The 56,068-nt window shown below is 42.6% G+C and carries 71 protein-coding genes (1 of these 71 cut by a window edge); 23 read left to right on the forward strand and 48 right to left on the reverse strand.

Annotation, left to right across the window (positions count from 1 at the left end):
• From PGR14_RS08785 to PGR14_RS08835, 11 genes are all read right to left on the reverse strand, one after another.
• A partial coding sequence (locus PGR14_RS08785; RefSeq protein WP_442872482.1) for a GNAT family N-acetyltransferase occupies positions 1-244 on the reverse strand: 244 nt, incomplete at its 3' end.
• The gene (locus tag PGR14_RS08790) at positions 220-510 is read right to left on the reverse strand and encodes a DUF1877 family protein (RefSeq protein WP_425590812.1); all 291 of its coding nucleotides are present in this window, start codon (positions 508-510) and stop codon (positions 220-222) included. The genes PGR14_RS08790 and PGR14_RS08785, both read right to left, overlap by 25 nt.
• 226 nt (positions 511-736) lie before the next feature.
• Positions 737-1,411, reverse strand: a complete 675-nt coding sequence (locus tag PGR14_RS08795; protein WP_242979798.1) for a helix-turn-helix domain-containing protein — start codon at positions 1,409-1,411, stop codon at positions 737-739.
• Positions 1,412-1,576: 165 nt separating this feature from the next.
• Positions 1,577-1,921, reverse strand: a complete 345-nt coding sequence (locus PGR14_RS08800) for a hypothetical protein (RefSeq protein WP_268805378.1) — start codon at positions 1,919-1,921, stop codon at positions 1,577-1,579.
• A 61-nt stretch (positions 1,922-1,982) separates the two neighbouring features.
• Positions 1,983-2,792, reverse strand: coding sequence for an EcsC family protein (locus PGR14_RS08805; RefSeq protein WP_270223280.1), 810 nt, complete (start codon positions 2,790-2,792; stop codon positions 1,983-1,985).
• 1 nt (position 2,793) lies between these two features.
• Positions 2,794-3,153, reverse strand: a complete 360-nt coding sequence (locus tag PGR14_RS08810; RefSeq protein WP_173785604.1) for a YccF domain-containing protein — start codon at positions 3,151-3,153, stop codon at positions 2,794-2,796.
• A 3-nt stretch (positions 3,154-3,156) separates the two neighbouring features.
• Complete coding sequence (locus PGR14_RS08815; protein ID WP_173785605.1) at positions 3,157-3,591, reverse strand: hypothetical protein; 435 nt, start codon at positions 3,589-3,591, stop codon at positions 3,157-3,159.
• 261 nt (positions 3,592-3,852) lie between these two features.
• Complete coding sequence (locus tag PGR14_RS08820) at positions 3,853-4,749, reverse strand: sensor histidine kinase (RefSeq protein ID WP_173785606.1); 897 nt, start codon at positions 4,747-4,749, stop codon at positions 3,853-3,855.
• Positions 4,750-5,601, reverse strand: a complete 852-nt coding sequence (locus PGR14_RS08825) for an ABC transporter permease (RefSeq protein WP_270223281.1) — start codon at positions 5,599-5,601, stop codon at positions 4,750-4,752.
• The gene (locus tag PGR14_RS08830) at positions 5,594-6,520 is read right to left on the reverse strand and encodes an ABC transporter ATP-binding protein (RefSeq protein WP_008373911.1); all 927 of its coding nucleotides are present in this window, start codon (positions 6,518-6,520) and stop codon (positions 5,594-5,596) included. Before PGR14_RS08830 ends, PGR14_RS08825 begins: the two co-directional genes overlap by 8 nt.
• A 77-nt stretch (positions 6,521-6,597) precedes the next feature.
• Positions 6,598-7,296 carry a response regulator transcription factor gene (locus PGR14_RS08835; RefSeq protein WP_005333481.1) on the reverse strand — a complete coding sequence of 233 codons (699 nt, stop codon included), beginning with the start codon at positions 7,294-7,296 and terminating at the stop codon, positions 6,598-6,600.
• Positions 7,297-7,621: 325 nt separating this feature from the next.
• On the opposite strand from PGR14_RS08835, the gene PGR14_RS08840 reads away from it, so the two are divergent.
• From PGR14_RS08840 to PGR14_RS08895, 12 genes are all read left to right on the forward strand, one after another.
• The gene (locus PGR14_RS08840) at positions 7,622-8,323 is read left to right on the forward strand and encodes a single-stranded DNA-binding protein (RefSeq protein WP_005333477.1); all 702 of its coding nucleotides are present in this window, start codon (positions 7,622-7,624) and stop codon (positions 8,321-8,323) included.
• A gap of 141 nt (positions 8,324-8,464) precedes the next feature.
• Positions 8,465-9,241 (forward strand): hypothetical protein, encoded by a 777-nt coding sequence (locus PGR14_RS08845; protein WP_022415111.1) that lies wholly within the window; start codon positions 8,465-8,467, stop codon positions 9,239-9,241.
• A 16-nt stretch (positions 9,242-9,257) separates the two neighbouring features.
• Positions 9,258-11,069 carry an AAA family ATPase gene (locus tag PGR14_RS08850; protein WP_005333473.1) on the forward strand — a complete coding sequence of 604 codons (1,812 nt, stop codon included), beginning with the start codon at positions 9,258-9,260 and terminating at the stop codon, positions 11,067-11,069.
• A 9-nt stretch (positions 11,070-11,078) separates the two neighbouring features.
• On the forward strand, positions 11,079-11,345 hold the full coding sequence (locus PGR14_RS08855) for a helix-turn-helix domain-containing protein (RefSeq protein ID WP_005333471.1): 267 nt from the start codon (positions 11,079-11,081) through the stop codon (positions 11,343-11,345).
• Positions 11,342-13,459, forward strand: a complete 2,118-nt coding sequence (locus PGR14_RS08860) for a vWA domain-containing protein (protein WP_005333469.1) — start codon at positions 11,342-11,344, stop codon at positions 13,457-13,459. Before PGR14_RS08855 ends, PGR14_RS08860 begins: the two co-directional genes overlap by 4 nt.
• A gap of 16 nt (positions 13,460-13,475) precedes the next feature.
• Complete coding sequence (locus tag PGR14_RS08865) at positions 13,476-14,162, forward strand: hypothetical protein (RefSeq protein ID WP_270213228.1); 687 nt, start codon at positions 13,476-13,478, stop codon at positions 14,160-14,162.
• A 62-nt stretch (positions 14,163-14,224) separates the two neighbouring features.
• Positions 14,225-14,743, forward strand: a complete 519-nt coding sequence (locus PGR14_RS08870; RefSeq protein ID WP_109215039.1) for an AbrB/MazE/SpoVT family DNA-binding domain-containing protein — start codon at positions 14,225-14,227, stop codon at positions 14,741-14,743.
• Between the two features lie 19 nt (positions 14,744-14,762).
• Positions 14,763-15,011: a hypothetical protein gene (locus tag PGR14_RS08875; protein WP_109215040.1), complete on the forward strand. Its 249-nt coding sequence runs from the start codon at positions 14,763-14,765 to the stop codon at positions 15,009-15,011.
• A 5-nt stretch (positions 15,012-15,016) separates the two neighbouring features.
• Complete coding sequence (locus PGR14_RS08880; RefSeq protein ID WP_109215045.1) at positions 15,017-15,595, forward strand: hypothetical protein; 579 nt, start codon at positions 15,017-15,019, stop codon at positions 15,593-15,595.
• A complete protein-coding gene (locus tag PGR14_RS08885) occupies positions 15,576-15,953 on the forward strand; it encodes a hypothetical protein (protein ID WP_119246873.1) in 378 nt (125 codons plus the stop codon). The genes PGR14_RS08880 and PGR14_RS08885 overlap by 20 nt, the downstream gene beginning before the upstream one ends.
• Positions 15,953-16,561, forward strand: coding sequence for a hypothetical protein (locus tag PGR14_RS08890; protein ID WP_005333458.1), 609 nt, complete (start codon positions 15,953-15,955; stop codon positions 16,559-16,561). Before PGR14_RS08885 ends, PGR14_RS08890 begins: the two co-directional genes overlap by 1 nt.
• 55 nt (positions 16,562-16,616) lie before the next feature.
• Positions 16,617-16,901, forward strand: coding sequence for a hypothetical protein (locus PGR14_RS08895; RefSeq protein ID WP_005333456.1), 285 nt, complete (start codon positions 16,617-16,619; stop codon positions 16,899-16,901).
• 32 nt (positions 16,902-16,933) lie between these two features.
• Here the strand turns inward: PGR14_RS08895 and PGR14_RS08900 are convergent, their stop codons facing one another.
• From PGR14_RS08900 to PGR14_RS08960, 13 genes are all read right to left on the reverse strand, one after another.
• Complete coding sequence (locus PGR14_RS08900) at positions 16,934-17,335, reverse strand: winged helix-turn-helix domain-containing protein (protein ID WP_005333454.1); 402 nt, start codon at positions 17,333-17,335, stop codon at positions 16,934-16,936.
• 62 nt (positions 17,336-17,397) lie between these two features.
• A complete protein-coding gene (locus tag PGR14_RS08905) occupies positions 17,398-18,270 on the reverse strand; it encodes an ABC transporter ATP-binding protein (protein ID WP_270223282.1) in 873 nt (290 codons plus the stop codon).
• A 4-nt stretch (positions 18,271-18,274) separates the two neighbouring features.
• Positions 18,275-18,931 carry a hypothetical protein gene (locus PGR14_RS08910; protein ID WP_022415113.1) on the reverse strand — a complete coding sequence of 219 codons (657 nt, stop codon included), beginning with the start codon at positions 18,929-18,931 and terminating at the stop codon, positions 18,275-18,277.
• Positions 18,928-19,992, reverse strand: a complete 1,065-nt coding sequence (locus tag PGR14_RS08915) for an ABC transporter permease (protein WP_005333443.1) — start codon at positions 19,990-19,992, stop codon at positions 18,928-18,930. The genes PGR14_RS08910 and PGR14_RS08915 overlap by 4 nt, the downstream gene beginning before the upstream one ends.
• Before the next feature lie 70 nt (positions 19,993-20,062).
• Positions 20,063-21,265, reverse strand: a complete 1,203-nt coding sequence (locus tag PGR14_RS08920) for a HAMP domain-containing sensor histidine kinase (RefSeq protein WP_117718929.1) — start codon at positions 21,263-21,265, stop codon at positions 20,063-20,065.
• Entirely contained in the window at positions 21,253-21,927 is a 675-nt protein-coding gene (locus tag PGR14_RS08925) for a response regulator transcription factor (protein ID WP_023921570.1), read from the reverse strand. The genes PGR14_RS08920 and PGR14_RS08925 overlap by 13 nt, the downstream gene beginning before the upstream one ends.
• 94 nt (positions 21,928-22,021) lie before the next feature.
• A complete protein-coding gene (locus PGR14_RS08930; RefSeq protein ID WP_008373942.1) occupies positions 22,022-22,423 on the reverse strand; it encodes a winged helix-turn-helix domain-containing protein in 402 nt (133 codons plus the stop codon).
• A 229-nt stretch (positions 22,424-22,652) separates the two neighbouring features.
• Positions 22,653-23,858, reverse strand: coding sequence for an ABC transporter permease (locus PGR14_RS08935; RefSeq protein ID WP_117537007.1), 1,206 nt, complete (start codon positions 23,856-23,858; stop codon positions 22,653-22,655).
• Positions 23,842-24,732, reverse strand: coding sequence for an ABC transporter ATP-binding protein (locus PGR14_RS08940; RefSeq protein ID WP_008373946.1), 891 nt, complete (start codon positions 24,730-24,732; stop codon positions 23,842-23,844). Before PGR14_RS08940 ends, PGR14_RS08935 begins: the two co-directional genes overlap by 17 nt.
• On the reverse strand, positions 24,716-25,480 hold the full coding sequence (locus tag PGR14_RS08945) for a hypothetical protein (RefSeq protein ID WP_117470419.1): 765 nt from the start codon (positions 25,478-25,480) through the stop codon (positions 24,716-24,718). Before PGR14_RS08945 ends, PGR14_RS08940 begins: the two co-directional genes overlap by 17 nt.
• A complete protein-coding gene (locus PGR14_RS08950; protein ID WP_117470420.1) occupies positions 25,477-25,992 on the reverse strand; it encodes an RNA polymerase sigma factor in 516 nt (171 codons plus the stop codon). Before PGR14_RS08950 ends, PGR14_RS08945 begins: the two co-directional genes overlap by 4 nt.
• A gap of 103 nt (positions 25,993-26,095) precedes the next feature.
• A complete protein-coding gene (locus PGR14_RS08955; RefSeq protein ID WP_008373954.1) occupies positions 26,096-26,821 on the reverse strand; it encodes a M15 family metallopeptidase in 726 nt (241 codons plus the stop codon).
• Between the two features lie 73 nt (positions 26,822-26,894).
• Complete coding sequence (locus tag PGR14_RS08960) at positions 26,895-27,149, reverse strand: hypothetical protein (RefSeq protein WP_005333435.1); 255 nt, start codon at positions 27,147-27,149, stop codon at positions 26,895-26,897.
• A gap of 277 nt (positions 27,150-27,426) precedes the next feature.
• Between PGR14_RS08960 and ligA the strand changes: the two genes are divergently transcribed.
• From ligA to PGR14_RS08980, 4 genes are all read left to right on the forward strand, one after another.
• On the forward strand, positions 27,427-29,421 hold the full coding sequence (ligA, locus tag PGR14_RS08965; protein ID WP_040015507.1) for an NAD-dependent DNA ligase LigA: 1,995 nt from the start codon (positions 27,427-27,429) through the stop codon (positions 29,419-29,421).
• 77 nt (positions 29,422-29,498) lie between these two features.
• Positions 29,499-30,002: an NADAR family protein gene (locus PGR14_RS08970; RefSeq protein ID WP_023921566.1), complete on the forward strand. Its 504-nt coding sequence runs from the start codon at positions 29,499-29,501 to the stop codon at positions 30,000-30,002.
• A gap of 21 nt (positions 30,003-30,023) precedes the next feature.
• A complete protein-coding gene (locus PGR14_RS08975; RefSeq protein ID WP_005333427.1) occupies positions 30,024-30,497 on the forward strand; it encodes an LPD11 domain-containing protein in 474 nt (157 codons plus the stop codon).
• Between the two features lie 89 nt (positions 30,498-30,586).
• Positions 30,587-31,951, forward strand: coding sequence for an ATP-binding protein (locus tag PGR14_RS08980; RefSeq protein WP_008373962.1), 1,365 nt, complete (start codon positions 30,587-30,589; stop codon positions 31,949-31,951).
• 60 nt (positions 31,952-32,011) lie between these two features.
• Here PGR14_RS08980 and PGR14_RS08985 read toward each other — a convergent pair whose 3' ends face one another.
• The 6 genes from PGR14_RS08985 to PGR14_RS09010 all read right to left on the reverse strand — a co-directional run bounded on the left by PGR14_RS08985 (position 32,012) and on the right by PGR14_RS09010 (position 34,669).
• Complete coding sequence (locus tag PGR14_RS08985; RefSeq protein WP_005333424.1) at positions 32,012-32,374, reverse strand: type II toxin-antitoxin system HicB family antitoxin; 363 nt, start codon at positions 32,372-32,374, stop codon at positions 32,012-32,014.
• Positions 32,358-32,615: a type II toxin-antitoxin system HicA family toxin gene (locus PGR14_RS08990; protein WP_005333422.1), complete on the reverse strand. Its 258-nt coding sequence runs from the start codon at positions 32,613-32,615 to the stop codon at positions 32,358-32,360. Before PGR14_RS08990 ends, PGR14_RS08985 begins: the two co-directional genes overlap by 17 nt.
• A gap of 2 nt (positions 32,616-32,617) precedes the next feature.
• Positions 32,618-32,974, reverse strand: a complete 357-nt coding sequence (locus tag PGR14_RS08995; RefSeq protein WP_117470423.1) for a hypothetical protein — start codon at positions 32,972-32,974, stop codon at positions 32,618-32,620.
• 9 nt (positions 32,975-32,983) lie between these two features.
• Positions 32,984-33,205 (reverse strand): DUF5348 domain-containing protein, encoded by a 222-nt coding sequence (locus tag PGR14_RS09000; RefSeq protein ID WP_117470424.1) that lies wholly within the window; start codon positions 33,203-33,205, stop codon positions 32,984-32,986.
• Positions 33,206-33,257: 52 nt separating this feature from the next.
• A complete protein-coding gene (locus PGR14_RS09005) occupies positions 33,258-33,911 on the reverse strand; it encodes a recombinase family protein (RefSeq protein ID WP_117537011.1) in 654 nt (217 codons plus the stop codon).
• Between the two features lie 239 nt (positions 33,912-34,150).
• Positions 34,151-34,669, reverse strand: coding sequence for a nitroreductase family protein (locus tag PGR14_RS09010; RefSeq protein ID WP_117470426.1), 519 nt, complete (start codon positions 34,667-34,669; stop codon positions 34,151-34,153).
• Positions 34,670-34,811: 142 nt separating this feature from the next.
• On the opposite strand from PGR14_RS09010, the gene PGR14_RS09015 reads away from it, so the two are divergent.
• Entirely contained in the window at positions 34,812-35,162 is a 351-nt protein-coding gene (locus PGR14_RS09015; protein ID WP_330414900.1) for a winged helix-turn-helix transcriptional regulator, read from the forward strand.
• Positions 35,163-35,233: 71 nt separating this feature from the next.
• Here PGR14_RS09015 and PGR14_RS09020 read toward each other — a convergent pair whose 3' ends face one another.
• On the reverse strand, positions 35,234-35,422 hold the full coding sequence (locus tag PGR14_RS09020) for a helix-turn-helix domain-containing protein (protein ID WP_117470428.1): 189 nt from the start codon (positions 35,420-35,422) through the stop codon (positions 35,234-35,236).
• Complete coding sequence (locus PGR14_RS09025) at positions 35,422-35,862, reverse strand: sigma factor-like helix-turn-helix DNA-binding protein (RefSeq protein ID WP_023921559.1); 441 nt, start codon at positions 35,860-35,862, stop codon at positions 35,422-35,424. The genes PGR14_RS09020 and PGR14_RS09025 overlap by 1 nt, the downstream gene beginning before the upstream one ends.
• Before the next feature lie 413 nt (positions 35,863-36,275).
• On the opposite strand from PGR14_RS09025, the gene PGR14_RS09030 reads away from it, so the two are divergent.
• Entirely contained in the window at positions 36,276-36,605 is a 330-nt protein-coding gene (locus PGR14_RS09030) for a helix-turn-helix transcriptional regulator (RefSeq protein WP_117470429.1), read from the forward strand.
• Between the two features lie 150 nt (positions 36,606-36,755).
• On the opposite strand, the gene PGR14_RS09035 is transcribed toward PGR14_RS09030, so the two are convergent.
• Positions 36,756-37,127: a hypothetical protein gene (locus PGR14_RS09035; protein ID WP_005333400.1), complete on the reverse strand. Its 372-nt coding sequence runs from the start codon at positions 37,125-37,127 to the stop codon at positions 36,756-36,758.
• A gap of 4 nt (positions 37,128-37,131) precedes the next feature.
• Positions 37,132-38,070 carry a ParM/StbA family protein gene (locus tag PGR14_RS09040; RefSeq protein ID WP_173905322.1) on the reverse strand — a complete coding sequence of 313 codons (939 nt, stop codon included), beginning with the start codon at positions 38,068-38,070 and terminating at the stop codon, positions 37,132-37,134.
• A gap of 181 nt (positions 38,071-38,251) precedes the next feature.
• Here PGR14_RS09040 and PGR14_RS09045 point away from each other — a divergent pair, with 181 nt between their 5' ends.
• Both PGR14_RS09045 and PGR14_RS09050 read left to right on the forward strand, forming a co-directional pair.
• Positions 38,252-38,596, forward strand: a complete 345-nt coding sequence (locus PGR14_RS09045) for a MazG nucleotide pyrophosphohydrolase domain-containing protein (protein WP_008373991.1) — start codon at positions 38,252-38,254, stop codon at positions 38,594-38,596.
• Positions 38,597-38,659: 63 nt separating this feature from the next.
• Positions 38,660-39,088 (forward strand): hypothetical protein, encoded by a 429-nt coding sequence (locus tag PGR14_RS09050; protein ID WP_021865125.1) that lies wholly within the window; start codon positions 38,660-38,662, stop codon positions 39,086-39,088.
• A gap of 156 nt (positions 39,089-39,244) precedes the next feature.
• Here the strand turns inward: PGR14_RS09050 and PGR14_RS09055 are convergent, their stop codons facing one another.
• The 8 genes from PGR14_RS09055 to PGR14_RS09090 all read right to left on the reverse strand — a co-directional run bounded on the left by PGR14_RS09055 (position 39,245) and on the right by PGR14_RS09090 (position 47,822).
• On the reverse strand, positions 39,245-39,607 hold the full coding sequence (locus PGR14_RS09055) for a hypothetical protein (RefSeq protein WP_243023830.1): 363 nt from the start codon (positions 39,605-39,607) through the stop codon (positions 39,245-39,247).
• 62 nt (positions 39,608-39,669) lie between these two features.
• Positions 39,670-40,452: a class B sortase gene (srtB, locus tag PGR14_RS09060; RefSeq protein ID WP_270223286.1), complete on the reverse strand. Its 783-nt coding sequence runs from the start codon at positions 40,450-40,452 to the stop codon at positions 39,670-39,672.
• Positions 40,449-41,669: a CHC2 zinc finger domain-containing protein gene (locus PGR14_RS09065; RefSeq protein WP_270223287.1), complete on the reverse strand. Its 1,221-nt coding sequence runs from the start codon at positions 41,667-41,669 to the stop codon at positions 40,449-40,451. Before PGR14_RS09065 ends, srtB begins: the two co-directional genes overlap by 4 nt.
• 54 nt (positions 41,670-41,723) lie before the next feature.
• Positions 41,724-42,671 (reverse strand): hypothetical protein, encoded by a 948-nt coding sequence (locus PGR14_RS09070; protein WP_005333375.1) that lies wholly within the window; start codon positions 42,669-42,671, stop codon positions 41,724-41,726.
• Positions 42,672-42,754: 83 nt separating this feature from the next.
• Positions 42,755-44,992, reverse strand: a complete 2,238-nt coding sequence (gene recD2, locus PGR14_RS09075) for an SF1B family DNA helicase RecD2 (RefSeq protein WP_173824886.1) — start codon at positions 44,990-44,992, stop codon at positions 42,755-42,757.
• Positions 44,993-45,043: 51 nt separating this feature from the next.
• On the reverse strand, positions 45,044-46,102 hold the full coding sequence (locus tag PGR14_RS09080) for a YqaJ viral recombinase family nuclease (protein ID WP_005333354.1): 1,059 nt from the start codon (positions 46,100-46,102) through the stop codon (positions 45,044-45,046).
• The gene (locus PGR14_RS09085) at positions 46,096-47,235 is read right to left on the reverse strand and encodes a hypothetical protein (protein ID WP_005333353.1); all 1,140 of its coding nucleotides are present in this window, start codon (positions 47,233-47,235) and stop codon (positions 46,096-46,098) included. Before PGR14_RS09085 ends, PGR14_RS09080 begins: the two co-directional genes overlap by 7 nt.
• A 398-nt stretch (positions 47,236-47,633) precedes the next feature.
• On the reverse strand, positions 47,634-47,822 hold the full coding sequence (locus tag PGR14_RS09090; RefSeq protein ID WP_442872481.1) for a 2-ketoisovalerate ferredoxin oxidoreductase: 189 nt from the start codon (positions 47,820-47,822) through the stop codon (positions 47,634-47,636).
• A gap of 192 nt (positions 47,823-48,014) precedes the next feature.
• On the opposite strand from PGR14_RS09090, the gene PGR14_RS09095 reads away from it, so the two are divergent.
• From PGR14_RS09095 to PGR14_RS09105, 3 genes are all read left to right on the forward strand, one after another.
• Positions 48,015-48,332 (forward strand): helix-turn-helix domain-containing protein, encoded by a 318-nt coding sequence (locus PGR14_RS09095; protein WP_005333350.1) that lies wholly within the window; start codon positions 48,015-48,017, stop codon positions 48,330-48,332.
• Between the two features lie 381 nt (positions 48,333-48,713).
• On the forward strand, positions 48,714-48,908 hold the full coding sequence (locus PGR14_RS09100) for a DUF3173 domain-containing protein (RefSeq protein WP_005333349.1): 195 nt from the start codon (positions 48,714-48,716) through the stop codon (positions 48,906-48,908).
• A gap of 34 nt (positions 48,909-48,942) precedes the next feature.
• Positions 48,943-50,124, forward strand: coding sequence for a site-specific integrase (locus PGR14_RS09105; RefSeq protein WP_005333347.1), 1,182 nt, complete (start codon positions 48,943-48,945; stop codon positions 50,122-50,124).
• A 307-nt stretch (positions 50,125-50,431) separates the two neighbouring features.
• Here the strand turns inward: PGR14_RS09105 and PGR14_RS09110 are convergent, their stop codons facing one another.
• The 6 genes from PGR14_RS09110 to PGR14_RS09135 all read right to left on the reverse strand — a co-directional run.
• Complete coding sequence (locus tag PGR14_RS09110; protein ID WP_009247521.1) at positions 50,432-50,929, reverse strand: nucleotidyltransferase domain-containing protein; 498 nt, start codon at positions 50,927-50,929, stop codon at positions 50,432-50,434.
• An 84-nt stretch (positions 50,930-51,013) separates the two neighbouring features.
• Positions 51,014-52,558, reverse strand: coding sequence for an ATP-binding cassette domain-containing protein (locus tag PGR14_RS09115; protein WP_009247522.1), 1,545 nt, complete (start codon positions 52,556-52,558; stop codon positions 51,014-51,016).
• 453 nt (positions 52,559-53,011) lie between these two features.
• A complete protein-coding gene (locus tag PGR14_RS09120) occupies positions 53,012-53,389 on the reverse strand; it encodes a TnpV protein (RefSeq protein WP_009247523.1) in 378 nt (125 codons plus the stop codon).
• A gap of 26 nt (positions 53,390-53,415) precedes the next feature.
• Positions 53,416-54,555 carry a plasmid recombination protein gene (locus PGR14_RS09125; protein ID WP_019190307.1) on the reverse strand — a complete coding sequence of 380 codons (1,140 nt, stop codon included), beginning with the start codon at positions 54,553-54,555 and terminating at the stop codon, positions 53,416-53,418.
• Between the two features lie 355 nt (positions 54,556-54,910).
• Positions 54,911-56,065, reverse strand: a complete 1,155-nt coding sequence (locus PGR14_RS09130) for an AAA family ATPase (protein ID WP_009247525.1) — start codon at positions 56,063-56,065, stop codon at positions 54,911-54,913.
• A protein-coding gene (locus PGR14_RS09135) for a plasmid mobilization protein (RefSeq protein ID WP_009247526.1) crosses the window boundary here: on the reverse strand, positions 56,055-56,068 show its 3' portion. Its footprint extends 322 nt past the window's final position; the window shows 14 of its 336 coding nt (coding positions 323-336); its start codon lies beyond the right edge, outside the window — the gene reads right to left on this strand; its stop codon occupies positions 56,055-56,057. Before PGR14_RS09135 ends, PGR14_RS09130 begins: the two co-directional genes overlap by 11 nt.

Here is a 56,068-nt window from a genome sequence, read left to right on the forward strand (position 1 = left end):
TACCACCTAATTTTTCATATACATGGCAAGCTCTAGGATTACCTTTATCAGTTATTAAAAACATTTCAGAACAACCAATCTCTTTAGAATATTCCTTAATAAAAGATAATAATTTTGAACCATAACCTTTGTCTTGATAGTTAGGTAACATTCCTATTGAGTGTAAATAAAACATTGTTTTTCCATCAGGTCTTAAAAGTGTATAGCAATATGCAAATCCTATAATTTTATTATTTTCTTCAATGTAATAATTTCATCATCCGTTTCTACCAAAACTTCTCCGCCAAAGACAATATTAGTCGGGATGCAATTATCTTCATTCCATTGTCCACCACCTAAGCAATACTGAATACCCTCCCATGCTTTATCTAATTCACAACTGCGCGGACTTCCGATTAAGGCTTCTTCTATTTCTTCCAACATATATTCATATCGTTCTTCTTCTGGCACAGAGCGAAGTTTTTTTACATCTTCTTCGTTCAGTGCATAAAGCATACCTAATCTTGACATATTGTTATCCTCCCATATCAATTCTTGTTTGTTGATTTGTTCATAATCATATTCTACCATACAGATTTTAAGAAATCTATTTATTTTCCCTTAATTTTAGGAATAGTGAGGGGCTGTTGTCTATTAAATTCTTGTGTGTTACTTTACCGCACATGAGCATTGGCTCCGGGAATGTCTTAGTTAAACTTGAAAGAATTAGATTTTCATTCTCATTACACAAATATTATTAGATAACCAATTCAGAAATATCAATGCTCGTTTTATAGTTTTGTTTTACTCCGCCAGGAGAAGTAATAAAAATCGTAGCATATTCCCCATTTTCATAAAGGGTAATTTCTTTTATATCTTTTTCTTCATCTTGGTTCGTAGTATCGCAATAAAATTTTATGGTATATTTAGGGTTCATACCTATGCTTTTTTCTGTCTCTTTCCATGATTTTATATTTAAAGCAGAAATAACCTTATCTATATTATGCTTATCATCATACTTTACCAGCAATTCCTTATTTGCGGCATCATATATCTCTATAACTTTTACACCTTTTACATAATTGTCCATATAATCTTTTGCAGTGTCATTCATGCTTCCATTATTGAATTGAATAAAAGCAAATAAACCAACAACCATAAAAACCAAAACCACTATTACACCTTTATACAGAGAATGCTTTTTTATCTTCTTATCAATATCTTTTACCATAGTAGTATCTCCTTTCAATAAAACATCGAGAGATAGATTAAACTCATCGCTGATTTTTATTAACGTATGCAAATCTGGATAGCTCTTCTCATTCTCCCAATTTGAAACTGTCTGTCTTGTTACATCAAACTTTTTAGCAAAAGTTTCCTGTGTCATCCCTTGTTCCTTTCTGATTTTTGCAATCATCTGACCCAATTGCATAGCTTACTCCTCCTTGCAATTTCATTTTATCTAAATTTACTACTATGACAAGCAATTGACTTTTTACATTGATATTTTCGCTTCGCAAATATTCTTTGCTTGCTGATTTTAGGCTGGTTTCAAGCTAAATTCTAAAAAAATAATTCATAGTTTCGTATCCACACCCTATTTCAATTCCATACTTACTATTTCGATTTCATCAATATTTTCAATTCTAAGTAATTTCGTAATCTGATTATTCTTCTTATCAGTAAACCGGACTTTCATCCACTCATCATCCGTATCCAACACCAGACATTTCATTTCTGTACTTCCCACCAACTGTAAAGCATCATCTGATTTTATTTTACACTCCGTATTGACCAATTCATTTATCAATTTTGACATATTATTTTCACCTCGTTGTTTTCTTTCCAATCTTTTCACCGCTGCTTCAAGCCTTTTTACCTTCCCAGGATATGAGGAATAACAAAGCAACACAGCTAATGCAATGAATCCTATCCATTCCATAATCTTACAACCTCCTTCTCTGGTCGATTCTGTCTAATGCACACATTATACTCCACACACATCAAAACAACAATTTATTCTCTGTCTTTTTCCGCCCCGCCAGATACCTGTGCCGGTATTTAAGTTCTGCATACTCTGTGATCCGTTTCATGTAGACTGCATCATAAGCTCCGCCTACAGCACCAACCACCGGAATTCCCTGTAAGAACTTCATATACAGAAGCTCTTTTGACAAAGCTCCCGCTGTTTGTTCGATCTGCTCCTTATCCTGATACTCTTCCGGCAGCATTCCATTTCTGATAAATTCATTTACTTTCCCGTCAATCTCACAAAGTGTATCCCCATAGGATACTGCTCCCCGGATCAATAATAAGATAAAATATTTTTCTTCCCTGCTTTCATAGCTGTATCCATACTGCAGGGCAGTCTCGTAAATATTCTTTAAAATCATTCCTGTAAATACCGGAATATCCGGCAGACCGATTCCCAATACGCCCATCCCGATTCCAGACACACCGGATAGCAGTAAATTCTTTGTTCCTGTATCTCTCGCTTTTTTAGAAAAGGCTCGCAGGGATTTGGAATTCTGCTTTACATCCGCCGTATACTGTCGTACCTGATAGTCCTGCTCCAGTTTTGCCCGCTGATACGTCTTTTCAATAACCCTGGTTCCTTTCTCGAAAATCAGAGCAAATGCCTTCGCAAAAGCAGTATCCAATGTTTCCTGAAGTTTCGGCGGTATCTTTTCCTCCAGTTTTTGATTCAGAATGTTCTCCCTTTTCTCTGAACGCTTCTGAAGGAATCTCTGCTCCTGTACTTCCAGCTTTTCCCACTCTTTCTGAAGCGGCGTCCTTTTATCAAATAATCGCATCTTAATACACCTCCGCACCAAACGGCATCAATGCCAGTTTCGCCAGCTTAAACTGCTGCAAACCAAACGGGATACCGATAATCGTTACACACATAGCTACACCGATTGCCAGATGTTCCAGTGCAAGAGGCAGACCAGATACGATCAGCCAGATGATATTCAAAAGGAACGAACCAGCTCCGCCACCATACTGCACCTCTTTTCCAAAGGGGAAAAAACTAAGCGCCGCAAATTTAAAGCACTGCATCCCTACCGGAATCCCCACAACGGTAATACACCAGAGGCAGCCTGCCAGACACCAGCTTAGCCCGCTAACTGCGCCGCCAAACACGAACCACAACACATTTCCCAGGCATCCCATATGCTACACCTCCACATTCATTCGATTTTTCACATCAGCAAGTATTGTTTCTATCCGGTTGATGGCATCATCCACCTGTTCTCTTGCATCTGCAATCTTACTCTGCACCATGTAATCTGCCACCAGCCCGTCCAAAAAGAAATCCGCAAAGGAAAGGAAACTGCCGATTTCCATGCGCAGATCCAAGGAAACCTGCACATCTCTTAATTCTCTCTGAAAACGCTGAATATCGCTTTTCGCCTGTTCCATCAACGCAGATGCGTCATTCATTTTAGAATGCTTCACAAGGTCACTGATAAAGCCTCCTCCAAGCATATCAAAAATGCCCCAGTTTCTCGCACTTCCCAACTTATCCCTTGCTGCGTAAAGGCTCTGAAGTGCCCGCTCCCCTGCCTGTACTGCTTCCTGCATTTCCCGTTTCATCATTTCGTTACTCATCGTTTATCCTCTCTTTCTTTTTAGCAGCCTATTGCGGCAGATTTTCTATATTTCATAATAAAAAAAGACTCCTATCATGACCTCTGCCACAATAAAAGTCTTGCTATCTTATTTGCTACGGGTATCTCTCGATACCGGTTGTCGGTTACAAAACCACCTCTTTCGAGGCGTTCAGCTACTCCCTTTTTTGCTTGAGATGAATATAACATATTGGAAATAATTTGTCAAATAATAGATTCTTCTTGTCCAAGAAGATTCCTTCTATTCTGGAAACACAATCTCCACACAGAAATCATTCCCTTCTATCCGGGCACTGATTTTTCCTTCCATACGGAGTACCAACTCTTTTGCGATTGATAAGCCGAGGCCACTGGAAGTCTTACTGCGTGCTTCATCCGCTTTATAAAACCGTTCAAACACCTGATCTACATTTATTTTTTCCACATGACATACCTGATTTTTTATCTGTATCCGAATGCTGTTTTCAACTTCTTCCAGTGAAATACTGATTTTCTTCTCCCCATGATCCAGTCCGTTTTTTATGATATTCTGAAGGATTCTCCGGATTCCCTGTTCGTTTCCGTTCATAAACAGCAATTTCTCTGTAATCTGTATCTCCGGTTCAATTCCTCTACCCGTCCACTCATCATAATAGGAAAATATGGTATCTTTCAAAATCTTGTTAATACAGCAAGATGACATTTCCAGATGGAAGGAATCGTTTTTTAGCTTTGTAAAAGTAAATAATTCTTCCAGCATTTCTTTCAGGCTGCCGATTCTCTCCTGTATGATCTTCATATACCGTCTCTGCTCTTCCTGGTCTTCACAGGTTTCCATTAACTGAAAATATCCGTCAAGGGACGTCAAAGGAGTACGGATATCATGTGAGAGATTTGTATATGTATCCGAAATCATCTCCTCTTTCTTCAAGTATTCCTTCTTTTCCCTTCGCTTCAGTTCCAGCCATTCGTTTAAAACATCTGCCAGCTCACCAATGCCTCCCAAATCCATTTCTCTGGTAATCAGCATGTTGCTGTCGTGCTTCATCAGAAACGACAACTGGCGGCAGATGTCTTTCACCTGCCGCTGGTATTTCCAAAATAACATTCCCTGTACCAGTATCACTGCTATCAATAGCACGAACCCTAGTTTTATCATTTAGATATCTCTCTTTCTGAATACCCATCCTGTCAGTAATGTAACCACGATTCCGAACGCCGCCGCAATCACAACTGCCGTCAGGCATTCCTTATTGGTCGGTGACATGGATAAAAGTGCAATCTTTCCTGTCACTGTATATTTCAAAATCTGGAAATTCTCCACGCCTGCCTTCTGGATCAAATGATTGATCACTCCGTATAAAACAATCATGGTATTCATACACAGGCAGATAACAATCGTCATGCTGAACACGTTGCTGTTCAAAACCACCGCAATCGCCATACTGATTAGTACCAGTGCATAATGAAGCAAAATCTGAATACCAAAGTATCTCAGCAACTCGCTTCCATTCCCCCACTCCAGATATCCGAAGTACATCTGCTGTGCAATAATCTGAATGATGAAATAAAGCAGCATGGTAACAGTCGTATACACAAACAACACGGAAGCTTTGGAAAAGATCAGGTTTCTCCGGCTCCTTACCTGCCCGCCGATATTTTTAATATAACCGCTTCCTATATCTGCACTGGAAAACAGCACTGTAAAAATCACCAGAAACAACGCCACAAACTTCGCCTGCAGGTTTGCATATACCTGATCAAAGACCGTTACTTTTTCTCCCGGCTGTGTCGGCAGGAATACGGACATTCCCATATTGATGGTTTCTGGTTTCACTGTTTCTGCAATGCTTTCTGTCTGCTGTTGTTCCGCTTCCTTGTTCATCGTATCAATATCCAGTTTCGACATGGATGTGGAGAAGAATATAGCTGCCGCCATCACAATCCATACCACATACATACTTTTTGTCCGGACCATCCGGTACAGATCCATTTTTATCATATTAAGCATTTTGATTCCCTCCTGTCAGATTCAAGAAATAGGTTTCCAGTTCTTCACTGGTAATGGAAATTCCATTGACCAAAATTCCTGCTTTTGCCAGTTCCATATTGACATTGGCGCTTTCATTCAATCGTTCAAATATATGGATATGGCTCTTATCTGTAACCTGATAGTTGGTAAATCCCATTCTGTCCAGAATCGGGACTGCCTGCTCCGGATGGATTAACTCTATTTCAATCCGTTCACTGCAGCGTTTCATCAGTTCTTCGCTTGTCAGCTCCTGCAGAAGACTTCCATTATGGATAATTCCATAATCCGTTGCAATCTTAGATAATTCCTCTAAAATATGACTGGATATCAAAATCGTCATATTCCGTTCATCTCGCAGTCTCTGTATGGTATCACGCACCTCTGCAATTCCCTGGGGATCAAGCCCATTGATCGGTTCATCAAGGACCAGGAGATCCGGCTCCCCGACCAGTGCCAGCCCGATTCCGAGACGCTGCTTCATTCCAAGGGAAAAATGTTTCGTTTTTTTCTTTCCGACACCTTCCAGTCCGACCGTCTCTAAGATATCTTCGATGTATCCCTTTTTCCGAATACCAAACAATTCACATTTTATTTTCAGGTTTGTATATGCATTCATGTTGCCATACAGCCCCGGTGCTTCAATCAGACACCCCACACGAGAACGAATCCTCTCCAGTTCTTTTCCTTTACACCCGAACATCTCAATCTCTCCGGCTGTCGGTCTTGCAAGTCCACTGATCATCTTCAGGCAAGTCGTCTTTCCCGCACCGTTCCGTCCGATAAATCCATAGATAGCACCCTTTTTTATGTGAAGGTTTACTTTATCCACTGCCTTATGATGACCATACTGCTTCGTCAATCCATTTGTACTTAATAACAATTCACTCAATGCTTTCATCTCCTTTTCTTATCTGCTGTTATCATATCGGATAAATCCTAATCAAACGCAAATAAATAGTAAAAAAAGAGTAAAGATTAAGAATGCAGACGGTAGCCGATTCCCCATACGGTATCAATATATTCCTCCTGCGTTACTGCTTTTATCTTTTTCCGGATATTGCTGATATGTACATCCAGTGTCTTTGTCTCTCCCATATAGTGTTCATCCCACGCATATTCAAAAATCTCTTCTTTGCTGAAGACCTGTTTCGGATGCTCCAGTAAAAGCTCCAGAATTGCAAATTCCTGCTTTGTAATTTTGGGAAGCAGCACTCCGGCAATCCGGACTTCAAAGCGCTCACGGTCCAGTTCCAGGTTTTTATATGACACGCTTTTATGTTCCGGCTCCTGCTGCATATGGCGGAGCTGAACCTGAATCCGGGCAAGCACCTCCTGTATCTCAAACGGTTTTGTAATGTAATCATCTGCCCCACTGGTAAGAAGCCCGATTTTTTCATCCAATCCGTCTTTGGCTGTCAGGACAATAACCGGCGTATTGCCCTGTTTCCGAATCTGGGCAAGCACCTCTTCTCCTGAAATTCCCGGAAGCATCAGATCCAATAGAATCAAAGAAAAGCCCGCCTTATCCATCTGGAACAGCATCCTCGCTTCCGTCCCGGAAAAAGCCTGTACCGTCTCATACCCTGCTTTCTGTAATGCCGTATATAAAAGATTATTGATATCCGTATCGTCTTCTACAATCAGAATTCTGTTTTTCTGCTCCATTTTTCTCATCCTTCCATTTTCCGATTTAAACAATATTATATTGCACTTTTATAACTATGTCCAAAATTCTTTTGATATTATCCTTCCACCTCGTCTACATATGCTATATATAGTTCTAATTCTTTTGACATATGCTATATCTTGTGTTAATATAATCTTGTATTTAAGTTTTTGTGCTGTCCCGTCATGGGAGTCTGGACCATTCATCCAGAAGCATATGCAGTTTAAGTTTGGAAAATCGTGTCATTATACTGCCGTTTTATACGGTGCTATAATGGCACTTTTTTTATTTTAATCTATTTTAACGCCCAAAGAGGCAGAAAGGAGAATTTTTATGTCAGCAATTTTAACAATTTTAGGGAGGGCCACAAGAGATCCTGAGATGCAGCAAGGAAAAAATTCCGGTACGGAATATGTTTCTCTGGACATTGCAGTTTCACAGCGAGGCCAGGATGGAAAGGAAGAAACCATTTACTATCAGTGCTATTTTAACAAGTTCCTTGCAGAACGCTTAGCAAAAGCAGGCGTAAAGAAAGGAACCGGGCTGATGATCTATGGTGATCTGGAGCTTCATCCGTTCATTTATCAGAAAGGAAAGAATGCGGGGCAGGCAAATGCCGGTCCGAGGATCAATGTCAAGGACTGGCACTTTGTACCATCCAACCGTTCTGACAGCAATACCGGACATCCGGGTGCAAACCAGAACAGCCAGCCGAATGGTGGTGCGGCAACGCCCGGTGCAGCCGGCAATGGCAGCTACCCAATGCAGGGAAATCCCAATGGCAGCTACCAGAATCAGGCAATGCCTGGCGGCTATCCACAGCAGGGAATGGCTCCTGCTAACGGTGCCTACACGCCTCCTGCAAATGGCGGACAGTATCAGGCTCCGCCAAACGGAACCGGTCAGCCACAGAGCAGCTACCCGCCGCAGGGCAGTTATACCGGAATGCCAAATTACGGAGGTATGCCGGGCAGTCAGCCAACTGACGGCTTTCAAAATGTGCCGGAACAGATGGCATCCCAGTTGCCCTATTAACTCTCAAGGAACCCTATGTTGAGGAATTGCATTTATCATCTTTGTGATGATGCAGTTCCTCTTTTTCATGTCCGGAAGCGGCGATTTCCCATCCAGCTTCCGGGCTTGTCTAAGAATCATGAATCAGAAAGGAATCAGCTCATGAAAAAATCAAATCGAAAAAAATTCTTACAGTTTGTCGTGCTTGTACTGTTTCTTGCAGCACTTTTCGTACCACAGGATGCCAACCGGCTTCTGATTGCAGGCATTGCCCTGATCGGTATCGGAGTCACGCTGTTCAGTTATCTTCTCCCGCTTTTCACGGAACGCCTGAAAAACAGGGAGCATAAGCTACGAAAACGCCCAGAAAGAACTCGTCATCTGGAAGGAACACCTGATCTGGAAACCATTCTCTGGAGACAGATCAAATTCCAGATTACCGGAAAGCTCAAGGAAGCCTTCCCGGATGCCACATGGGATTTTGTGAAAGAACCACCGCTCTCCCAGATACTGGATGGGGAACCATTACGGATTCGCACACGGAATACCGGAAGTTATAATTTTGCGGAAATTCTCATGGATGCCCGTGGCAGTCTGACGCTTCAGATGATGACCATTGAATCCTTACATAAAAAGGAACCGTCAGAAGGAAATCCGGATTCCAGACCAGCCGTTAATCCCAAATCATGGTATTCCCTGATTGGGAAACCGCTACTGATGGAATTGGTCGGTGACTTACAGGCAAGGGGCTATGAAAAGCTGTTTATCAACGAGCAGGGAGATGTCTATATTCTGAACGGCACTGAACCGGAAGTCCGGGGAAAGCTGGAACATTTCCCGCCCAAAGATTACTGGGGCGAATTGACGGAGATTTTTACTGAAGATGAATTGACCACAGAAGAGACCGAGCAGGCACTGGAACTGTCCTGGATCTCATAAGAAGGAGGAACGAATCATGGCAAATAACATCGTAGCAACCTGGGGGTTCAAACGCAAACTCCCGGAACCATTTGAGGATTATACGGACCATGCAATCTTTGATGACATTGCATCCAAATACTGTACTCAGCCACGGAAAAAATCCACGCTTCATGCAGCTACCCTGCGGGCAGTCCTTGCTTATCTGGAGCTGGAAAACCCGGTTGGCAGTACCCCGCCGGAAAAGCTTGGGGCGGTCGGTACCCAATCCAACAATTTTGTTGTGGCGGAATATCCGAGCAAAACCGGTGATCTTCAGGTGGTTGTCTACAACCAGCTAAACGGAAAGTTTTACGGAGGCTGCTATACTCCTCCGCCGGATGTGGAAAGCACACCGGAAAAATACGAATTTAAAGACTCCAAACAGTCCGGTGCGGCTCTGCTGTTCGCACTGATGCCGGTTTTTCTGGCAGATGAAGAGTGTAATGAAAAGTATCAGGAATTAAAAGCGCACCGGGACAACGGTTATCCCGATCTGGACGCCGCTGCGGAAACAGCAGCCGTTCTCTGCGACAACATTTACCGGAGAACCCGCTATGCATCAGGTCTCCCGACCGGTGGTGTTAAGATTGACCTTCCGGCAAACGGCGTATTGTCGCTGATCAAACCGTTAAATATCCAGAAGGGGGTCTATGCACCAACCGAAGTGCTCCATGGAGACTTTCAGGTGTTACGTCCAGGAAGTGGATTTAAGAAAGCACAGGCAGCCATTTCCAGAGATGATTTTGTTGGGAAATTTATCCTGACCGCATCCCGAAGGCTGTCTCCGGAAGAGGAGGTATCTGTTCCGACATTGGCAGAGTGGTACATCATCCCTCCGGAAATCAAACGGATCTGCGAACACGCAAAACTGACAACGGATACCACACAGCCGATGCGGAATTTTCTTTTACGGGGACCGGCAGGTACCGGAAAGACCGAAGGAGCCAAAGCCATTGCTTCCGCACTTCACCTTCCTTACCGCTGCATTACCTGTTCCGCAAATACAGAGGTATTCGACCTTTTAGGTCAGATTCTTCCGGATGTGGACGGAAAACGCACCCGGCTTCAGCGGCAGTACCCGTCTTTTCAGGAAATCCAGTTAGATCCCTCCGGTGCCTATCAGAAGCTGACCGGAAACTATGATGAAGAAATTTCTGCCGAGGACACCTACCAGAAGCTGATCGATACGATTTTTGATGAAATGCACAGCTATTATAAGGAACACACCTCCGGACAGAACTTCCAGTATGTGGATACGCCTCTAGTCGAAGCCATCCGCTATGGGTATATTCTTGAGATACAGGAGCCTACGGTCATTGCTAATCCCGGTGTACTGGTTGGACTTAACTCCCTTTTAGACCGCTGTAACAGCGTATATCTTCCAAACGGAGAAACCATCCACCGTCATCCGGATACGACCATCGTAATCACCACAAACAATGACTATGCAGGCTGTAAACAGATGAACCAGTCTGTCATTTCCCGAATGAACCTTGTGATTGATCTGGATGAACCGGATGAGGATACACAGGTAGAACGTGCCATGGCTGTTACCGGATGCAAGGATGCAAAAACGGTACGTCTGATGACACGCATTGTCAAATCCATGGCTGTCTACTGCCGGGAAAATCTCATTACAGATGGCTGCTGTGGCATGAGGGAGCTGATTTCCTGGGTGCAGTCCTACATGGTCTGCGGGGATATCCGGGAAGCGGCCCGTTACACGGTGCTTGCCTCTGCCTCTGCCGATGCTGAGAACCGTACGGAAGTGGAAGAAAGCTGTCTGGATACTGTGCTTGCTGCGTAGGACACGCCTATGAGAAAAGCAGCACTCACAGAAGCCCAGATCCGAAAGCATCTGGCAGATAATCTGTCTTATCTCCGGCAAGCCAAAACACCGAAGTTATCACAAAAGGCAGTTGCCAGAATCTTAAATCTTCCCCCGAAAACCATTATGAATTATGAAAATGCAAACTCCTCCCCGATGGCTTATGCCGTCCTTCGCCTTGCTGTGTATTACGGCTGCACGATGGAGGAACTGCTGACAAAAAATCTAAGAAAAGAAAGGAAGAATATCACGTGAATCACAGCCAAAGAAATTTAAAGAAACTAATCCGGGCAAAAGAGGATTCCATTGCGGATGAGGAGTTATTCCTCTCCGCTGCCTATCAGAAGTACCAGACCTCCCTTGCCAGAGCCGTTACCGGACGTTACCGGTATGGACTGCAGGTACTGCTGGACTGGGACATTTCCGAACAGGCAGGCGTTGCATATACCGACAATTATAAGGTACATCTCAACGCAGCGAACCCGATCACCCAGTCTTTCCCCACCCGTTTCTTACGTTCCCAGAGCCTGACAGGGCTCACCGGGCATGAAGTGGGGCACTTACTCTATTCTGATTTCACAGCCCACGCTGTTCATCTGAGGAGTCTGGAAAACGGTTCCTTCTATCCGAAGGAGCCGGAGCTATCCCTTCCAGCTTATCAGACAGCACTGGAGGAGATCAAAGAAGTGTTAGAAGAAAAGGACAAAGCCGGATGCCTGACACTGGCACGATGCGCCGCAACTTTTCAAAACATTCTGGAAGACATCCATATTGAAGACCGTATGTGTGAGGAATTCCACGGCACCTTCCGACAGGGGATTGAACTCAATAACCTGCGTATGTCCGAACAGATTCCTTCCATACAGGAACAAATTGACAAAGAATACCAGCCATTTTCCATCATTGCCAACCTGATCCTTTCCTATTGCCGGACCGGAAACATCAACAATCCCACCGGCTATCAGGGGGATTATCTGGATACCATTTCCGATTGTACCGATCTTCTGGATACGGCAATGGAATCGGAAAAAGGCACTGACCGGATGCTGGTTTCCAATGCGCTCTTAGCCCTGACCTGGAACTATATCCAGCCGCTCATCGAAAAAACACGGGAGGAATTGGAAATGCATGGCGAGGATTCCGCTGCCGATGCTCTGGAAGATCTTCTAGGGGATGAAGTCAGCAGCGGCGCTCCTCTTCCGACCGGAAAAAGCGGTGCCATTCCAAAGAATATCAAACCAGCTTCCCCAAAAGGAAGCGGGAATGATGAGGGCAATGCTCCTTCCGGTCCACGTACCAAAGAGGATGCTATAGAGGAAGCCAAACAGGTGCTTTCGGAAGAAGGCGGGCGCATCGCTCTTACAAAGACCAATACCATTCTGGATGAAAACAACCCCGGCGTCACTTATGTCAGTCAGTATCAGGGCAGCGGCTATGAGCATGCTGCAGAGGATCTGTTCCGGATCTTGAACGATGTGGCTGCAGAAAAGGTGCAGGAAGACTGTCAGACGGAACTGACCGAGGAACTGCAGAAAACAGCCAATGATATTCATTACGGCAATGCCCATGCAGGCATCCATGTTACCATCCATCGCCTGACCAGTGTTTCCGATTACCTGAAGAATGAATACCAGACAGTTGCTCCCCCGCTCCTGCGGGCTTCCAAAAAGCTGCAAAGCACCATCCTGCCGCTTTTGAAAGAAGAACAGCAAGGCGGAAAGCAGAAGAATCTCCTGTTTGGAAAACGTCTGGACTCCCATGCTCTCTATAAGACAGACGGAACCATCTTTACCAGAACCAGACTTCCAGGAGAGGAAAAACGTCTGGCTGTTGCCCTCCTGATTGACGAGAGTGGTTCGATGGGTTGGGGTGACCGGATGACACATGCAAGAAAGACTGCCATTGTCCTTTATGATTTCTGTAAAAGCCTCGGTATCCCTATCACCATTTACGGGCATTCCACGGATGCAGGCGGCGTTGCTCTTTACTCCTATGCAGAATTTGATTCTGTGGACAATGAGGACTGTTACCGGCTGATGGATATGTGCGACCGCAACGGGAACCGGGACGGCGCAGCTCTCCGCTTCGTAGCAGAGCATTTGTGCACACGCCCGGAGCTTCAGAAGCTGCTGATCCTGATTTCTGACGGTCAGCCAGCCGATTACGGCTACAGCGGAACGGAAGCAGAGGCAGATCTGCGGGGCATCAAGAAAGAATACGAAAAACGGGATGTCATCCTGTTTGCGGCTGCCATTGGTGACGATAAGGAAAATATCCGCAGGATTTACAAGGACGGATTCCTGGATATCACGAAACTGGAAGAGCTTCCAAAGAATATGGCACAGCTTGTCAAACAGCATCTCAAATAAAGGAAGGTGAATACTCATGAATGAAACTTATCAAAACCGGATTACCGACCAGATCTGCAAGATCCAGAATGACCGGGCACTCATTGCCTTTTATGACCGGCTCCGCTACGCACCACTCGGCAACTATGCACAGCTACATGCCAAAGGGGAATATCAGGAAAACGGGCATAAAGTACATTCTTTAATCTGCATCACCATTCAGGATTATTCCAACGGTACCGGAGACCGGAATATCATCACCCGTTTCAACCTGGCACCGGAACAGATCCAGTTCCTCTTAACCCGGATCACTTCCGGTTTTCAGGAATTTGAATGGAGCCAGAGCAAGATCTACGGCAATCCCGATCAGAACGGTTATTCCACAGCCCAGATGTTTTATATCTCCAGACATCCCTATGATTCCAAAGGGCAGCCTATGAAAAGCCCCTGGAAAATCCAGATTGTAAATGGGAAAGGCATCAAAGCACAGACTAAGAACGGTGGTTCCTACATGCAGCCACGCAGCTTCCAGTCCGAAAAGACAACAGCCATCCAGCTTACCGACATGGATCTGTTCACGCTTCTGAAGCGGACGGATTCCTATATTTCCAACTGGGAAACGGTGATTGCTGCATCACTGATCAATAACGGGAAACGGATGCTGGCAGACCAGCAGAACAGTCAAATGCAACAGACAGCACAGGCTCCGCCTTACGCTGCCTAAATTTTCAGAAGAGAAGCGGTACTTTGCTGCTTCTCCTCTTTTTAAGAAAGGAGACTTTAGTTATGAATATTGCACTCATCCGGACTATGGACTCTCAGGGGCGTATTGTCATCCCTGCAGAAATCCGGAAACAAATGAAGCTCTCAGACGGAGATGCACTGGAACTGGAAAATGTGGGCATGGAGCTGCTTTTACGCAAATGCCCTGCCTACTTAAACGGAAAAGAGGAAATGTCTTCCTATCTTTCCGTCCTCTACAGTGTCATCCACTGTGGTATCGCAATTTGCAGTGAGAATCACATCCTCGTATCTGCGGGCATCTATCTTCCGGAAGGCACTCCCGTTACAGAAGAACTCGCCGAATTGGTTGTGGGCGGCCAGGAACATATCTTTGCTGAGAACTGCCCTGTCTACCCGGTATCCAACGCCCGTCAGCCGGTTTGTGCTTTTTTCCCGATTTTAAGGGAATGCAAAGAACCGCTGGCACTTCTTCTCTGTTCCAGAACCGGACAGCACTTATCCGAGATGGAATTGGGATGCGCCAAACTGGTCGCTGCCGTAATTGCAAACAAAATTAAGTAAGGAAAGGAGCGTGAAATCAATGAAGAATACAAATATAACCTTACACACCACCCAAAAGAAAGAATATGTCCTCACCGGAATCCTGTCCCTGCCCCTCCATCTGGGAGAACGGGCGTGGATCTATAGTTATAACCAGACCTTTGTTACCAGTCCGGTGCAGAGTATTCTGGAAGTATCCGAAAACGGTGTGGTATTTGAGACCTGCAACAGTATTTACCGTCTCAGCTACACCCGTGTTCCGATGGAGATGGAGGCGATGTGTGCTTGACAAGAATGGAAGAACTGGAGAGCTGCCTTTCGGGGCTCCTCTCCACCTTAAAGAAGAACCGGGAACATGTGCCTCTGGAAGTGCTGAAGACACAGTATAAGCAGCCGTATGAAGAACTGGTCAGAAACATCAACCTGACCGCTTCTGCCTATGCAAAATCTGTGCTGCTCCACCGGCTGGTCCTGAATCCGGATGCAGATGTGGATGAACAATGTACCGTCATCAACCAGATGATACAAACTTCCGGGATGCTGAAGAAAATCAGCTCCTGCATGTCCAAAACCTATGATGTAGGACAAATGTATCCTCTGATACTGGAACTACGCCATATGGTCGAACAGGCACTCTGGCCCTATGTGAATCAGGCAACCTGCCTGGTCGCAGATCTGGATGATATAGAAAAAGAACCGATTCTTTATAACCTTTTGACACATGAAGTTTATGAAAATGACACCTGGATTCACCGGGAGATCGACCTGCGCTGGAAATTGCTGGTGCATCTTACTCCCGAACAAAGAGAATCCGTACCACCAGCCAATTGTAATATGAATGGAGGAATTTACCATGAAAGAACAATCATCTAATCCTTGCGAAAAAGTCTCCTTTATTTTGACCTATGACCAGCTTGAAGCTGCTTATAACATCTACCGGGAACAATTTATTTCCTGCGACTTCATCCGCCGCTCCATGGAACGTCTGGAGGAAAGAATCGGACTCTGCAACCTTCCATATGAAACGCTGCGTGATGATCCAAGCCTTCTTCATGAAGCATACCTGCAGTTTCTCCGACTGGAAGACTGCAATGTGGCTTATAACGACACGCTGGAGCAGGTAATTGATGCAATCGAACAATGGCTTGCCTCTGGCACCTTATCCCCTGTAAACCTTACGGTTTCCAACCAGAATATGGGTGAAACTTTTGGAACGGAGGTGGATGTGTAATGGCAAATATCTGCTGTGATGATGTGATCTTTTATACAGAAGGAAATCCGGAAGGACTATATGACTTGTGGGAGGACCTGGAAACCTACATCATTCTGAACCAGAATCCTGATTTATGCTGGATTGGCAATTTATTTTCCCACAAGAAAATAGATTCCACCGGAATATCTCTTCGTGGAAATGTCAGCTACATGGAATGGAATGATACGTATATTCTACTTTCTTTAGAGACAGCATGGACTCCACTTTATGAAGCATATCAGGCGATAGCCGCTGCATATCATGTTCCCTTTGTGATGCAAAGCATAGAACCTGGAGAACGAATTTATTATAACACGGATGAAGCACACCTATTTTTCCCTGACCGATATTGTGTCCGCTTATATGAAGAAAGCCTATTGACTCCATGTGGCTTAATAATCGGAGAAAAGCTGGAAGACGGTGAACCATTTGAAACGGAAACAGACGTATTAGAACGATTCAGAGATTGCGGATATCCAGCAGCTACACTAAAAGAGTTGGAGCTCATGTTCGATGCGGATGAACTTATTATTTTTGAATTTACAAATCCATATTTGGATCTGGAGCAGAAAAATGCTTGTGCATGAAACTTCTCCCCTCCACACCAAAGACGATTATCATCAGATTTAAAGGAGGAACACCATGACTGATTTGGAACTGGATGTCTGGGATGCATGGCTCAGGGAACGTCAGGAACATCTGGAAGAAACCCTGTCCAATATCTCACCATCGGAAGAACCCTGCAGATATTACCTGCTAACCGGATATATTCAGGGAATGCTAGAAGCTCTTACCATGCTTACGACTGTTGAGGATGGGAAACGCTTCAAGATCAAACTGGAGCAATTTCGCCAGAATCTGCTCCTCTCTGGAGATTACGATGCTACCGGTAACTATAAACAGGCAGTGAAGAAAACTGCTGTTTAAATACTTCGAGCCGCCCAATCGGACGGCTCTTTTTATGCCCGAAAACGGTAGCCTACACCACGTATCGTTTCTATGTAGTGCGGTTCTTCCGGATTTTCTTCTATTTTCTTTCTCAGATTCTTGACTAACCCATAGACACGGTTATCCACTTCTGACTCCACATCCTCATAAATATGCTGGTAAATCTGTTCTTTTGTAAATACCCGATTGGGGGATAAGGCCAGATAAAAAAGCAGGTCATATTCATGTCTGGTAAGTTCCACAACCTTACCATCTTTGATTACGCTCCGCTGAAGCTGGTCTATTTCCAAACCTTGGAATGTCAACTTTTCAGAATTTGTAATCTCCATAACTTCTAACGTACTTTCGCAGGCTAGAACTGATTTAATTTTATTCAGGATTCCCTCTTCGGAATCAGAAATGGTAAGAATCATCACTTTCCCATAACATCACCTGCTTTTCTTAGCATTTAGCTTTCACTCCTCATTAACAATGTTTATCGATTGGTTACATAGATATATGCATCTTCCAAAGTTACGTCACAAGCTATACATCCACTTTCTGACGGCATATTCTCCCCTAACAGTCTTAATCTAATTCCTTCCTCCGTATACTGCTTACTGGAAATATGATATTTTCTTTCTAATTCTCTTGCAAGGCTTTCGTCCTCTGTACAGCATTCCCATACATGCCCTCTTGCCTTATTCAATAATTCCCTCATTGTTCCTGTATAAAGGAATCTACCTTTTTTCATAACCGCAAGCTGATTACAGGTTGCCATCAGATCCTCCACCACATGCGTTGAAAATAATACGGTGCGTTCTTCTGCAAAATCTACCAGTAAATTACGGATACGGATGCGTTCCTCCGGATCGAGCCCTGTTGTTGGTTCATCCACAATTAAAAAATCCGGCTCATGGAGTAATGCCTGCACTAATCCAACTCTTCGCTTCATTCCACCTGAAAGCTGCCGCATTTTCTTTTTCTGATGGTCTGCAAGACTGGTCTTCTCCAGATAGTAATCAATCCTTTTCTTGCTTTCTCTTTTCTCAATTCCAGCCAGATCTCCCATATACTCCAGACATTCTCGAACAGTCAAAGACGGATACAGATCAATTTCCTGTGGCAGATACCCAATCTTTTTCTGTATCTTTTCGTAATTTGCTTCGCAATATAGCGTACCATCTAACAGAACTTTTCCACTTGTGGGTGCAAGCACCGTTGTAAGCACCCGCATCAACGTTGTTTTTCCTGCACCATTTTCACCTAACAGACCAAATATCCCATGTGAGATTTCCAGATCCACATGATCTACCGCTGTCACTCCATTTTTAAATGTTACTGTTAAATCGTCTATTCTTATACTCATAATCTTACCCTCTCTTCTTTAATATCTTAGGAACAAATGCAAGCATCATCCCCGCAAATACCACGCACAGCACCTTCCCGCCAAGCCATCTCCACTCTGTCAGCTTACCGAAATCACAAGTTCCGTAGGAAAATGGTCCCCAGTTTTTCAAAAACTGAGTTGCCTTTCCGGAAATAGAGAAAAACCAGAAAAGCAGCACGACACCCATACCAATCCATCTGTTTCGAACCAGATTGCTGACAGTTACGGAAAGCACACTCCAAAACAAAACAGTTCCGGGAATCGCAATACAATAAATTCCAAACAAGGCACCGCCATCTAATTCTTCTGTCAGATTCACCGGTTTCTGCCAATAAAAGAGTCCATATGCCAACAAACTGATTCCAATCAGATAAGCTACCTGCACAAATAGTCTTTTATAAACTACTCCTGCCTGCTTTTTTAGATTATAAAGGCAGAATACTTCCGAGCGTTTGCTCTGCACTTCCACCAGATAAGTATCTGCACAGAAAACGACTGCCAGAAGCGAAACAGCTCTTTCTACTGCCTGCCCGATTTCATTCGCATATACAACAGGCTGGATTGCACTCAATATCACAACAAAAGCGATTGAATATGCAATTTTATAATATGGCATACATATTTTTACTTCTTTCTTCAATATACTCTCCTCCTTTTCCACATCCACACCGCTATAAACATGAGCAGTATGGATGCTGCCACAAGAAGCAGTTGATTGAGATATACCTGATGTGGCAATTCCGTTTCAAAAAAATTCCCCGGAAATCGAACCATAATAGAGAATGGTCTTGCATGACACTGTCCTTTGCTATCCCATGTCAGCATATTAGAATAAATGATATAAAGAACCAGCGCCGGAACCGCTGGAAGCGGATTCTTAAACAGCAGCGCTGTAACCGCATACACACAGCAGATCATCAGGATGTTCGGCAGGACATACAGGATCGAATTCTGAACAAAATCCAGTATGTTCATAGCAAATCCTGATTTTACTGCCGTGGCGTAACACAAAATGATAAATACGATATTCATAATGACCAGTGCCGCCGTCATAATGAGAAATCCACTGCTTATTTTCCCGGCAATATATTGAAAAGCCGTCATCGGTTTGGTGTGCAGCAATTCATAAGTATTTTTCCTCATATCCTGGAAAAATAAAAACGCCAGCAGAACCGTTGCAAAGAATGCCATATGCAGGCTTGCAAAATCTGTAAATTTTCTTCCGAAATAATAGGAGAATGGATGTTTCTCAAGATTTTCTCTGATATACCGGTTGACTTCCTCCGGGCTTCCCTGATACCATGAAACGTCCTCATACACATAATTGGCACCATTAAAGTGGTATTCCGTTTTCAGATACTGACACGCCTCCGTAATCTTCATCTGTTTCATCTCAGATATCACTGCCTCCGCCTCTACTTCCGACATGCCAAACCCATTCTCTGTGTCCTGAAGTATCTTTACAATCTCTTTCTCCCACAGTTCTCTCTCCTTATCCGGTGTTGCCGGAATACATCCCTCCATAACATCCCCATCGGAGGCCATTTTTACCTTCCTGAAGGTTTCATCCGACTTCACGTAATGAATGGACAGATAGGGTGCAAGTGTCTGGTACATACTGATTAAAACAACAATCAAACCGATCCAGAATATCGGATTTTTAAGATAATTTTTCAGATTCCTTTTTATGATTGCTTTCATAAGTCATCCCGCCTTTCTTTTTTCTACAAACAGCATAGCCTACAAATCACAACAAAAAAACAACAGCCATTTATTTCTGCTGTTGTTCTTCTAATACATAATTTTTAAACACTGCCTCAACTTCCGCACCGCCATCTGCTACATTTTTTATCAGCAGTTTCCCACCATGCCGTTCGCAGTAGATACGGCTGATATACATACCCATTCCAAAATGCTTTAAGTCATCCTGTGGATTCTCATGATAAAACGCCTGTGTCACCCTGTCGATATTTTCCTGAAATCCAATTCCGTCATCCCTGATACTCATTTTCAGATATTGGGGTGTCACTGTCAGCTTCAGCCTAACTTCCTGATTGGCATAGCGGAATGCATTGGACAACAGATTATCCGCTACTTCCATGATGATTTCCGCATCTGCGACCAGAGTTTCCGACTCTCCCACTGCCGTTACCGTGAAGTCCTTTTCTGATTTTTCTTCCATGACTTCTGCCAGCGTTTTTATCTGGCTGATCAACTGCCGGATATCCACCACGGAACAGTTTAATTCCCGTTCTTCCAGTTTCGTCATCTTCCGCATACCATCAATAAAATGGTTCATCCGTTCAATCTGAAGCATACCGCCCCTTAACATCTCCATCATTTTCTCTTGATCAAGCATATCTTCCGGAACAAATTCCAAAAGCATTTCCTGATATCCCCGCATGATTGCAAGCGGCGAGCGGATATCATGGGCAATCGCTGCACGCAGTACCCGCTCATCTTCGATCATCTGCCAAAGTCTACGGTTATTTTCTTCCAACTGCCCACGCATCCTTTCAAATTCCCTGCACAGCATCCCCATCTCGTCCTCGTTCTCATAAGCCATATGAAAATCCAGATCTTCCTCCGCAATCATCTGTGATGCCATCTTCAGTTCCTGAATCGGTCTCTTTAATTTATTTTTGTAAAACAGGCTGACCGCAATTCCACATCCGGCAAAAGAAAAAATCAATACTCCGTACGTCTGAAGGAAATCACAGGTTTCTGAAATATGCCAGTCCATTCTGCTCATTTTACTCTGATTCGGTCTCGGTACCACTACCTCAAAATTTTCATTGCGGTCATTCATTGCCTGATAATACTCGTCCTGATCCACGTACTTCCACCAGACCTCCTCCTGTATCTGCCCGGCAATCTCAATAATTGACACAGAAAGAAAAAAAGTGACAATCAAGCTGAGTATCGTATATAAAACCATTGTCTTTTTCAAGGATAAATTTCTTATCTTTTCCATCGATACCCCATCCCCCATACTGTCTCAATGTATTCTGTCTGCGTATATTCCGCCAGTTTCTTTCTCACTCTCCGGATCAGTTCCGTAACAACACGGCTGTCACCTTCCGCATCATAACCACACACCTTTTCGTATATCCGCTCCCTGTCAAAAACCTGTCCTGGATTCATGGACAAAAACTCAATGATTGCATATTCCAGCTTCGTAAGCTCCAAATCATTTTCACCGATCTGAACCCTCTTTGCTCCATAATCAATACTGAGGTCTCCGTGGAATCTGTATTCAGACTTCCCTTTATGACGCTCCTCACGCTTCAAATGTGCAATAATACGAGCATCCAGTTCTTTCAGACTAAACGGCTTCAGTATATAGTCATCCCCACCGGATAAAAGCCCGTTTACCCTGTCCTGCTCCTCCACTTTTGCCGTCAGGAAGATAATGGGACAAGTTACTTTGCCCCGGATACGTCTGCATACTTCTAATCCGTCTATTTTAGGCATATTGATGTCCAGCAAGATAATATCCGGTTTCTTATGGATTTTTTCCAAAGCATCTGTGCCATCTTCTGCCATCATTACATCATATCGTTTGATTTCAAAATAGTTCTTTAACATCTTTAATAATTCGATGTCATCATCCACGATCAAAATTCTATATGCCACTTTTATCACCTCGTTTTATCAGTATACAACGAAAAAAACAATAAATAAACAACAAGAGAAACACTTCGAGCCGCCCATTGCCGGACGGCTCCTTTTATGCCCGAAAGCGATAACCAACACCACGTATCGTTTCTATGTAGTGCGGTGTTTCCGGATTTTCTTCTATTTTCTTTCTCAAGTTCTTAATCAGACCGTAAATTCGGTTATTCACTTCTGACTCCGCTTCCTCATAGATATGCTGATAGATCTGTTCTTTCGTGAATACCCGATTAGGAGATAACGCAAGATATAGAAGCAGATCATATTCATGTCGGGTAAGCCCCACTGTCTTATCTTCTCTGATTACACAACGCTGAAGCTGGTCTATTTCCAGACTTGGGAATCTCAACTTTTGAATGTTTACATTATCCATAAACTCTACTGTGTTTTCACAGACTAGAACCGATTTAATCTTATTCAGAATTTCTTCCTCGGAATCAGAAAACGTAAGAATCATTACTTTCCCATGGTATCACCTGCTTTTCAACCCTTCCTGATCTTTTTCAAATATCCGGAAATAGTTTATAAACATATCCCGAACGAGTTCACGTGATGTCATTTAATTTCTCTTTTATATAAAGAGGCACAATTACGCAATTTATCAGTAGCCCTCTTTTTTATCCGGATCATAAAATTTCTGCAGTAACAGCCGAAAGTTTCAATAGCTTTATCAGACGTTCGTAATACTATTTCTTCTTTAACCCATATCGACTATAACCTATATATATTAAAGGCAACAGTACAATAAATAATAAGATGTACAGAAACATCAATAACGAAATCTGACGAAATACAAACGAACCAATCTGAAAAAGAATCGGCGTCCTCACTGCATTAAAAATATTAGTCAATACAGTTGGCAGCAAATTGAAAAAAGCATCAAATGCCGGTAATACTCTTGCGATAAACGGCATCATACAAAGCAGGAAAAACGGGATACAAATCGCCAGATTCGGTGTATGCATCTTAACTGTCACCAGCATAGTCAACGCAGCACAAAACATTGTCACGATATACCCGCCCACAAGTATCAGCAAATAATATTCTCCATATGTCATAACATAAATACTGTATGGATCATCAATCTGATACGGCGTGAAAAATCCGCTTGTTCCCATTACTGCAAATGAGATAAGAGACAATACCCCCACTCCGATCCAATAGGTAACCGTTGACACAAGTATTCCCGCAAAAATCTTGTTTTTTATTGCCTTCGTTCTTCCATATTTAGTGGCAAAAAAAACATCCTCTGTTCCCGGGCGGAACTCTCCGGAAAATATACCAGCTACCAAAAAACCTATGATCACTGCCATTAACAGTACATAAGTTTGTGCGTACATTGTCATCGTAGTCCAGGAATCTTTTGCTTCGAACATAAAAGGTATTTCTATCTTTTTATAAACGCTTTCCAGATAACTTCTCTTTTCAGGTGTAGTACCATACTCTTCCACTATTTTCTTCATATTGTCCTGATAGATTGTATAGATATTCTGTAGCTGTTCATCTGAAAGCTGATATACTACACTTTCATTCCATTCTGAATCTGGAGTCATTATGCCAATTACAAAACTATAAATATCATAATATGACTGTACTGTTTTTCCATATTCTGTATTTGGTATTTCATCCGGATATTTGGCAGATATCGTCTTGTAATCATTTATTACTTCGGAAATTTTCTCCGCTGTAAGTTCCCCTTTCCATTGATTGATATTTTCAGCCAGAAGCCGTCCCGATTCAATCCCAGTGTGATTTTGCCCCTCTTCATCCACATAGCGCATACTTCCGATTGCCATACCGGAATAAATAATCGTCACCACAAGCACTGCCGCAAGCAAAACCTGATTAACCCGCTTAGAAAAGATCTTTTTCAACTCATATTTGAACATCATCTTTATCACCTGCCTTTTCTCCAAAATACAGAAGAAATGCATCCTCCAGTGTTGTCTCCACCTGTACTGCATTCCTTGCCGGCGGCGTCTTTGAAAGGACTCTTAGTTCCACTCCGTCGGCAACTGTCCTTACATTTCCAGTCAGATATTTCTTCATATAATTATTCAGTTCCCTTTTAGGAACAGTACAATTCCATACTGACATATCCATAGACAAAATAATCTCATCCGATGTTCCTGTATAGAAAAATTTTCCTTCTTTCATCAATATGATTTCATTTGCCACGTATTCGACATCTGACACAATGTGGGTAGACAGCAGGACAAGGCGGTCTTCCGACAATTCACTGACCAGATTTCGGAACCGGATTCTCTCATTCGGATCAAGACCGGCGGTTGGCTCATCCAATACTAATATCCGCGGATCATTCAACATCGCCTGAGCAATTCCGACTCTCCGGATCATTCCCCCTGATAAAGTGCGCATCTTTTTTTTTCGCTTTTCAGCCATCCCGACTTGCTCTAGCAGTTTTAAAGCCCTTTTCTTTGCCACGATGGGACGGAGTCCTTTGATGGATGCAATATACATCATGTAGTCATACACTGAAAGATCCGGATAAAACCCGTAATTCTGCGGCAGATAACCGAGTATCCCTCTATAAGATGCTCCCAAACTGAAGATATCCTTTCCATTCCACAAGATTTCTCCGCTTGTCGGATTTATCGCTGTACACAGCATCCGCATCAAAGTGGTTTTCCCCGCTCCGTTTACTCCCAATAACCCATATACACCTTTCTCCATAGAATGTGTTACGTGATCTACTGCATGTACATCTCCATAAGCTTTTGTTACATTTTTAAATTGCAGTTCCACTCGACTTCACCTCCCAGTTTATTTCGCAGTTACATTGCGATTTGTGAACACAAAAGATCAGATAACCAAACGATATGATCAGCAAGCCAACCCAGATCGGTACCGAAATTTTCTGATAAATAGAATCTGTGGACACAATCAGCGTCCAAATCAGTATGCAGGATATACTTAGAAAAACAGCAATATGCTCCATATCATTCCATTTGCTATACAATAGTCGGAAACAGATACAACAGGAAACATTAAGCGGCACTAGAAAATCTATGATGATCCGGTATGCCGAAATCTGTAGTGTATAAACTGAAATACTGAAAAAAGCTGTAATCATAACCAGATCCACTGCTGCAAATAGCAATGTCCTTGCAGCACAGATCTGGCGCAGTGAATAGAATGCCGTTTTTTCGATCTCGACTGCAGAAAATCTCCGGTTCTTCCAGATTTCAGGTACGATCATCACAGAAAACATCACCGACATAGCCCCCAGTGTCCGCTCTGTATTTGCTCCTCCATCTGAGTCCGCCAGCAGAATCCAAAGCAGAAACAGGATTCCTCCCTGCAGGGCCCACCATCTTTTCTTGATAAATTTGAACTGCTCAAATAAAAATTCGAAATATGACGCCCGTCTGTTATCCTGACGGCTCACAATGTCTGAACACCGTTCCATTACTGTGCAAACTGCCGTTTCCTGTATATATTCCTTCTGTATCAAGGATTTATACTCCTTGATTTTTCTCTGATACTGCTTCAATCTCTTCCCTCCTCCAACTGTTTTGACAGTAATTCTTTTGCTTTCGAAACACGATATTTTACAAGTGATAATTTTATATGTAATAAATCAGAAATTTCTTTTTGTTTTAACCCCTGAAAGAAAAACAAGATTGCCGTCTCTTTTATTTCTTCCGGAAGCAGATCCAACGCCCGTTCTACATCAAGCCGGATTTCTATTTCTGTCAGATTATCCTTTTCTATATCCGGCAACTGATCCAATAATATTTCCTTCTTTTTTTTATAGTAGTTTTTAATGATATTTCCCGCTATGCTGTATAGATAGCTCTTCGCCTTTCCTATTTCAGCTCCGCTCATCAGCGCTCCGAAAAACCTCACAAAAGTTTCTTGTACCATATCTTCTGCACATTCTTGATTGTGGATGTGCAGAAAGCAATATTGATAGATAAAAGAATAATATTTTTCAACAAACTGATTACCTGCATGGTTGTTGCCGTTTCTGATTTTCTGTAGTAATAAGAAGTCAGAAGTCATCTCATTCCTCCTTCCTCATTTGCCCCCTATATTTTACCCTCCTATATACTAAGACACCTAACAAGCATAAAAAGTTAGTTAAAGATAAATTATTTTTTAATTTTTATTTTAGAGTCTCGATATACTCCTCCAGACACAATCCTTTTTTCTGCATTTCCAGGGCAGCATCCACCCCTACATACCTATAATGCCAGGGTTCATTGTTCACTCCTGTAATTTCTATCTTATTATCAGGATACCTTTTAATAAAACCATATTTATATGCATTATTGGCAAGCCATGTATAAACAGCATCCGAAGAACACTTGGACGTATCCGCATTGATATCAACGGCTATCCCAAGTTCATGCTCACTTGTTCCAGGTTCGGCAACATATTCTTTCGCAAGTTTTTTTGCCTCCCCACGTGAATAGCCTTCATCCTGATACTGCTGAATTCTCTCATTCATAATATCTTTCTGATCCTGAGTTGTCCTGTACCCTTCCCTTACAAATAATTCAAGTCCCTCAGCTCTGGCATCATCAAACATCTGCTGAAGCTGAGGATAGATTCTCGAATCCACTTTTTCTCCGTTTGATAATTCTGTGAGTTCTACCTCATAATTACGGGGAACACAATAATCGTCATTTACAAGAATCAAGTTCCATCCAAAAGAAGTATCAGCTTCCCTTCTAAATAGATTGAAACTGTTAATCATCGGAATTTCACCCTGAATCGCCATATACGAAACAGCCCGCAAAAGCACAAATCCCAATATAAACACTAAAGCAACCACAGCGATTTGCTTCAAAAGTCTCTTTCGCCTGGTATACCGTTTATAACTTCTCATGTTTATCACCTTCAATCTGCTTTCAAATTTAATAATCTATATTTTATGACAATTCAGCATATAGAAAAGTTAGTTATTCGTGAAAATTATTTTTAAATTTAGAACTTGCATAACCACTACGATGTAAAAACAGTTTAGAGGCATTTATGACAGAGATTGATTTTATCTGGTTTTCGACTTTCTCCACGAAAGTGGCAAAAAATACCTGGCTACGAATTCCTTCGCTTAGGGCAAATCTGAAATCCTGAACGCTTTTATTCCTGTAGCCGACAAATTTGTCATCAACATAAGGCAAAAGCTTCATTGAGGAATCTATTTCATTTGACATATACTACATCTAGTGTTATACTGTTCTTATATCAATTATTTGTGTCAATCTGGAAAGGATTTATCACACGCAGTTTAGGTTTGAAACGTAGTCAGGAGTTTTCCTATGCCCAACAAGCAGCAGGGACTTCTGGCTTTTTTTATTTTGCAGGAAACTGCATCTATTTTGAGAATGAACATAAGCGTCATTCTCTTTTTTTATGCCTGAACGCAGGGAAAGGAGGATTACGGAAACAAATGATTCCGGAACTGGCACGCCACAAAAGAAAGGAGACTCTATGTCAGTCAAAAGAATTAAGAATCTTGTAAAACAACTCAATGAATACCGTCATGCCTACTACAATCAGGATGCCCCTCTGGTATCTGATGCCGAGTATGACCGACTCTTTGACGAACTGAAGGAACTGGAGGAACAGACTGGTTTCATCCTGTCAAATTCTCCGACACAGACGGTTGGATATTATCCGGTCAGTGAACTTGCCAAAGTCACCCATCCGATTCCACTGCTCTCGCTTGAGAAAACAAAACTGATTTCAGAGCTTTTAGATTTCATGAAAGGACAGGAAGTTCTCTTTATGCTGAAACTGGACGGTTTGACTACCAAACTCATTTACGAAGATGGCAGACTGATTCAGGCTTCTACCCGTGGAGATGGTGAAGTGGGGGAAGATATTACACACAATATCCCGGCATTTTTAAATGTACCGCTTACCATTCCACACAAAGAACGTCTGGTCATTACCGGTGAGTCTTTTATACCAACCAATGATTTTGAACGTCTGAAAGATACTCTGCGTGATGGAAATGGAAAACCTTATAAAAACGGACGTAATTTTGCTTCCGGATCAGTACGAAGTCTTGATCCGAAGAACTGTATCGGACGTTGTGTTCGCTTTCTTCCGTTCAATGTATTAGAAGGAATGGAGGATGTTCCCTTCCCGGACAGCAGAGCCTGCAAATTAGAAGGTTTAACACACCTGGGCTTTGGTTACTGCCCGTTTTTCTCAATTTCAGGAACCGGACTTTCAAAAGAATATGCGGAGAAATTCATTCAGGAATTGGTATCCACAGCAGCAAATTTACATCTTCCTATCGATGGCATTGTCATGATTTTTGACAGTCTCAGCTACTCCAAAAGCTGCGGAAAAACCGGACACCACTATAAGGACGGCCTCGCCTATAAGTTTGAGGATGATACCTACGAAACTTTCTTGCGTGAAATTGAATGGACACCGACCAGATTCGGAGAGATTGCTCCGGTCGGCATCTTCGATACCGTGGAGATTGACGGCTGTGATGTTTCCAGAGCTTCCCTTCATAATCTGACCTTTATCAAAAATCTGGAGCTTGTACCCGGATGCCGGATTCTTGTTTCCAAACGAAACATGATCATCCCACATATAGAGGATAATCTGGATCGTGGAAGGTATACCGACATCACGCCTCCGGTCTGCCCTTGCTGTGGTTCCAAAACCAGAACCTACAGCCGTAAGACCAGCGACGGTCGCACCGTAGAAACTCTGCATTGTGATAATCCGCAGTGCGACAGCCAGATCACAAGAAGGTTTGTCCATTTTGCCAGCAAGAAGGCAATGAACATCGAAGGACTGTCAGAAGCCACTTTAGAAAAATTCCTGAATCTCGGCTATCTGCACTCTTTTCAGGACATCTATCATCTGGAGGAACACCGGGAAGATATTGTGGCACTGGACGGATATGGTGAGAAATCTTTCGACCGCTTGTGGGAATCCATCAACGCCAGCCGGAGGACCAGCTTTGTCCGCTATCTGGTTTCCATGGATATTCCTATGATCGGCAGAACCAAAAGCCGGATTCTGGACACCGTATTTTCCGGAAATTTAACTGCATTTGAACAGGCGGCTGTCGGAGATTACGACTTCACTCAGTTAGAGGATTTTGGCGAAATCTTAAATCACAACATCCATTCCTGGTTTGCAGATGAAGCAAATCTTGATTTATGGAAAAACTTACAGAACGAATTCACATTTGAACAAAGAAAGGAAGAGACCATTATGACAAAAGAAAACAAATTTACAGGATGTACCATCGTAGCAACAGGGAAACTGGAGCATTTTACCAGAGACGGTATCAACGATAAGATTCTGGAGCTTGGTGCCAAACCTGGCAGCTCTGTAACAAAGAAAACCGATTACCTGATCTGCGGGGAAAAAGCCGGCAGCAAACTGGCAAAAGCCCAGAGCCTTGGTATTCCAATTCTTACAGAAGCTGAATTTTTGGAGATGATTGCATAACCATCTCTGCAATAGATGAGAATTATTTTGAGGTGTGGCTGAAAGGCCGCACCTCTTTTACAAAGGAGGAATTTATAATGAATCAAACAAATACAAGCAAGCGCATACCTACACAGATCAATGAATTTCGGGGAGATTATGCTTTTCTAAGCAATTTCTATCCGGCACCGGTCTCTTACATGGGACAAACCTATGCAAATAATGAAGCTGCTTTTCAAGCGCAGAAAACACTCTCTGCGAGAGAGCAACGCAAATTCTGTATTTTTCGGATGCATAATCCTTCTGATGCAAAGAAACTCGGCAGAGATCTTACATTACGCCCGGACTGGGAAAAAGTGAAAGTCCGGCTCATGTATGAAATCTGCATGTGCAAATTCATGCAGAACCCGGAACTCCGGGATAAACTTCTTGCAACCGGAGAGTCCACACTTATTGAAGGAAACAACTGGGGTGACTATTTCTGGGGCAAAGTCAATAACTGCGGAGAAAACCAGTTAGGAATCATCCTGATGGATGTACGTGCGAAGCTGCAGTGGAATGCAGAAACAGCGCCCAATAATATACCTCAATGTCTGCAATAAAGGAAAGGATGGTCTAATAGAATGAATGAAAATGCAAAAACAAAATTAGTGCTTGAGTATACTGGCATGGATGATTTTTCCTGTCCGGTATATAAGGACCAATTCGGAAAGTTGTGGAAGGATATTGACCTTGGCAAAGAGCCTGAACCGAATCTTTATTCTTTATCTTTTAACCATATTGATGGAGAACCTTCCCATCCCATACAGCAGGAGTACACATTTCATCCGGCTCCGTATCAAAGAAGTTCCTATGAATTCGAGTACCGGATGTTAAGTAAATTACAGTCTGACTGTGAATACTATCTGGGCTACGGAAATCGCAGTCCGTCTATCCTATGCAATCATAGCGTTCAAAACCATATTGCCCGTATGAAAGAATTATGGAATGGTTTTCCCACAGATCAGAAACCGGAATGGCTGACCTGGGAACAGCTTCTTCAGTACGAAAAAGTAATGACAGAAACCGGAATACCCGTGAAGAACTGCTCAGACTAGACAATTCATCATTTATCAGAAATTACCCTCTATATTATCCATTCATATTTTGATATAATAGGAACAGTTGAAAGAAAGGAGCATTTCCCATGTATCTGAAAAGAAAAGTTTACGATCAGCTTCTGGATTGGAAAAACGATACCGTCCACAGCACCTTGGAAGTGAATGGTGCCAGACAGGTCGGAAAAACATATATTATCAATAAATTTGCGGATGAGAACTTCAGGCACAAGATCTACATTAACCTGTTTGATTTGTCCGGCAAACAATTTATGGAATGTTACAAAAAAGCCACAGACTGGACTCCCGGTACAAAACGACCGGAGCAGCCGCTTCACGATGCTTTTAAACTCTTCGATCCGGATTTTGAAGATACCAACGATACAGTCATCATTATTGATGAAATTCAGGAATCCTCAGAGATATTCAACCGTATCCGAGAATTTACCCGCTATTTTCAAGCGCATTTCATTGTAACTGGAAGTTATCTGGGACGTGTACTGGAACCGGAATTCAAATTCTCCAGTGGAGATATTACCAGTATCCGTATTTATACCCTTTCCTTTAAAGAGTTTTTGGAAGCATTGGATGACCAGCTTTTTCAGAAATATCTATCACTTCCACTGGATCATGCAGATGACACCGTACCGGAACTATATGACGAATTAAAGAATGTTTACGACATCTATAGACAGATTGGCGGCTATCCAAAGGTTGTGGAAACATACCTTAACACAAAAGACGTGGAAGCAGCTCAAAAAGAGCTTGTTAGAATCATCCGCATTTTCTTAAACGAATCTATGCGGTACTTTGATGACATCACAGATATTAGTGTTTTTACCAACATCTTTTTAAGCATCTGCCGTATTCTGCTTCGTGAAAAGAAAGGATTAGATGAGGACAGTATAAGTGAAGAACTGCAAAAGCTCGTTACAAAGAATTACTCCAGTAATCTTTCTAAAGCAACCTGCTATCGTGCTATCAACTGGCTTTATCATTCTGGAATCATCGGTTTCTGTGGCAAAATCACAGAACTGGACATCCTGAATTTCAAACCGGGAAGCCGCTGCTTCTTCATGGATCTTGGAGTTGCATATTATTATCTCTCCAGAACTGGTGCTACTGTATCAACTATGGATGGCTCATTGAACGAAAACTATGTTTACATTAACTTGTCCAAACGCCAGGAATTCCCGGAAGAAATTATCTTTGAGACACCGGCTTTTGCTACTTATAAAGGTGGTGAAATTGATTTTGTAGCTCAGACATTGAAAACTCACATCCGCTATCTGATTGAAGTTAAAGCCGGTAAGGGAACTGCATCTACTGCCTTGAAGGCATTGGAACAGGGGAAGGCCAATAAACTACTATATCTGAAAGGTGATACCAAAGGCGGAACCGCTGGGAATGTACAAACACTTCCTATCTATCTGCTAGAACAATATCATTTTTAATCTATAAAAGACTTCGAGCCGCCCATCCGGACGGCTCTTTTCATCTATATTCTTGTATATTTATTTTACTAACAGCGCATCATTCTTTGAAAGAAGATATATACAGTATTGATTCATACTGATGCCTTCTTTTTTTGAGTGTTCCGCCAGATCCCGGTGTAAGCTGCGTGGCATCCTTATTTTAAACTGTCCCGAATACTCTTCCAGGCTTCCCGGTTCGTGAATCTCAATCCCTTCTTCCAGTGCAGCTTCTAACCATGCTTTTTTTGCATCCGCTGCATTTTCAACTGCCCTTTCTATCGTCTCTCCACAGGTGATGCATCCCGGCAGTTCCGGATAAGAAACCACAAATCCACCTTCATCCTTATCTTCCACAATTTCCATGCGATAGGACATTGCCAAATAATCATTCAGTGTCTTCATCGTTTTTCGCCTCACTTTCTACAATCTGCTTTACCATTTCAACATAAATTTTCTTGATTGGTTCGTGTTTCGGTATTGTTATCGGCTGGCATCCCGCTTTACGGAATGTATAATGGCTGCTCCCACTTCTCGGAGCATTTATCTCATATCCATAACTTTCTAATACTTTTCTTAATTCATCAAAACGAAGGTCTTTCGATAATGAGCAAATTCTTGTCAATAGTTTATCCCATTTCGACATCTTTAATGCCTCCTATCTATAGTATATGTGGTGTCATATATGGTGTCAATCTGTTTTTCATCTTTCTTGGTCAAATAAGGCTGCAGCTCTTTCTTAGCATCCGCTACAAATGCTTCTTTCCTCGCACTTACCATATATATCTTCCAGAGCATCAAATGCAGGATTTCCGCATCCACCACACTGCATTTCTTTTGAACCATGCGGATAAACGGGCAGATTACTGTATCTGACAGCTTTTCTCCTTTAAGCAGCAGCTCCCCATCCGTTCCATATACTTCATACAGACATTCCAGAATACTCCTCAGATCTGTCACAAATCGGAAGGCGGGCTTTACATATTTCTTTTTGGCTTCCATCATCTATCTCCTCTACATCCGAACAGTCAGCCCGCCGAGGCGTGTCTTCGGAAGTCCCACAAGATACCAGTCCTCGTCCATTTCAATCCGAACCGGAATCCATACATCCCTTACCTCCACATCAAAGCATTCTCCACAATGCAGTCCCCCATAATAGGATTCAATACCAAACCGGATATCATATCTTCCCATAGACGGATCATAAATCAAAGTACCTATTCTTTTTTCACTCATATTGCTTTCCTCCTGAAATTCTTTGTTCTATATAAGTAATATGGCTTTCATTCTAGGTATTGGAAAGTTCCGGATATTTTTCATAAAAAGTTTTACGATACCGGTAAAAGGTAGAGTGTGTCATTCCCAGACTCTTCCGAAGCTGTGTCGGTGTCATTTTTCCGGAAATAACGCTCTGGAAGTTCTCGTCAAAGGTTTCCTGCTTCATCACGCATGGTCTTCCATAATCATCCCATTCGCCCCGCAATTTCTTCGCTTCTATCCCTTCCCGCTGTCGCTTCTCCTTTTTCTCCAGCTCTGCCTGCGCCATAGAAGCATAAAGTTCCAACATCATGTTATTGATTGTTTCCAGCATCATCCTTGCCATAGCGTTGTCCATCACAGATAAATCCATGAGCGTAGTCGGAAGTTCCAAAACCATGAGCCGCACTCCCATTTCTTTTAACCGTTGAATCTGTTGCATCGTATCCCGCTTATTTCTTCCCAGCCTGTCTAATTCTGTGATAATCAAAATATCTCCCGGCCGCAGGACATCCTCCACTAAAACGGTATATCTCGGACGATTAAAATTCTTCCCTGTCTCCTGATCCGTAAAAATATTCGTAAGTGCCATCTCATGCTCGTTACAGTACCGCTCAATTTCCTGTATGCCACGATCAAGATGCTGCTCCTTTGTACTGGTGCGGTGATATCCATATATCTGCATCCACATTTCTCCTTTCCCTGTCCCAAAATATCCACACTTTTGTTGGCATATCTCAAAACTGTGTGTGTAACCTTTTTGAGATATAATCCCCCTTTCCGGAACGTACTTCTAAAATGTGTACATTTTGGGATATGTTTCTTTTCTATTTCTGTACGTACCAGAGCCGAAAAGTGCAACAAATATGACAAAAAACTCCCAGAGGATGTTACTCCCCTGAGAGTGATGTATAAAATATATCTTTACAATGTTTCCATGGAAACCAGTTCTTCCACTGAAATCCGACTCTGGCCGTGTCTTTCCGGATCAGCTCCAGTCTCATCCGAATATCCGATTACCAAAATATTGATTGGTTCCAAATTTTCCGGCAGATGAAATTTCTTTTTGATTACATCCGGTTTAAAATAGCAAACCCAAACACTACCTAATCCCAGTTCTGTTGCCTGAAGCATCATGTGATCTGTCAGTATAGCAGCATCAATATCTCCTGTCTGCTTTTTATCGAATGGTCTTGTCCATGCCCTGTTATGATCGGCACAAACGATAATTGCCAATGGTGCTCCGTAAATATTCGCTCCTTCTCCGATTTTTGCAAGACCTTCCTCACTCTGCACTACAAGCAAATGAACCGGCTGCTGATTTGCTGCTGTTGGTGCCACATGTGCCGCCTCAATAATTTTCTCTAATTTCTCTGGTTCTACTTTCTGTTCCATATAGCTCCGGACAGAATATCTCTTTTTTGCAATTTCAATAAAATCCATGGTTGTCAATCCTTCCTTTTTCTTTTATGATTACGATATATCGATCAACAATTTGATTGTATCACGATTGGATTGTCCTGCAAGACTGCACTTTCCGGAAAGATACTTTCCAAAATGATACTACCTGAAGGGAGACATGATCATGAAACAGACCACATCCTTTAACTGCCCTGTGGAAGCAACGCTTTCCCTGATTGGCGGAAAATACAAGCCTTTAATTCTCTGGCATCTCATTAACCACCCACTGCATTATATGGAATTACAGCGGCTGATTCCCAGTGCAACCCCGAAAATGCTTTCTCAGCAGCTTCGGGATCTGGAAAACTCTGGGATGCTTCGCAGAGAGGTCATTCCAGAAAAGCCACCGAGAACTCTTTACTCCTTAACTGCTTTTGGCGAAAGTATTATTCCTGTTTTGGAGTCGATGTGTGATTGGGGAAAGGGTTATCTGGATGGACTGGACGTACAGACTCCTTGTTGTTCAGGCAACTAAAGAATCACCCTTCTTTTCTCACGGTTTCAATATATTATCCGCCCGGCAGTTTCCCGCCGGGCTTATCCATTCTATTCCAATATTTGGAATCTCTGGATACACTGAAGCAATGTACTTACCAGTTCCTGATACAGATCTTCATCAAATCTGCCATTCACAATCGCATTCTTAATTAAAAGCGGCTTATATATCTCTAAAATCTCCAGTACCGCATCTGCATTTCCTTCTTTTGCCTGTAAAAGTAATCGTTCAAAATTCATTAGTTTTCTCCTCCCATCACCTTGCGGATCTTCCGGATTGCATAATAATAAATACCCTTGCATCGCTCCTCTGATAACCCGTTTAGCCTGCTCATTTCCTCAAAAGTACGTTCTTCAAACACATGCTGGTAAATCAGCTTCCGTTCTTCATCCCGCAGCGTATGAAGCGCTTTCATCAGTCTTTCATCTGACATCTTATTCCATTCTGGATATTTCCCCTGTGCCTCCTGCAATAAAAGCTGCTCCCTCGTTTGGTTCTCCAGCAATTCTTCGATTACAATTCTTGCCTCCATCTGTCCAATATCCTCCAACAGTTCTTCTGCATCAGCCATCTGGATTTTCTTCTCCAGATAATCATGTCGTTTTCCACGGACAAACTGTATCAGATATGCTGTAAAGTGATTTTGTATCTTTGATCCTGTATATGTTTTTTTGTTCATTTGTTTTATCCTCCGAAATTTTTTATCACGTTCCAAAAAATTCCGAGGATGGCGGTGAGCGGCAACAAAACGTGACACTGCCTTCATTTTTTCGAAAAAAAGAAAGGCTGGACCACTCTATTCGTAGTCCAGCCGATACTTCTCTTTCTATGTAATTATGTAGGATATGCGATGATAGTATCTCATATACTGCATATTCTAACTTCTCTCCGACACATTGTATGGATAAGATTTTTTTAACAGATTCAGTTCCTCTTTGGCTTTTATCTTATGCTGTCCATTCATATCTGTCGTACTTACTTCCATGTTTCTCTATTTGTGCATGTGTTATCCTGCTTATCATAACGCACTTTAACGCATTTCGTATAGTGTTAATCTACGATAAAATATATGCATTAAGTGAGGTGATATAGATGGTGAAAAAATTATTGGGAGATGCAGTCAGGGAAGAACGTCTCCGCCGCAATCTTTCGCAAAACAGCCTTGCGGAACAGGCAAAGATTTCTTTACGGACTGTCTCTGATATTGAAAACTATATTGGCAATCCACAGTTGGAAACACTTTATGCCCTGGCAACTTACTTACATATTTCCATAGATGCTATATTTTCTAACCAGAAAACGAACCCGGATTCTACCATGCAGCAAATCATGGTAGAACTAAATTCCTGCCCGGAGGAGCAGAAACAGCTTGCCCTTTCTACACTGCGTGGACTTCTGGATGGATTCAAGAACCTAAGTTAAGGCTCTCCCGTATCCTTCATCATCTACACATTATACAAAGACAATCTGTGAGTAATCTGCGAATAGTCTGTGAGTTTTCTGTCTATTCCCATTCTGATACAAAGAACAGGAGAGTACACTGCCATAAGCATGTGTATCTCTCCTGCTTTTTTATGCCCTGCGAAATGCACTGATAGCATCCACTACATTCTGTCTCATAGTCTGATCCATCCGCAGCGGTTCTTCTTCCATCAAATCAACTTCTGTGGGCATTTCTCTATTTATCTTAGAAACGTCCTGCCCTTCCAATACCTTTCTTACTTCTTCCCGGATGATTTGCTGCATCATTGGTCGGAGCATATCCGGTTCCATGCTTATACTGCCATTACCTGTCTCATCCGTTCTTCCCGTATATGCCAGAATTGCCGCAACGATCAGTTTTGCTTTTTTCTCTGTCGTATTCAGAAGTTCTGTCACATACACATGATCTGGGTCCGACTTATCAAAACCAATAGTGAATACAAACGGATTTTTCTTTCCCATAAAATCACACTCCAGCCTGTGTCATGCGATACAAAAGATCATATCCATCGGCATTTGCTTTCATATCCCGGATAAAGGTATGTTTTCCCAACCGGTCTGCCTGCTCCAGAAATCGTTCCAGAAGCACTGCTCCGCCGCCGATAAACACCGTATAAGTAGATTTTGTATCAATGCCCCGCTCTCGGATGCTGTTCAGAAGATCGGTAACAAAATTCTGAACCATGGTTTCTACTGCCTGTACAACAGCTTCCTCATAATACTGCGTTTTTCCCTTGATGATACTGTCGATATCTGCCTCCTCCAGAAGCATGTCATATTCACTGTTAATACTGGAAATGATATCGTTATACATGGTAATCACACCTTTTTCCAGAGAATCACAATAATCCATATCCGGTCTGCCACTTCTCATCAGAAGATAATCAGAAGTAAATCCGCCAATATCAATCCCTACGACTTTCGGAATCTCACGGATTTCCGTCATTCTCGTCATCATGGCTGCATAATCCTGCGGAAACGCCATTACATTCTGAATACAGAGGTGATAGACTTTATCGTTGAAGCACAGTTCCTGCACCTTCCCGTCCCATTTGAAATAGCGTTCATATCTCTCACAAAGCTCTGCAAAATGCTTCGGTGGAAGCCCAATCGGAAGTTCCACCTGAATGACATTCTCCGGCTGAATCTGCGCTTTCTGCTCCAGCTCCATTGCAATCGCAAATAACGTCAGAATCCAGAATCGGTTCCTGCTGTCCTGCGTCTTGTCTCTCTGGTACGGAATCCGCTTCTCACTAAGGGTATAATACTTTCCCTGATATTTCAGATACTTCTCTCCCCTGGCAGGCTTTTTGTCCTGTTCTGTCAGTCCAGTGGTAAATACAAAATTACAGGTTTTCATGTTCCGGTTCCCGTGATCCACGGCTACTCTTAATTTTTTTATCATGCTACATTCACTCCTTTGTACTTGATACTTATTCTGTACGTAGGAGATACTTAAAGTGCAACTTTTTAAAAACTATTTCCATAATTTTTCTTCCTGTATACTTCCATATCGTTGATATCATTGGTAAAACACAGTATAATGAACATATTATCAAATATGAATTTGCGGAGGAAAAGATACTGTGAAAATTACAATAGAGGAACTGCAAGAATACTTATTCGACCATTATAAAAATGGTGGGATTGACCAAAGCCTGTTTATGAAACTCGTAGAAGAAATAGGTGAAGTGGCAGAAGTACTAAATAAAAAGGCAGGTAGAAAATCTGTTGGTCAAGAGGATTTACAAACCCAATTAGGTAACGAATTAGCCGATGTGGTACACTACACTATTGCGATTGCTGCATTAAATGGAATTGATATGAATGATATTATACTCTCTAAGGATAAGGATGCATCCATAAAGTATAATCACAGAATAAATTTAGAGCAGTTTGTAATGGAACGCAGAACGAAAGATAACGACTAACAGTTCCAGTTGTTCAGGATGAATGACAGAGCAAAAAAATATGAATTTGAAGAGGTAGTGATTATGAAAAGATTGATAGCAATGGTTCTTTGTCTTTTATTTGTTATATCTTTAGCTGGTTGTGGAAAAGGAAATACAAAAAATTTAGTTATTGATTATGGGACATCATCTATATACACAAAAGATGACATGGATGAAGCTATTGATGTTATAAAGAAACAATTTAGTTCTTTTGAGGGGTGTGAATTGCACAGCCTATCTTATACATCTGATGATGCGTGCAATAATGAGGATAATATTGCCTGGATGAATGAATTGGAGGAAGCAAATGACAATAAAGAGAGTTTCACACAATGTATTTCGTTTGATAGTAGTTTCAGGTCACCTAAAAATGGAGGTGGAGCGTGGAACGCTAATGAAGAATACACATGGTCATGGTGGTTGGCGCGTAGCGAAGGCGGAACGTGGAAATTAATGACTTGGGGATATTAACGGTCGGTTCCTAAGTAACAAATAACAGTTTGTCTAAGAAAAAAAGATACCAACCATTCTCAAAAATGCTTAGTATCTTTTTTCTTTTGTTCTGTCATTGTCCTATGCTGAAAGCTTTTCCACCAATTCCGGCAGGCACTTCTCAAATAATTCCCGCTATCTTTGATACCCTTCATCCCGGAGTGGACCTTGCAGTGATGTCAGAGACCAAAGGAGCAGCTCTTCCTCTTCCACAGCATACGGAGAGGTATAGACAAACTTGTTCCCATCAAAATGCGGTTTTGATAATTTCAGTATTTCCGTAATCTCTCCTTTCGTTTTCGCCTGCATAATCATTTCCACTTTCTTTCGGTGGAACTCGCAGACGATGCTCTCCAGAAATCCCTGCTTCAGATAAAATTCCGCCCTTCCATAGAGTTTTACAAGCGCCTCTACTCTTTCATCGAATAACTTGTCCTTTTCACTGACTATCATCTGCGCCAGTGCGTTTGCGTGTTCCATAACCAATGCTGTTCCCATTACATTTTCTCCCATAATAAAAGCTGGTATAAGAAATTTCTTCTCACACCAGCATGATTCTTTTATTCCTCAGTGATGATCTCACTGCTTAATTTTCCATGTACCAGATAGCGATAATTCCGTCTGGAATTGACACAGGTAGACAGCGTAACTATCCGATCCGTTGCCGACAGCTCGGTGCCGGTATCATAATCCCCATAAGAAGACACCGTATCCAGAAATATCTGAAAATCTTCCGCTTCCGGGAAATGATACCTATATCCCTCACTTCCGGTTCTTCCCGCATAGCAGGAAAAGATACGATACTTGAGAATCTTTCCCGGCAGGTAAATATAAAACTCCGGATGCTGTTCAAATAACGTTTGGTCTTGGTACTTATCCAGAGTTCCGAACATGCTCCCGTTTTTCATATTATGCCCGTACACGATCGTATTCTGATCCGTAAAGTCCGGCTGATTATGGCAGTCCACAAAGATGCTCCCGTTGATATTGGATTCTCCCGAAAAAAGGTGATGAAGATAATATGCATTATCTTTCCCCTGTACCACCGGATAACTAATATCCAGTGCCGGAATCTGAATCCACGCTATGACATCCGGATTAACCGCTTTTAAACCTGCAAAATCAATTTCTAGATACCTATTCTTAGGTTCCTCCTTTTCTTTCTCAGACTCCGGTGATTCTTCTTCCTCTGGTTCCTGAACATATTCCTGCAGTTTCTCGTAACTTACGTCCCCTTTCTGATACTTCAGATAAGCACCAAAGAGTTTTCCTGCCGCTGCGAGAAAAACAAGCAGCAGACAGATAATGAGTCCTGCAAGCACCGTATTTCCTTTTTTCCTCATGATTGTTCTCCTTTCTGAAGAGCCGAAGTCTGTGCTCCGGCTCCTTCCTTCTGTTTGATGGCAGCTAAATAGTCATCAATCCCCTTGAGTTTCCCGTTCCACTCCCCGTTCTCGTCCATATCCCAGACCATCCGGTTCATCGGCAGGGAAAGCTCCCGGCAGATTTCATAGACCTTATTGCAGCCGTTCTGGATAATCCTCCGTTTCTCCGCCTTATGCTGGCAGATAACAGGGGAACGCTCAAAACAGACCGCACACTTACTGTCATGCTTATTGCAGGCTACTTTCATCTTCTTATCCATGTCATACGCCTCCAAAAGCTGTTTCATCCCATATCCTTTCATCCGCTCCAGCACCGGTTTCAGATTCCGGTACTGGTTCACTCCGGCAACGCACACAAAGGTAGCGCCGGACAGATAATGGGCTATGGTCCCTTTTAAGGCTCCTTCGGTCAGATAGACACGTTCTGCGGCAAGATCACCGATCACATGTACCGGACTTCCGGAGGAAACTCCCTGGTCATAATTGACACTGGACAGCCAGATATATTTTTTCGTGTCAGTCACATGATCTACCCGGATCTGAAAACCCTGGATGAACCCGTCCAAAGAAACTATGGGAATCAGGATTCCTGAGTTTTCTGCTTTGAAGTTAATCGTCCAGTTTCCGTCTGTATCCCGGTAGAATCCCGGCACGCCTTTCACCATATATCCTTCTTCTGCCAGCCTTTTGACCAGCTTCTTCATTCCAAACAGCGGGACACTCCGGTAACGCTGTGCTTCGATCTGTTCCGGTTTTAATCCTCGTCTTTGCAGATCCTCCTGATGCTTCCTGTTAAGCGTGAGCATGGACAGCATTCTCTGATACGTCCGGTGGATTTCCTCTATGGGTGCAAGCTCTGCCGTTGCCTTTTCTTCCTGTACCGGCGTTGCTTTGATATAATCCGTCCGGTATTCTCCTTTTCCTAATGCTTCCCGGATCTGCTGATTTGCTTCGGAGAGTGTAACATTGTGCAAATCCGCATAAAGCTTCAGCATCCCCCCGGACGCATCACAGCGGTTGCACCGGAATACATTCTTTTCCACATTGATATTCAGTTTTCCATGCGTCTCTCCACAAAACGGGCAGTCATAATAGTTTCCCCGCCGCTTTCTGAGATGCAGCACCTGCACCACATCCAGTATTCCATAATCAAACCCAGACATATCATAATACATCCCGGTCTCTTCCTCCTTTCCCCCGCAGAAAAAAGCTCTCTGCGGGGTTCTTCCTTAACCAGCCATCGGCATTGCTTTTTGTAAAATTACCTTTGCTGCCGCCGGAACCAGATTGTTCGGTCCGGAATATTGCTCGGCAAACCACTGGATCGTTGACGGGCTTTCAACTGCCACCTGTCCCATGGTCTTTCCGCCGTATTTTCCCTTTCCCGGAATCACAGTCCCGACTGCCATTTCATAGTTCATGTGTTTCATCAGTTCTTCTACCGGAAGGGACGTATCCAGATTCTGTAATGCTCCCTGCAGCATCTGTCCGGTCTTTGGCGGCGTAGAGGCAGCCGGAGCGGAACCGTAGCCAGGCATTTGTCCACTGCCATGGTAAATGGTGCTTCCCGCCGCCTGTGCCTGCTGATAGAACTGATTCATCATCTGCTGGCCTGCATATTCCGGCTGACCTGGCATCTCTCCATAAGTTGGCATAGGGGCATTTGGCATGACACCCGAATCCGGCATGGCTGCATTTTCCATGGCACCTGAATCCGGCATCTGTGGATTCTGATATGGAATTCCGGCATCTACCTGTGCAGGATCATTTTCCTCTCCCACATCCGCAAACTGCACACCATATCCGGCATCCGATAATGCCCTTCCTACGGCTGCTGTTTCTGCCATTTCCAGAAATTTGTCTCCAAACTTCGGGTCATCGCTCCGGAATTTCTGCGAAAAGGAATTGGCTACATAATTGTCTTCCTGATCACATTTATCCAGATAGATACGTGCTTCCACAACTGCCATGTTCTCTGTGAAAGTGATAATCCGGCTGATGATCTTTCCTGCCGGATTGACCAGACGAAACCATAGCTTCCGGTATTTCACATCCAGATAAAGCTGCTCCTCCTGCCCTTCTTCTCCAATCTTTCTTGCCAGTTCCATCGGATGGAAGCCATCCACACGGTTCAAAGCGGCAACTGCCTCTGATTTCTTATACAATAATTCTTTCATTCTCTGCTCCTTTCATTTAGAAAAGCAGACGTTCCCCTATATAAGAGTAATAGTCCGCTTATTTCAAAAATTGAAAAATATTTTTAAACAACAAGTTTTAACTGCTCCATTTCCGGTTTCTGTTCACTCTGATACTGATCGTAATACTGTACGATCCGCTCACTCAGAATGGTGTTCCTTGTCCCGCTGTCATCCGTATGGATTGCCTGACAGACTGCAGCCCATTCCCCTACCAGATAAACCTTTCTTTTCGCTCTGGTCACTCCGGTATAGAGAATATTGCGCTTCAGCATCATATAAAAGGCTTTTACCCAAGGGATGATGACAACCGGACATTCGGAACCCTGTGCCTTATGGATGGTTGTTGCGTTAGCATGTTCGATCATTTCCATCTGGTCAGCTTCATATTGCACCTGCCGCCCATCCGGGAATCCGATCACTGCCCTGGCATTTCCATCCTCATCCGTGATACAGTCCAGTATCCTGCCCAGATCGCCGTTACTCGCCATCTCGGTATTTTTATTCTGTAAAATCTTATCGCCAACCCGGAACACCTGACTGCCGATATGCAGTTCCTTCTTCCCTGCGATTGGCGGATTTACAAAATCCTCCAGAGATTTGTTCAATTCATCCACTCCGGCAGCACTGCGTTTCCGATACGGAGTCAGGATCTGTACCTGATCCATGCCGTTTTTTGCAATCTCGTCCAGATAAATCCTCCGGACAATCTCTGCCGCTTCATCTGCTCCTTTACAGGCAATGAACTGAAAATCCTCCCCAAAGCTCAGATTAGTCTTATTCTCCTGCATCAGTTTTGCATTATAAGGTATGCTGCTCAAAGCGCCCTGCCGGTAAACCAGATCCAGTACCGTGACCGGAATCAGCCCGCAGGCAATCAGTTGCCGGAACACATCCCCGGCTCCTACGGATGGAAGCTGGTTCTTATCCCCGACTAAAAGGACTCTGGCATGTCTGCTAACCCGCCGGAAAAATTCATAGGCAAGATGCATGTCCACCATGGACACCTCATCTACATTTAGAAATCCGGCAGACAGGTACTCAAAATCCGGTTCAAAATCCGTATCATCTCCCAAAAGCCCCAGGGCCAGATGCATCGTGGATGCATTTTCACAGCCGGTACTCTCCACCATACGTCTTGCCGCACGTCCGGTCGGAGCCATAAGCTGTACCTCTGACCTGCATAACGCCTGATGGATATAGAGAATCACCTTGAGAACCGTTGTCTTTCCGGTTCCGGGACCTCCGGTAATAATACTGATGGGATGTGCAAACACCATCCGCACTGCCTGTTTCTGTGTTTCTGACAGCGTGATCCCCAGTGTCTTCTGTGCCTTTTCCAGCTCCGGTTCAATGGACAGCAAAACCGGCTTCTCCAAAAGCCGTCTGGCTATCATGGAAGCGGTCTGTGTTTCTTCTTCATACTGCCGGATAGAATAGATCCGTTCTTCCTCCACAACAATGCTTTTTTGCAGCACCAGCCGGTAAAGCACCTGACTGACATCCTGCTCCGATACTGCCATGACCTGCAGATCCCGGTTCAGCATTTCCAGTGCTTCCCTGATAACCTCCTGACGCTGCTTAAACAGATGTCCTTCTTTCATTGCCTGATTCATGATATGTCCGATGCACCCGGATATCCGCATGGGATCATTGAGTGCACAGCAGCACTGTCTTCCGATCGCATCCACAGTCAGAAACCCGAAGCCTTTGACTGCACTCAGCATGTAAGGGCGGTGCCGGATAATATCCACCGATTCATTTCCGAATTTCTTCAGAATCATATTCACTTTTTTGGGTGTTACCTTAAAAGGCGCCAGAAACGTCATCAGTTCCCGGAACACCTGGTTTTTTCCATAGGACTCCACAATAGCAGCCAGCTTCTTCTCGGAAATTCCACGGATCTTCAAGAGTTCCTGCGGGTTGTTTTCCATGATTTCCAGTGTCTGAAGCCCAAACTTCCGGAAAATAGTATCTGCCATCTTGGGACCGATACCTTTGATTGCACCGGAAGAAAGGTATCCTAAGATACCCTCCTTTGTCCGTGGTACAACCTCCATGAAATTTTCCACCTGATACTGAGTTCCATGCTCTCCGCTCTCCCATCTGCCTTCCATCTCAAGCTCAATCTCGTCTGTAAGCGGAAGACCGAATCCAATCGCTGAGAAGCCGATGATATTCCGGGATGCCAGATATTTGTCTCTGGCTGACAGGGGGACAGACGTATCCTGTGTGGTGAATATGGCAATCGTATACCCATTCTCCTCATTCTGGAAAATCTTATGTTTAAATCTGCACCTCATTGTTTATATCCCTCCAGCTTTTTATCCGCATCCGTTCATTTGGTTTTCTCATTACGCCGCCTCCTTCTTAATTCGGAAAGTACGGCTCTCCGTTGTTTTTGTATATTCCTCATAGATATCCGGATGCTGGTTTTTCAGCTTCTCCATCTGGTCTTTCCCAACCGAAGTACGTCTGGTCGGATTATAGGTAATACGGTAACGGTTCGTACCGTCCTCCAGCACTGCCTTGCAGCCCTGCCCCAGCTGTTCCACAAAAGGAACACTGATTGCCCGCTGTTCTGCTTCGATTTCCTTTTTCCGTTTTTCCAACTGTGACTTTTCCTCCGAAAGGGTAAGATACTTCTCAAGATTTTTTGATTCCAGACCGGAAAGCACAATTTCCGGAATAGATTTGTCTGCAAAACCACCATAATTACGGATATTTGCCAGAACCAGATCGGAATTCCCGTTATGCGGCGGTACTACATTTTTCAATACATGTTCCTGCCAGAAATACGTTTCCTGATCAATGATGTCTTCTTCCTCAATCAGATCACGCTCAATGGTACGATACACAAACTCATTCTCGTTATTTCCATACAGGCATGCGATAAAGGCTTTCTGCATATTCATCACAGACAGATAATGCCTTACCTGCAGCACATAATGAGCTGGAATACCCTCATCAGCCCACTTATCTTTCGCATTATAATTGCAGGTTTTACATTCCAGAATCGCAAATGTCCCATCCGGCATACGAACAAAAAAATCCACATCTGCAAGCATGAACGGATATAATGGATGCCGGAACATGACACGTACCGGAAATACTTCCAGTCCGGTCTTTTTGGAAAAGATTTCTGCCACCAGATCTTCCAGCCGGTGTCCGACTTCCTTGGCAACCCAGTTGCTTTCCTCTTCCTCCTGAATGACCGGCTGCACACCTGTTTTGTTGTAAAACAGATCCCGGATAGTGGCAAATGGAGAGATCCCCATGATTGCCGCTACATCACTGCCGCCGATTCCTTTTTTGCGGTATTCCAACCAGTCTTCTCTTGACAGGTTACTGATATCCACAACCTTTTCCGGTGTATACTCTGCTTTGTTATTCATTCCAATTCCTCCTAACATTTGACTGCTCCATAAACGTCATATTTTTTCCAGTCTTTTATAAGCGCCTTCGTAATATCCTCCTCCAGCTTCAGGATGCCCTGTCCGGACATTCCTTCACAGGCTGCAAAAAAGGAGGCTTCATTCATGGCATAATAAAGATCATGTGCCGTACAGGCACCTTCCCCGTTCTGGGATACAAATAGCTCCACCACCTCATTCCGGATCTTCTGTTTAATGCCAAGTTCCTTCATCAGCAGCTTCAGGCAGTTCACCGGATTACGGATCTCAATGTCCATAAGCTGAGTAAGATTCTTCATCGCATCCACATAGCGGGCGCATACCTGCTCCAGATTTTTCCGGAAGTCCAGAATCGTTGCCCCTTTATCGTGAGCCAGCTTGATTGGACTTCCCAGACTGATAACGCCGTTTGGTCCGTCTGTCAAAAGCATCGGATACAGATTTGCACCGCTCGCTGCCACGTCAGATGTGGTAAAACGAAGTGCCGGTGACAGGATCTTCTCATCCATTCCGTGTGCATCCAGTGCTTTTCGGTAAGTATCCAGAAGTTCCTGACTTCCTCCGAGCTTCCACATGGCAGATACAATGGAATGGTCATAGATACCAGAGCCCTCCATGTAAACACTGCCTTTGAAATTCAGATTCAGATATTCGCAGGTTGTCTCAAACATGGCTTTCATATCAAGGATGCAATAATCATGTTTATCCCCGCCATGTACTGCGGAAACCTTTCCGTCCGCAATCTTAATCAGGGCATCCCCTTTTGCAACCCGCAGGCAGTAATTGACTACCTTCGCATATGTTGCCTTATCCAGCTTGCGAAGCCCGTCTCCATTGACACCTGCGCGGCTTAAAATGGTGCGGATGGCACAGTCACGTACCGGATAGGATTCTCCTCTCATTTTCAGTACAAGCTGCGTATTCTTCTCTGTATCCTCCAAAATTTCTTCCATGGATGCATCTGCCGCATCCAGATTTTGAGCCTCCTTTTCCAGTGGTGCCAGCCGTAACGTATTCGTTGGCTTTCTGATCCATTTGGCATTTCTTCCTCTCTCTGCCAGAAACTCCAGCAGATCTTTTACTTCTGCAAAGGATCTCTCAAATCCATCTGCATACACTCTTGCTTCATTCATGTTCTTATTCCACCTTTCTTAAAATAATATTTATCCATCAACAGCCGAAGCTGGTTGTGGCATGCAACTATGCCGAAACCTAAATGTAAGCACAAAAAAAGAATGAAAAGAGAGTCTTTTCTCTGTTCATTCTTAAAAGTCTGGTTTCTTCCTGAAAAAACAAAAGTGCCACGCAGCCAAAAAAGGCATACCGTGACACTCACTACAAACATAAACAACTTATGCCAGGAATCAGCTCCTGCTGTTTCCTGTAAGTTTGGAGATTCTTATGAATCCCGAAACTCCCCAAAAAGGGTGTGCATAAAATAAACTATATCAGTATACTAGCACAAGATATTCCTCGTGTCAATTCAGGCTTATACTATATATGGTGTTTATATTTGTTCAAAATACTACATCTATTTTTCTACTACGAATTCAATCTTCTCTTTCAGATACTCCTGGCAGCCAAACCGAACCGTTCCACACTGCTTTGACTCCTCTTTCGCCTTTTCATTACAGCAGTCCAAGTAGGGACAATCGTTACATTGATTCCGCAGTGCTTCCTTCGCCCATTCAATTTCCTGCTCATTTCCTATAATCCGCACAGACATCCACTTCCTTTGCTATCATCATACCCCAAAATCCATTTTCTATCATCCATAATTTCTTTTTTTGTATCATTTTAGTAAATTACGGTTATATTACGGAATAATCACTATATTTCAAATATATCTCTATTTTATTCCGTAATTTGCTGTAAGTAAATAGTTTAAAATGTGGAAGAGAGGTGTAAATGTATGGATAAAAACTTTATTGGAGAACGCATCAGCGAACTGCGTTTAAAGAAAAATGTATCTGAATATCAGATGAGTCTGGATCTTGGCAAAAATAAAAGCTACATCCAGTCCCTCACTTCCGGACGTTCTCTGCCTACCATGCAGAGCTTTCTGGATATCTGTGACTATCTGGAAGTCACTCCTCAACAGTTCTTCGATTCAGAGCTGCACAATCTTCCTCTGATTGACAAAGCAACTGATCTGATGAAACAACTCGATGACGAGGATATGCTTGCGCTCATTTCCATGCTGAATCGTCTGGCTCTAAAACGCAAATAGATTTCCGTGGCTGCCAAATCAAGGCAGCTTTTATTTTTATCATTTTTTCTTAAAATTTTTCAATCTTAAAGAAAAGCCCCCTATTCCTTAATTGAATGGGTAATATATCCATTCGCCGTACCTTGAAAACAAAAGAAATCTTTCGGGAGATTGATATAGGTGACTGCAGATAGTTTGCATCTTCGCACGCCTGCAGCTTAATAGTTACAAAGTAACACCGTTTTACGTGGCCGGAACGGGCATAGGAACTGGCTTCTGAAAGAATAACATAGACTTTTGGGATTTTAGCTTATAGCGCTTTTATTAGAGAACTTTTACTCAAAATTTGATATAATAATAGACAGGTATCAAGTTGATTCCCTGTCTGTGGAAAGGAGATTCATGATAACTGTAACAAAAAGGGATTTGATTGAATTAGGCTACGGTCCTTCCTTTGCTGCTGATATTATCAAAAAAGCAAAGGAACTTATGGTAGAAAAGGGGCATACCTATTATCAATCCAGAAAATTAGACAGGGTTCCAAAAGAAGCCGTTGAAGAATTATTAGGGATTACTTTGCCCGATAAGCAAGAATGATCGTGCTTTTTGCATTTTAGTAAGGAGTGAAATCATGGCAAAAGATCCAATTAAAAAAGCAGAAAACGGCACTTATTATTTTCGAGCCAACCTCGGATATCATCCTGTAACCGGAAAACAGATTCAAAAATACCGCAGCGGATTCTCAACAAAAAAAGAAGCCCGTGCCGAGTATTCCAAATTGATTCTTGCATCAACGGAAGAATTAGCTGATAAGAAGGAAGACATTACCTTCAAAAAGTTTATTGAAGAAATCTATCTTCCGTGGTACAAAACTCAGGTGAAAGAAAGTACCTACAAGAATCGTTACTCGACCATTCAAAAACACTTTGCCTATTTCTACAAGAAGAAAGTGTCCGAAATAGAAGCGATAAATGTACAGACCTGGCAGCTCAAGTTGGCAAAACAATTCAGTCCAAACTATGTACGCATTGTTCAGGGAATGTTATGTTTAGCTTTTGACCGGGCGATTATCCTCGGACTTGCAAAGAAGAATCCTGCCCGCATGATCGGCAATATCAAATCTAAAAAAGTAAAGATTGACTTCTGGACTTTGGAGGAGTTTCAGAAGGTAATATCCCTGCTGTACAAAGGTGACTACTACGAGCACTATCTCTTCATCTCGTTCTGGCTTTTATTTATGACTGGAATGCGTATTGGAGAGGCTGCCGCCTTACAGTGGGATGATATTGATTTTGAAACAGGTATGCTGATTATTAGTAAAACACTGTACTATAAAACAATGAATGACTACAAATTCGTTGAACCTAAGACGCAGGCAAGCAACCGTACCATTTATATTGATGCTGATACCATCAAGGAATTACAAGAATGGAAGGCGGTCCAGGCAAAGGTTTTACCAAATTGTGGATTCGTACTGAGTTATAACAGTACACCCACCAGCAAAACAACGCTTCCAAGAGCATTAGAGAAATTGGCAAATTTAGCTGGTGTCCACAGAATCAAAATTCATGCCCTGAGACATTCGCATGCTTCCCTGCTTATCAGCATGGGCGAAAATCCACTGCTGATTAAAGAGCGTCTTGGACATGAAAAAATACAGACGACACTAGGAACTTATGGTCATCTGTATCCAAACACCAATATTGAGATTGCAAAGAAGCTGACCGGGGTTCTCAGCTACCAGTCAGCTTCTCAAAGTATTGCTAATTATACCAGTAATCAGCATACTGCAATGTATCACAAAGAAATATAAAAATGCAATGATAATGCAATTTCAAACACCCAAAGCCGCAAAGCCCCGTGGTTACGGGCTTTGTAGCCCAGCGTCAACTATTCAAATTCTACAAAGACTAACGCTTTTTGTTTAGGAATTATTCTCTGTAATGTTTCTCGTTCTTTTGATTATTTGATATATCCATATTATCCTGCCTATACGAGCTAATGTTATCATTTTGTTATCGGCATTGATAACACCTACTCGATAACTGTGGATAATAACTATATGTAGCATGTCAAATTATAAGCTATTTTGCTTAGAGATTCAACACAAAACTGAAATTTTACTTTTCCTTATATTCATCTGGTATTGCTATTTGAAATGTTTCACACAACAGCATCACATCATGCACATCATTTTTATCGTGTTCATATCCCAAATGAAGCATTACCTGACTCAATGGTTCAATACAAGAAACAGTTATATCTCCAACTTTTCCAATACCGGAAAAAGTTTTTGATGGAAATATATCTCCCTCATAAACAATTCCGTCATCTGTAAATTCAAAACAATGTAAATCAATGATTCTTTGTTTATCATCTTTCCAGACAGTATGACCATCCGTTGTATAATCAGTATTTACTTCCTCAAATCCATGCTGCTTAATCACATAAATATAATCATGATAATGTTTCAGTTCAACAAACAAATCAATATCATTGTGTATTCTTGATTCTCTTTTAAGAAGTGCATCAACACCCCATCCGCCATCTAAATATACTTTAATTTCGTTTTGCAAAGCATATTTTATAATTTCACATGCATCTTCTGTACGTACCATAATCTATCCTCCAAATTCAAATCTTTGTATGCTTTCCAACTCACTAAAAGCCTGAAATTTGTCAGTCTTTCATCCTTTTTGTTATCAATCACCAATTAGCTGTAATCCATTAGGATTTAGCTGATATATTTTATCGCACACCTCTTCAATATACTTTCTATCGTGAGAAATGCTAATGACAGCCCCCGGAAATTCTCGGAGCATTTTTCTTATTACCGGACCGGACAATGGTGAAAAATTTCTTGTCGGTTCATCCAGAATAAGAACATTTGCACCACTTAAGCTCATCCTCAAGAGAAGCACTTTCGCCTTTTGTCCGCCTGATAACTCCCGAATCGGATGCTCCATTTCATCTGGTGTGTATTTAAGTGAACCAAGGTATGTTCTAATTCTTGTACGCTCTTCTTTATCTCCTGTTTTATCAAGGTAATCAACCGGTGTAACATCCAAATCCAGCAGGTCTTCATAAGTTTGAGGCATATATTCTGCTTTAATGTCATTCCGATTTAGGAGTTCTTCCGCTATCTTTTTTAGAAGAGTCGTTTTTCCTGCCCCGTTGGCTCCTATCATACAGATTTTTTCTGAACCTTTTATTTTTAAATGAATTCCTTCTGCTAAAATTCTTTTGCCATCCGGAGTCACAAGCTTTGAAAGTTCATATTCTATGACCGTTTTTCCTGCGGGAATGTGTGAGTTTTCATCCCCTAATTTGACAAAGATTGCTTCTTCCTGTTCCGGCATCTGAGTCATATTTTCATCTTCTTTTTCAAATCTTCGTTCCATTGCCTTAACCGTATGCATTTTGTCCTTTAAGTTTTTGGCAACAGACGGTGCTTGTCTGGTACAACTTCTTAATGCACCTTGTACACTCTGCATAACTCTTTGATATTTTTCATCGCGAATCTTTTTCTCCCTACGGTCACTCAGTGCCCGCTGTTTTTGGATTTCAAATTTATGAAGCCGTTCTTCCACATAGCGTCTATAGGGAAGCTTTGCCACGGTATATCTCGCCTTTGTTTTTCGTATAATCTGCTCGATATGTATCACCATGTTGGCAGTACGCTCTATCAGCGTTTCATCGTGTGAAATAAAAAGCACAATGTGCTTCCAGTCATTTATGATTTTTTCCAGTAATGTAAGCGTCGCAATGTCGATGTCATTGGAAGGTTCGTCCAACAACAGCACAGAAACATCGCGAATGAAAAGCCTCATAAGTTGTGTCTTGACTTTTTCGCCTCCTGAAAGACTACCCATTGTCTGGTTACTGTAGAAAAAATCATTTTTCATTCCAAATTTTCCCGCAATAACAGACAATTCTTTAGGCGTTTTCTCCCAGAATATTTCCTCTTCAGAAAAATATTCGTATATTGTTTTTTCCTTATCTTCATCGAGCATCTCCTGCGGAAGATAACCAAGACGTTCGTGTCCCATTATCCTTTCCCCATCTGCTTCTATATAGTTTTCTACAAGCGACGGATTGTATATCCACTTCATTAATGTCGATTTCCCATTTCCCTCTTCTCCAATAATAACTGCCTTATCTCCATCATTTAGCACAAGGTTGAAATCATTAAGAATTATTCTCAGGTCTTTTTTATGTGTTAAATTTAATTTTTTTATCTGCAACATTAAAGTTTCTCCTTTTCGAAGTCTGAGCCAATTATTATTTTGAACACACAAAAACGAGTCTTTTTTGCATACGCAAAAATAGACTCGCTAAATAGCCCCTTATTTCTTTTCCAAAAGGAAAACAAAGGAAATGCCTCTTGCGATAATCCAACTTAAGCGTACACAAAACAAACCTATTCTCTACAGGCTCAATAACTATATGTGTCTTACTTAAATCAAATTATCTATTAATCATTTCCTCACCTTACACAAAATGTGCCTTTCTTTCTTCTAATGGCAATACTATCATACTGTATTTTTTGTGTCAATACATTTCACCTTATGGAAGTGCAAATTAAAATTTTCACTTCCTAATTATACATCCAACCATTACGAAATTCAATCTTTCACAACCTCTTTACAACCACAACCACAGCACTCCAGCAAACGCAGGAGCACCATACCGTAAAACGCTTATGTGTAAATCAACTCCGTTCCTACAACTTCCCTCACACAAGCCTGAATATTATTCATTCTTCCAATCCATTCGTAGGGATTATCTTTCTTTAATTGTTCCGTCACATCTTGTCTGTCGGCATATTCCTTTACCAGTCGAAGAAACATATCCTCTGCTTGCTTATCGACTTCTGCAAGATAACTATGCAGCTTTCCGCTTGTCAGCAGGTTCATATATAACACTTTATAGTGTTCCTTTAAATGCCTTGCATGTCGTTTCCCCCATAAACCAATCGGCTCTATTTCTTCTTCGGCTGGTACTGTGATGTTCGGCAATAAATAATCACCCACCTGTCTATAAGTTCCGCCCATTTCTTCAAAAATTGTCTTTGTCATTTTCCTTTTCCTCCTGTGATTTTTGTCTATCGTGATCGTGTATTATCACGCTTGCGACCTTTAACTGTTCTTGCCTGCTCCAACAAATCATCTATCTGTTTGCGACCAAAAACCTTACGGAGCAGGCTGTAATCTTTATTTTCTGCTTTTAGGATTTTGTTTTCTTCGGTCAATCTTTCATTGACTTTCTCCAAACGCTGATTGGTGCGGTATAACTGTGCATTCGCTGTATTCAGCCTATGATAGTTGTCCCACCCCTCAAAGCAGCGGGCAAGCACCGTTTTGACAAGTTGCTTCAATTTCCTTACAACCGGCTCTGCCATTTTGGTTTTATATGCCTTTGCAGTCATAAATTTCTCTGGTTCTGGCAACTGATATTTCGGTGCAGTATCAAGCTCTATTTCAAGATTTGACAGCTCGTCTTTTGCCTTATCATAGTTCAATACTCGTTCCGACAACACATCAAATTCAATCTGTTTCTGCTCGATTTTCGCACCTAATGCCGCCACTTCTTTTTCTCTTTCCTGCTTTTTATAATCCAAAACAGAAAGATGTTTTTCGTGTGTGCCTAAATGTTCCCACTCAATCCCATAACGTTCCATCACCGCCGCAAGCTGTTCTTTTTCGGACTGTATCCATTGCGACCACTCCGTATCGCCACGACTGCCGCCCTTAAAACCTTGCGTTGCAAGAGCCTGCTTTAGTGACACTCTTGTATCAAGTCCACGCTTGCTGCCTGTGGTAAAAGGTACAAAATCTATGTGCAGATGTGGTGTAGCTTCATCCATATGCAGATGAGCCGAGAACACCCGAAGCTGTGGATTTCGCTCCTGAAAACCCTGATAGTATTCATCTAAAATCTGCTTTGCCAGTTCTCCGTTTTCCGTATCGGCGTTCATATTTCCCTTACCGCCCACCTGTAAAATGATTTCGTGGAACGGTTTTTCCTGCTTGGAACTTCGGATTTTTTCATAATAATCTTTTATCTTTCGGTCTGACCTTATCTGCTTGGCATTGTATCTTTCCAATGCTTCATCAAACAATTCGTGATAAACTGTCTTTATATTTTCATTGCAGTAGTCGATATTGAGATGAGTACGAGTTCCGTCTACATTTTCTGCTCGGAACTTTCGGCTATTGTGATTGACCGAGCCTTTACCGACCATTGCACTTATCGTTCTCTGCATTTTTTCATCTCCCATCTGTAAATTTCAACATTCTCAGGTTTTGTTACTTTTGTCAAAAGTAACGCAAAAGCACTTTTGACGGGTACACCCATCAAAAATGCGACCTGTAAACAGGTTTTGCGTTCTCCGAAGGCTCTCCGAGGGGTGAGCGTGTGCCGGTGGCACACACGCCTGCGAACCGACCGAGCCAGCAGGCGAGACCAAAGAGCCGCCTTTGAAAAGGCACTCTCTGCACACTCCCCTAAACTTTATCCGGTGTCAAAGTGTGACGATGGTGACAATGTTTTTCACAGCGTGCTGCTCTCAAAAACATTGACACCTTTGACACCGTTTGTCACGCCGTCTGCTCGGTTTCTTTCCAAAGTGAAACCTTTCTTCCGTCGTGTGTGCGGCTGTTCTGATAACGGATACCGTAATCACGAAACAGCCTGCTTGCGTTGATACTGAGCCTTAAAGAAAGTACATTCGGCTTTATATCCACCGCAAGCCTTTCGCAAAGTTCCGAAGCAGTTCCTTCCCATCTGTCACTTTCCGAAAAGAGCGTATCCGCTATCTTCTCAAGCAGAGGTTCGGGCGGTTCTTTCCACATCTCCGTTTCCGATTTTGCAAAGTTCCACACCAATCGCTCGCTGTCCCTTACAAGATGGATTTTCATATCCTGCTGGTCTCTGCCAGCAACATCAAGTGTGGCATTGTTGGAAGTACGCTTGTCCTTACTGAGAACAAATGCACCGTCTGCCGCACCCATCAGACCATTCGTGCCTGAAATCATATCGAATATATCTTCCGATTTTTGTTTGCGTGTATGATGAACAATAAGCATTGAAACCTTGTAACTGTCTGCCAACGCTTTCAGCCTTGCCACAACATCATAATCACTTGCGTAGCTGTAATCTGCTCCGCCTGCTTCACGCACACGCTTTAAGGTGTCTATGATAATCAAGCCTGTGTCTGGGTGTTCCCTCATAAACCCTCTTATCTGTTCTTCCAGTCCGCCATTGACCGTTTTACATTCCGTTGCGAAATACAGATTGCCTGTCTCCTTTGCACCGAACATCTGAAACAATCGCTTCTGCAAACGTGGGTAATCATCTTCAAGGGCAAAATAAAGCACCGTTGCCTTACGCACCTTATACTCCCAAAGCGGTGTGCCTGTGCTGATATGATAGGCAAGCTGTGCCATCATAAAGCTCTTTCCCACTTTCGGGGAACCTACGAAAAGGTAAGTTCCCCTTTGGAGCAGACCGTCGATAAGTGGTGTCTGAACCTCAAACACCGTATCATACAGCGTTGTCATTGATACTGTTTTCAGATAGGAAGGGTCTAACTGTCTGAGTATTTCCCTTTGCATTTCTTCAAAAGATTGCTCGTACCCCTTGAAATCCGTATCCTGATTGACTATACTATTGTCAGTACATTTGGAAAGTGACTGTTCCGCATCTGTTGCCGCAGATACATTTGGAATAGTCATTTCTTTTTTATTCTCCATTCG

The organism is Coprococcus sp. AF99-45, from assembly GCF_027663865.1.
GTDB lineage: Bacteria > Bacillota > Clostridia > Lachnospirales > Lachnospiraceae > Allocoprococcus > Allocoprococcus comes.

Coding starts and splice junctions, on each gene's coding strand:
- PGR14_RS08790 (WP_425590812.1), bottom strand. CDS start 510: ATGTCAAGATTAGGTATGCTTTATGCACTGAACGAAGAAGATGTAAAA.
- PGR14_RS08795 (WP_242979798.1), bottom strand. CDS start 1,411: ATGCAATTGGGTCAGATGATTGCAAAAATCAGAAAGGAACAAGGGATG.
- PGR14_RS08800 (WP_268805378.1), bottom strand. CDS start 1,921: ATGGAATGGATAGGATTCATTGCATTAGCTGTGTTGCTTTGTTATTCC.
- PGR14_RS08805 (WP_270223280.1), bottom strand. CDS start 2,792: ATGCGATTATTTGATAAAAGGACGCCGCTTCAGAAAGAGTGGGAAAAG.
- PGR14_RS08810 (WP_173785604.1), bottom strand. CDS start 3,153: ATGGGATGCCTGGGAAATGTGTTGTGGTTCGTGTTTGGCGGCGCAGTT.
- PGR14_RS08815 (WP_173785605.1), bottom strand. CDS start 3,591: ATGAGTAACGAAATGATGAAACGGGAAATGCAGGAAGCAGTACAGGCA.
- PGR14_RS08820 (WP_173785606.1), bottom strand. CDS start 4,749: ATGATAAAACTAGGGTTCGTGCTATTGATAGCAGTGATACTGGTACAG.
- PGR14_RS08825 (WP_270223281.1), bottom strand. CDS start 5,601: ATGCTTAATATGATAAAAATGGATCTGTACCGGATGGTCCGGACAAAA.
- PGR14_RS08830 (WP_008373911.1), bottom strand. CDS start 6,520: ATGAAAGCATTGAGTGAATTGTTATTAAGTACAAATGGATTGACGAAG.
- PGR14_RS08835 (WP_005333481.1), bottom strand. CDS start 7,296: ATGAGAAAAATGGAGCAGAAAAACAGAATTCTGATTGTAGAAGACGAT.
- PGR14_RS08840 (WP_005333477.1), top strand. CDS start 7,622: ATGTCAGCAATTTTAACAATTTTAGGGAGGGCCACAAGAGATCCTGAG.
- PGR14_RS08845 (WP_022415111.1), top strand. CDS start 8,465: ATGAAAAAATCAAATCGAAAAAAATTCTTACAGTTTGTCGTGCTTGTA.
- PGR14_RS08850 (WP_005333473.1), top strand. CDS start 9,258: ATGGCAAATAACATCGTAGCAACCTGGGGGTTCAAACGCAAACTCCCG.
- PGR14_RS08855 (WP_005333471.1), top strand. CDS start 11,079: ATGAGAAAAGCAGCACTCACAGAAGCCCAGATCCGAAAGCATCTGGCA.
- PGR14_RS08865 (WP_270213228.1), top strand. CDS start 13,476: ATGAATGAAACTTATCAAAACCGGATTACCGACCAGATCTGCAAGATC.
- PGR14_RS08870 (WP_109215039.1), top strand. CDS start 14,225: ATGAATATTGCACTCATCCGGACTATGGACTCTCAGGGGCGTATTGTC.
- PGR14_RS08875 (WP_109215040.1), top strand. CDS start 14,763: ATGAAGAATACAAATATAACCTTACACACCACCCAAAAGAAAGAATAT.
- PGR14_RS08880 (WP_109215045.1), top strand. CDS start 15,017: ATGGAAGAACTGGAGAGCTGCCTTTCGGGGCTCCTCTCCACCTTAAAG.
- PGR14_RS08885 (WP_119246873.1), top strand. CDS start 15,576: ATGAAAGAACAATCATCTAATCCTTGCGAAAAAGTCTCCTTTATTTTG.
- PGR14_RS08890 (WP_005333458.1), top strand. CDS start 15,953: ATGGCAAATATCTGCTGTGATGATGTGATCTTTTATACAGAAGGAAAT.
- PGR14_RS08895 (WP_005333456.1), top strand. CDS start 16,617: ATGACTGATTTGGAACTGGATGTCTGGGATGCATGGCTCAGGGAACGT.
- PGR14_RS08900 (WP_005333454.1), bottom strand. CDS start 17,335: ATGATTCTTACCATTTCTGATTCCGAAGAGGGAATCCTGAATAAAATT.
- PGR14_RS08905 (WP_270223282.1), bottom strand. CDS start 18,270: ATGAGTATAAGAATAGACGATTTAACAGTAACATTTAAAAATGGAGTG.
- PGR14_RS08915 (WP_005333443.1), bottom strand. CDS start 19,992: ATGAAAGCAATCATAAAAAGGAATCTGAAAAATTATCTTAAAAATCCG.
- PGR14_RS08920 (WP_117718929.1), bottom strand. CDS start 21,265: ATGGAAAAGATAAGAAATTTATCCTTGAAAAAGACAATGGTTTTATAT.
- PGR14_RS08930 (WP_008373942.1), bottom strand. CDS start 22,423: ATGATTCTTACGTTTTCTGATTCCGAGGAAGAAATTCTGAATAAGATT.
- PGR14_RS08935 (WP_117537007.1), bottom strand. CDS start 23,858: ATGATGTTCAAATATGAGTTGAAAAAGATCTTTTCTAAGCGGGTTAAT.
- PGR14_RS08950 (WP_117470420.1), bottom strand. CDS start 25,992: ATGACTTCTGACTTCTTATTACTACAGAAAATCAGAAACGGCAACAAC.
- PGR14_RS08955 (WP_008373954.1), bottom strand. CDS start 26,821: ATGAGAAGTTATAAACGGTATACCAGGCGAAAGAGACTTTTGAAGCAA.
- PGR14_RS08960 (WP_005333435.1), bottom strand. CDS start 27,149: ATGTCAAATGAAATAGATTCCTCAATGAAGCTTTTGCCTTATGTTGAT.
- ligA (WP_040015507.1), top strand. CDS start 27,427: ATGTCAGTCAAAAGAATTAAGAATCTTGTAAAACAACTCAATGAATAC.
- PGR14_RS08970 (WP_023921566.1), top strand. CDS start 29,499: ATGAATCAAACAAATACAAGCAAGCGCATACCTACACAGATCAATGAA.
- PGR14_RS08975 (WP_005333427.1), top strand. CDS start 30,024: ATGAATGAAAATGCAAAAACAAAATTAGTGCTTGAGTATACTGGCATG.
- PGR14_RS08980 (WP_008373962.1), top strand. CDS start 30,587: ATGTATCTGAAAAGAAAAGTTTACGATCAGCTTCTGGATTGGAAAAAC.
- PGR14_RS08985 (WP_005333424.1), bottom strand. CDS start 32,374: ATGAAGACACTGAATGATTATTTGGCAATGTCCTATCGCATGGAAATT.
- PGR14_RS08990 (WP_005333422.1), bottom strand. CDS start 32,615: ATGTCGAAATGGGATAAACTATTGACAAGAATTTGCTCATTATCGAAA.
- PGR14_RS08995 (WP_117470423.1), bottom strand. CDS start 32,974: ATGATGGAAGCCAAAAAGAAATATGTAAAGCCCGCCTTCCGATTTGTG.
- PGR14_RS09000 (WP_117470424.1), bottom strand. CDS start 33,205: ATGAGTGAAAAAAGAATAGGTACTTTGATTTATGATCCGTCTATGGGA.
- PGR14_RS09005 (WP_117537011.1), bottom strand. CDS start 33,911: ATGCAGATATATGGATATCACCGCACCAGTACAAAGGAGCAGCATCTT.
- PGR14_RS09010 (WP_117470426.1), bottom strand. CDS start 34,669: ATGGATTTTATTGAAATTGCAAAAAAGAGATATTCTGTCCGGAGCTAT.
- PGR14_RS09015 (WP_330414900.1), top strand. CDS start 34,812: ATGAAACAGACCACATCCTTTAACTGCCCTGTGGAAGCAACGCTTTCC.
- PGR14_RS09020 (WP_117470428.1), bottom strand. CDS start 35,422: ATGAATTTTGAACGATTACTTTTACAGGCAAAAGAAGGAAATGCAGAT.
- PGR14_RS09025 (WP_023921559.1), bottom strand. CDS start 35,862: ATGAACAAAAAAACATATACAGGATCAAAGATACAAAATCACTTTACA.
- PGR14_RS09030 (WP_117470429.1), top strand. CDS start 36,276: ATGGTGAAAAAATTATTGGGAGATGCAGTCAGGGAAGAACGTCTCCGC.
- PGR14_RS09035 (WP_005333400.1), bottom strand. CDS start 37,127: ATGGGAAAGAAAAATCCGTTTGTATTCACTATTGGTTTTGATAAGTCG.
- PGR14_RS09040 (WP_173905322.1), bottom strand. CDS start 38,070: ATGATAAAAAAATTAAGAGTAGCCGTGGATCACGGGAACCGGAACATG.
- PGR14_RS09050 (WP_021865125.1), top strand. CDS start 38,660: ATGAAAAGATTGATAGCAATGGTTCTTTGTCTTTTATTTGTTATATCT.
- PGR14_RS09055 (WP_243023830.1), bottom strand. CDS start 39,607: ATGGGAACAGCATTGGTTATGGAACACGCAAACGCACTGGCGCAGATG.
- srtB (WP_270223286.1), bottom strand. CDS start 40,452: ATGAGGAAAAAAGGAAATACGGTGCTTGCAGGACTCATTATCTGTCTG.
- PGR14_RS09065 (WP_270223287.1), bottom strand. CDS start 41,669: ATGTATTATGATATGTCTGGGTTTGATTATGGAATACTGGATGTGGTG.
- PGR14_RS09070 (WP_005333375.1), bottom strand. CDS start 42,671: ATGAAAGAATTATTGTATAAGAAATCAGAGGCAGTTGCCGCTTTGAAC.
- recD2 (WP_173824886.1), bottom strand. CDS start 44,992: ATGAGGTGCAGATTTAAACATAAGATTTTCCAGAATGAGGAGAATGGG.
- PGR14_RS09080 (WP_005333354.1), bottom strand. CDS start 46,102: ATGTTAGGAGGAATTGGAATGAATAACAAAGCAGAGTATACACCGGAA.
- PGR14_RS09085 (WP_005333353.1), bottom strand. CDS start 47,235: ATGAATGAAGCAAGAGTGTATGCAGATGGATTTGAGAGATCCTTTGCA.
- PGR14_RS09095 (WP_005333350.1), top strand. CDS start 48,015: ATGGATAAAAACTTTATTGGAGAACGCATCAGCGAACTGCGTTTAAAG.
- PGR14_RS09100 (WP_005333349.1), top strand. CDS start 48,714: ATGATAACTGTAACAAAAAGGGATTTGATTGAATTAGGCTACGGTCCT.
- PGR14_RS09105 (WP_005333347.1), top strand. CDS start 48,943: ATGGCAAAAGATCCAATTAAAAAAGCAGAAAACGGCACTTATTATTTT.
- PGR14_RS09110 (WP_009247521.1), bottom strand. CDS start 50,929: ATGGTACGTACAGAAGATGCATGTGAAATTATAAAATATGCTTTGCAA.
- PGR14_RS09115 (WP_009247522.1), bottom strand. CDS start 52,558: ATGTTGCAGATAAAAAAATTAAATTTAACACATAAAAAAGACCTGAGA.
- PGR14_RS09120 (WP_009247523.1), bottom strand. CDS start 53,389: ATGACAAAGACAATTTTTGAAGAAATGGGCGGAACTTATAGACAGGTG.
- PGR14_RS09125 (WP_019190307.1), bottom strand. CDS start 54,555: ATGGTCGGTAAAGGCTCGGTCAATCACAATAGCCGAAAGTTCCGAGCA.
- PGR14_RS09130 (WP_009247525.1), bottom strand. CDS start 56,065: ATGGAGAATAAAAAAGAAATGACTATTCCAAATGTATCTGCGGCAACA.